The 42,846-nt window shown below is 44.5% G+C and carries 35 protein-coding genes; 18 read left to right on the forward strand and 17 right to left on the reverse strand.

Features of this window, described 5'->3' with window-relative positions; translation table 11 throughout:
• Position 1 precedes the first annotated feature (1 nt).
• Together L2755_RS16910 and L2755_RS16915 are read right to left on the reverse strand one after the other, a co-directional pair.
• Complete coding sequence (locus tag L2755_RS16910) at positions 2 to 661, reverse strand: 7-cyano-7-deazaguanine/7-aminomethyl-7-deazaguanine transporter (RefSeq protein ID WP_248981852.1); 660 nt, start codon at positions 659 to 661, stop codon at positions 2 to 4.
• Between the two features lie 207 nt (positions 662 to 868).
• The gene (locus L2755_RS16915) at positions 869 to 2,227 is read right to left on the reverse strand and encodes an isochorismate synthase (protein WP_428847809.1); all 1,359 of its coding nucleotides are present in this window, start codon (positions 2,225 to 2,227) and stop codon (positions 869 to 871) included.
• Positions 2,228 to 2,667: 440 nt separating this feature from the next.
• On the opposite strand from L2755_RS16915, the gene L2755_RS16920 reads away from it, so the two are divergent.
• The 8 genes from L2755_RS16920 to L2755_RS16955 all read left to right on the forward strand — a co-directional run bounded on the left by L2755_RS16920 (position 2,668) and on the right by L2755_RS16955 (position 10,114).
• On the forward strand, positions 2,668 to 4,695 hold the full coding sequence (locus L2755_RS16920; RefSeq protein ID WP_248981853.1) for a TonB-dependent receptor plug domain-containing protein: 2,028 nt from the start codon (positions 2,668 to 2,670) through the stop codon (positions 4,693 to 4,695).
• 17 nt (positions 4,696 to 4,712) lie between these two features.
• The gene (locus L2755_RS16925) at positions 4,713 to 6,080 is read left to right on the forward strand and encodes an ATP-binding cassette domain-containing protein (protein ID WP_248981854.1); all 1,368 of its coding nucleotides are present in this window, start codon (positions 4,713 to 4,715) and stop codon (positions 6,078 to 6,080) included.
• On the forward strand, positions 6,070 to 6,756 hold the full coding sequence (locus L2755_RS16930) for an energy-coupling factor transporter transmembrane component T (protein WP_248981855.1): 687 nt from the start codon (positions 6,070 to 6,072) through the stop codon (positions 6,754 to 6,756). The genes L2755_RS16925 and L2755_RS16930 overlap by 11 nt, the downstream gene beginning before the upstream one ends.
• Positions 6,753 to 7,298, forward strand: coding sequence for a core component of ECF transporter (locus tag L2755_RS16935; protein WP_248981856.1), 546 nt, complete (start codon positions 6,753 to 6,755; stop codon positions 7,296 to 7,298). The genes L2755_RS16930 and L2755_RS16935 overlap by 4 nt, the downstream gene beginning before the upstream one ends.
• Before the next feature lie 40 nt (positions 7,299 to 7,338).
• Complete coding sequence (locus L2755_RS16940) at positions 7,339 to 8,097, forward strand: DNA-binding protein (RefSeq protein WP_248981857.1); 759 nt, start codon at positions 7,339 to 7,341, stop codon at positions 8,095 to 8,097.
• A gap of 8 nt (positions 8,098 to 8,105) precedes the next feature.
• The gene (locus L2755_RS16945; RefSeq protein WP_248981858.1) at positions 8,106 to 8,330 is read left to right on the forward strand and encodes a hypothetical protein; all 225 of its coding nucleotides are present in this window, start codon (positions 8,106 to 8,108) and stop codon (positions 8,328 to 8,330) included.
• A gap of 262 nt (positions 8,331 to 8,592) precedes the next feature.
• A complete protein-coding gene (locus L2755_RS16950) occupies positions 8,593 to 9,789 on the forward strand; it encodes a cyclic di-GMP phosphodiesterase (protein WP_248981859.1) in 1,197 nt (398 codons plus the stop codon).
• A 175-nt stretch (positions 9,790 to 9,964) separates the two neighbouring features.
• A complete protein-coding gene (locus L2755_RS16955) occupies positions 9,965 to 10,114 on the forward strand; it encodes a hypothetical protein (protein ID WP_248981860.1) in 150 nt (49 codons plus the stop codon).
• Positions 10,115 to 10,139: 25 nt separating this feature from the next.
• On the opposite strand, the gene L2755_RS16960 is transcribed toward L2755_RS16955, so the two are convergent.
• On the reverse strand, positions 10,140 to 11,072 hold the full coding sequence (locus L2755_RS16960; RefSeq protein ID WP_248981861.1) for a YeiH family protein: 933 nt from the start codon (positions 11,070 to 11,072) through the stop codon (positions 10,140 to 10,142).
• Positions 11,073 to 11,412: 340 nt separating this feature from the next.
• On the opposite strand from L2755_RS16960, the gene L2755_RS16965 reads away from it, so the two are divergent.
• Positions 11,413 to 11,721, forward strand: coding sequence for a hypothetical protein (locus L2755_RS16965; protein WP_248981862.1), 309 nt, complete (start codon positions 11,413 to 11,415; stop codon positions 11,719 to 11,721).
• A 171-nt stretch (positions 11,722 to 11,892) separates the two neighbouring features.
• Here L2755_RS16965 and gorA read toward each other — a convergent pair whose 3' ends face one another.
• The 3 genes from gorA to L2755_RS16980 all read right to left on the reverse strand — a co-directional run bounded on the left by gorA (position 11,893) and on the right by L2755_RS16980 (position 14,945).
• Positions 11,893 to 13,248 carry a glutathione-disulfide reductase gene (gene gorA, locus L2755_RS16970; RefSeq protein WP_248981863.1) on the reverse strand — a complete coding sequence of 452 codons (1,356 nt, stop codon included), beginning with the start codon at positions 13,246 to 13,248 and terminating at the stop codon, positions 11,893 to 11,895.
• Between the two features lie 339 nt (positions 13,249 to 13,587).
• Positions 13,588 to 14,055, reverse strand: a complete 468-nt coding sequence (locus L2755_RS16975) for a hypothetical protein (protein WP_248981864.1) — start codon at positions 14,053 to 14,055, stop codon at positions 13,588 to 13,590.
• Positions 14,056 to 14,159: 104 nt separating this feature from the next.
• The gene (locus L2755_RS16980; protein ID WP_248981865.1) at positions 14,160 to 14,945 is read right to left on the reverse strand and encodes a hypothetical protein; all 786 of its coding nucleotides are present in this window, start codon (positions 14,943 to 14,945) and stop codon (positions 14,160 to 14,162) included.
• Between the two features lie 273 nt (positions 14,946 to 15,218).
• On the opposite strand from L2755_RS16980, the gene prlC reads away from it, so the two are divergent.
• Complete coding sequence (gene prlC / locus L2755_RS16985) at positions 15,219 to 17,258, forward strand: oligopeptidase A (protein ID WP_248981866.1); 2,040 nt, start codon at positions 15,219 to 15,221, stop codon at positions 17,256 to 17,258.
• Between the two features lie 301 nt (positions 17,259 to 17,559).
• Here the strand turns inward: prlC and L2755_RS16990 are convergent, their stop codons facing one another.
• The 9 genes from L2755_RS16990 to L2755_RS17030 all read right to left on the reverse strand — a co-directional run bounded on the left by L2755_RS16990 (position 17,560) and on the right by L2755_RS17030 (position 28,754).
• Positions 17,560 to 19,314: a flavocytochrome c gene (locus tag L2755_RS16990; RefSeq protein WP_346348099.1), complete on the reverse strand. Its 1,755-nt coding sequence runs from the start codon at positions 19,312 to 19,314 to the stop codon at positions 17,560 to 17,562.
• A 29-nt stretch (positions 19,315 to 19,343) separates the two neighbouring features.
• Positions 19,344 to 20,090, reverse strand: coding sequence for an outer membrane protein OmpK (locus L2755_RS16995; protein WP_248981867.1), 747 nt, complete (start codon positions 20,088 to 20,090; stop codon positions 19,344 to 19,346).
• Between the two features lie 566 nt (positions 20,091 to 20,656).
• Positions 20,657 to 21,007 (reverse strand): cytochrome c3 family protein, encoded by a 351-nt coding sequence (locus tag L2755_RS17000; RefSeq protein ID WP_346348100.1) that lies wholly within the window; start codon positions 21,005 to 21,007, stop codon positions 20,657 to 20,659.
• Positions 21,007 to 22,512 carry a flavocytochrome c gene (locus L2755_RS17005; protein WP_248981868.1) on the reverse strand — a complete coding sequence of 502 codons (1,506 nt, stop codon included), beginning with the start codon at positions 22,510 to 22,512 and terminating at the stop codon, positions 21,007 to 21,009. The genes L2755_RS17000 and L2755_RS17005 overlap by 1 nt, the downstream gene beginning before the upstream one ends.
• A 164-nt stretch (positions 22,513 to 22,676) precedes the next feature.
• Positions 22,677 to 24,347: an HAL/PAL/TAL family ammonia-lyase gene (locus tag L2755_RS17010; RefSeq protein ID WP_248981869.1), complete on the reverse strand. Its 1,671-nt coding sequence runs from the start codon at positions 24,345 to 24,347 to the stop codon at positions 22,677 to 22,679.
• Between the two features lie 237 nt (positions 24,348 to 24,584).
• A complete protein-coding gene (locus L2755_RS17015; RefSeq protein WP_248981885.1) occupies positions 24,585 to 25,673 on the reverse strand; it encodes a hypothetical protein in 1,089 nt (362 codons plus the stop codon).
• 455 nt (positions 25,674 to 26,128) lie between these two features.
• A complete protein-coding gene (locus tag L2755_RS17020; protein WP_248981870.1) occupies positions 26,129 to 27,340 on the reverse strand; it encodes a sensor histidine kinase in 1,212 nt (403 codons plus the stop codon).
• Positions 27,330 to 28,004 carry a response regulator transcription factor gene (locus L2755_RS17025; protein ID WP_248981871.1) on the reverse strand — a complete coding sequence of 225 codons (675 nt, stop codon included), beginning with the start codon at positions 28,002 to 28,004 and terminating at the stop codon, positions 27,330 to 27,332. Before L2755_RS17025 ends, L2755_RS17020 begins: the two co-directional genes overlap by 11 nt.
• A 3-nt stretch (positions 28,005 to 28,007) precedes the next feature.
• Entirely contained in the window at positions 28,008 to 28,754 is a 747-nt protein-coding gene (locus L2755_RS17030; protein WP_248981872.1) for a response regulator transcription factor, read from the reverse strand.
• Between the two features lie 471 nt (positions 28,755 to 29,225).
• On the opposite strand from L2755_RS17030, the gene L2755_RS17035 reads away from it, so the two are divergent.
• Positions 29,226 to 29,756 carry a thioesterase family protein gene (locus L2755_RS17035; protein WP_248981873.1) on the forward strand — a complete coding sequence of 177 codons (531 nt, stop codon included), beginning with the start codon at positions 29,226 to 29,228 and terminating at the stop codon, positions 29,754 to 29,756.
• 3 nt (positions 29,757 to 29,759) lie between these two features.
• Here the strand turns inward: L2755_RS17035 and L2755_RS17040 are convergent, their stop codons facing one another.
• The gene (locus L2755_RS17040) at positions 29,760 to 30,392 is read right to left on the reverse strand and encodes a glutathione S-transferase family protein (protein WP_248981874.1); all 633 of its coding nucleotides are present in this window, start codon (positions 30,390 to 30,392) and stop codon (positions 29,760 to 29,762) included.
• Positions 30,393 to 30,561: 169 nt separating this feature from the next.
• Here L2755_RS17040 and L2755_RS17045 point away from each other — a divergent pair, with 169 nt between their 5' ends.
• The 5 genes from L2755_RS17045 to L2755_RS17065 all read left to right on the forward strand — a co-directional run bounded on the left by L2755_RS17045 (position 30,562) and on the right by L2755_RS17065 (position 38,293).
• On the forward strand, positions 30,562 to 31,251 hold the full coding sequence (locus L2755_RS17045) for a DNA-3-methyladenine glycosylase I (protein ID WP_248981875.1): 690 nt from the start codon (positions 30,562 to 30,564) through the stop codon (positions 31,249 to 31,251).
• A gap of 332 nt (positions 31,252 to 31,583) precedes the next feature.
• Positions 31,584 to 32,741 carry an efflux RND transporter periplasmic adaptor subunit gene (locus L2755_RS17050; protein ID WP_248981876.1) on the forward strand — a complete coding sequence of 386 codons (1,158 nt, stop codon included), beginning with the start codon at positions 31,584 to 31,586 and terminating at the stop codon, positions 32,739 to 32,741.
• Between the two features lie 9 nt (positions 32,742 to 32,750).
• Positions 32,751 to 35,897, forward strand: coding sequence for an efflux RND transporter permease subunit (locus tag L2755_RS17055; RefSeq protein ID WP_248981877.1), 3,147 nt, complete (start codon positions 32,751 to 32,753; stop codon positions 35,895 to 35,897).
• Positions 35,898 to 36,968: 1,071 nt separating this feature from the next.
• The gene (locus L2755_RS17060; RefSeq protein WP_248981878.1) at positions 36,969 to 37,538 is read left to right on the forward strand and encodes a LemA family protein; all 570 of its coding nucleotides are present in this window, start codon (positions 36,969 to 36,971) and stop codon (positions 37,536 to 37,538) included.
• A 62-nt stretch (positions 37,539 to 37,600) separates the two neighbouring features.
• A complete protein-coding gene (locus L2755_RS17065; RefSeq protein WP_248981879.1) occupies positions 37,601 to 38,293 on the forward strand; it encodes a lytic transglycosylase domain-containing protein in 693 nt (230 codons plus the stop codon).
• A gap of 11 nt (positions 38,294 to 38,304) precedes the next feature.
• Here L2755_RS17065 and L2755_RS17070 read toward each other — a convergent pair whose 3' ends face one another.
• On the reverse strand, positions 38,305 to 39,687 hold the full coding sequence (locus L2755_RS17070; protein ID WP_248981880.1) for an MATE family efflux transporter: 1,383 nt from the start codon (positions 39,685 to 39,687) through the stop codon (positions 38,305 to 38,307).
• A 96-nt stretch (positions 39,688 to 39,783) separates the two neighbouring features.
• Here L2755_RS17070 and L2755_RS17075 point away from each other — a divergent pair, with 96 nt between their 5' ends.
• Both L2755_RS17075 and L2755_RS17080 read left to right on the forward strand, forming a co-directional pair.
• Positions 39,784 to 40,665: a LysR family transcriptional regulator gene (locus tag L2755_RS17075; RefSeq protein ID WP_248981881.1), complete on the forward strand. Its 882-nt coding sequence runs from the start codon at positions 39,784 to 39,786 to the stop codon at positions 40,663 to 40,665.
• A 282-nt stretch (positions 40,666 to 40,947) separates the two neighbouring features.
• Positions 40,948 to 42,270 (forward strand): M28 family peptidase, encoded by a 1,323-nt coding sequence (locus L2755_RS17080; RefSeq protein WP_248981886.1) that lies wholly within the window; start codon positions 40,948 to 40,950, stop codon positions 42,268 to 42,270.
• The last annotated feature ends 576 nt before the right edge of the window (positions 42,271 to 42,846 follow it).

A 42,846-nucleotide genomic window follows, 5' to 3' on the forward strand; every position in this document is an offset into this window, starting at 1 on the left:
GTTATACCAAGGTTTTGCGACCAGTCTCTTGTAAAATCTTATCCTGTAGCACTTTTAGCAGTAGGCCATAAGCCGGTAAAAATAGACCGAGGCTAACGATTAATTTAAAGCCATAATCAACCGTCGCAATCTCTGGCCAGTTGGCTGCCATAAAGCTATCGGTTGAGGCGTAAAATGCCAGAGAGAAAAATACAATCGTATCAACAAGGTTGCCTATAATGGTTGAGGCTGACGGGGCAACCCACCAAGATTGTGTTTGTCTTAACTTGGAAAATACAAAGATATCCATAAGCTGACCGATGAGGTAGGCGGCAAAGCTTGCAAAGGCGATACGAAATACAAAACTGTTGAACTCTAGTAAGGCGGCAGCACCTTGAAAGCTCCCTTGATGGAACACCACCCCCATTAAGTAAGAGATAATTAGCGCAGGTAACATGGCGAGAAAGATTATCTTTCTCGCGGCCTGTTGACCAAAAATCCTGACGGTGAGATCGGTTGCAAGGTAAACAAATGGAAAGCTAAAAGCGCCCCATGTGGTATGCAGTTCGAAGATCTGAAAGGGTAATTGCACCAAGTAATTACTGGCGCAAATAATAACAATATGAAAAACGGCTAAAAGCAGTAACGCGCGGCGAACCTGCGTCGGAGATAACATCAACATCTTGTGGCCTTTTTTAATTAATCGGGCGGGGTGAGGGAACCCGCAATAGCGATAAGCGCTATAATTTTACAATTTTTGGTTAGTTAACCCATAATCGGGGCGGCAAATTATAGAGAAGAATTTTGACAGAGCAAGCAGAAAAGTCGTATAGCGGCTAATTTCCCGCCACACTCGTTGCTAACTATTTGAATTTTAGTTTAGTAGGGGCTATAACTCAGTCAATATTGATAAAATGGTGGTCAGCTTGTTTTCAAGCTCAGTCCATTCTTCATCTGGTTCTGATCCGGCAACAATACCCGCACCGGCAAATAAGTTGATGCGTCCAGGCTCAATTAGGGCACTACGGATAGCCACTGCAAACTCACTTTCATACTTATTAAAGTAACCACAAGCACCGGCATACCAACCTCTAACATAACCCTCTTGTTGACGAATAAAGTTCATTGCAGGTTCTTTTGGTAGTCCGCCTACAGCTGGGGTCGGATGTAGTGCTTGGATTAGTTGAAAGTCATCAACACCCGCTTTCAATTCGGCTCTAATCGAGCGGTGCAGGTGTTGAATATGGCTTAACTTAAATATAGTCGGTAGTTCTTCAGCCCCAACATAATGGCTTAGTGGGCCGAGTACATCGACAATCTGCTGTCTAACTAACTGATTTTCATGGCTGTTTTTAGTGTCGTCGAGCAACTCTTGTGCGAGTGCCTTGTCTTGCTCTTCATTTATGCCTCTTACCGTGGTACCAGCAAGTGCTTCGGTAAACAGCTCTCGCTGTCTACGTCGATACAGGCGCTCAGGCGTACAAGAAATAAAGGCACTTTCAGGGGTAAATTGAAAACCAAATTGAAAACTAGTGGGGTTTCTTCCCTGCCAGCACGCCAGTAGCATCCATGGATCAATCGGCTCATTAATCTCAAGTTGAGTTTGACGCGATAGCACCACCTTTGGGGTGTCTTCAATAAAATTTGGATGGGTAACTTGATTAACGAGTTCGTTCCAGCGATAACGATCAGGCTTATCGCTGCGACCCATTAACGCCACTTTATTGGGTGGTGTCAGTGGCTTAGGCTTATCCAACGCTGCAATAGCTTGCACTGCAATAGCAATCTCTTCTTCGAGGCTATTCTCTGTAAAGTTAAGATTGACTAGTAGCTTATACTCACTACCACTGCGGCGTAATTCTATGCGAGGCAGGATGAAGCGCGCCTTGCCAAACTCTGGCCAACTTTCATTTTTTCGGTCAAAAGCAACGCCACCGTAATAACGTACGTCTTGATTGTTAGTGAGTGCGCGTTGTTTTTGGTACTCAACAGACATTTCCAGATCGTCAACATCATCACCGAAAAAGAAATCCTTACAGCTGCCAATGGCGGCGACTTCCTCTTCAGTGTCACGTCCTTTCCAATAGACTTTAGGACAAGTCGATTGTGCTGCTAGCCAAGCAATAACAGGGATCGCAGAAATCGTCACCGACAGCTGAATGATAGGGTCGCTGTGTGGTTGAAGAGTATAGGATGTGAGCTTGTCAGTTAAAGACGTAATCGCGTGAGACAGCAAGGGGGCGGCCAATAAATACTCCAAATAGCATTTCGTATGGGTAGTTATGGAAAGTTTTGAGGAGTGGACCTCTACTTTTTAATTAACCCAGTTTCAAATTGATAATAAGAATCTTTACACAAAGTAATATCCAGTGGGTAGAGTGTCAAGTCGGTTGCTCTTCTGCTGTGAGCTATCACTGACTATTTAATCATCATGCTTTAGTTTTGCACTCTGCATATCCCTTGACTGGTGAGATAAAGATCTCAGCTTGTTCATTTTATGGGATCTAGTGCGCCTTTTTGTCTGTCATATGATTTCTGGTGGTCAAAATGTCGCGTTGGCTATTGCTGCTCCTTTCCATTTGTTCGAATAAGTCGATCTAGGTCGTTATTCGTCCTTCTTTAGCTTGTGCGCAGCGGTGCACTTTCTGACAATAGGCGCTAACAATGTCGTTAGGATGATGAAAACCAATGAGAAACAACAATAAAACCCTAAAAATGTCTTCGATTGCGCTGGCACTGAGTTTGAGCTATCAAGTGCAAGCCGATGACATGGAGCGGGACCCTATTTTGAATGTGACCGAAGTTATTGTGGTTCATGGAGAGAAAGCAGCAGTAACAGAAGCCGCAACAACTCATTGGCGCCTTAATGAAGACGAAATCAAGGCTTCTGGCGCTCAGAGCCTAGATCAGTTGCTAAAAAATGTGCCGGGGCTATATGTTCGTGTTGGCGGCCAGGGCACTCCGCGTGTCGATGTTCGTGGTTTTAAGGCGCGACATGTTATCTACCTAATTAACGGTGTGCCAGCGAATGGTGCTGAAGATGGTCAGTTTGACCCAAGCTTAATTCCCGCAAGTCAGATTGGCTCTGTCGAAGTTTCTGTTGGACCAACATCAGTACTCTATGGCCCAGGCGGAGCTGGTGGTGTGATTAACATCATTACCAAGCAGGGCGAAGATGCTCCTCGTTTATCTGGGCGCTTAGAAGCGGCGCAAGATCATACCTTTAACGGTGATATCAGCGCAGCAGGCAGCGGTGATAACTGGCAAGGATTGATTAACTACAGCCGACAGCAAACCGACGGCTGGCCGATGTCGAGTGATTACGACGATACTGAGTATCAGCAAGGCGATGTGCGAGAGAATGCCGATAAAACCTTAGACAACTTTTATGCCCAGGGCAGCTATCTTCTAAGTGAAAATACTCAATTGATGGCAAATATGAGTTTTCGTCAAGGGGAATGGGGTAAACCGAGCCGAGATGGTAGCGGCTCTGGCACTGCAAAATTCGAACGGGTTGATGACTATCAAGCTAAAACATTCCAATTGGGGCTAGCGCATAAATTCAATTCAATGTTCACCCTGCGTGGTTTTGCTTATCACAATCAGAGTGATGTTTTAGAAATCCAGTACAAAGATGATAGCTACCAAGTGATAAAAGCCCAGCAAGATGGCCGCTCTACCGTAGAGGGGGGAAACCTACAGTTTATCTCCAATTTTGACCAAGCGGGTATTTTGACCACGGCAATCATTGCTGAAAAACAGAGTTGGCAATCCCGCGCCATAACCAGCAGTAGCAAGGATAAGAACAAGAGTGGCGGCGGAAATGGCGGTGGTAATGGAGGAGGTAACGGCGGTGGAAGCGGTGACAGTAGCGATAGCTTCGAAGATTCTGCTTGGTTATACACTGCCGCGTTAGAGTATCAATACCAAGGTGACAATTACGGCGTCACAGTGGGGGGCGCTTTTCATGACCAGGACCGACTCACGGAAACTGAAACTGATTACTCGGGTCAGTTATCAGGCTATTGGCAAGCACTAGAGCATACTCGTATCAATATGGGGATCGCTCGCAAGGTTCGCTTCCCCTCTATGCGCAATCTCTATGCACAATCCTCTGGCAATGCCGATCTACAAGCTGAAGTGTCACAGCACTTGGAGTTAGGTCTGCTGCAAGATATTGGCTACTCAACAGAGCTCAATATTGCCGGCTACTATACCGATGCTGAGGACTATATTGCGAAAGATCTAACCAGCGTTTATCAAAATATGGGCGATTACAATTTTAAGGGGGTCGATCTGCAACTGCAGAATAATAGTGTTGATGATCTCTCGATGACCTTCTCTTATAGCTTTTTAGATACCGAAGATAAATCAGCAAGCGATTCGATGCAGACCCTAGAGCATCGACCACGTCATCAGCTTCGTTTTCAAGCGCAATATCAACTGCCTTTTGCAATGCGGATAAATCTTAATGCCGAACGCATCATGGACCAGATCTACTACGCGCAACAAAAAGTGGCGGGCGAAAAAGTGTTAGTTGAGCAATCACTAGGGGATTACACCTTAGTTGATATTAACCTTGTGCAACCCTTGCTCGATGACCAGCTTGAGCTTTACCTTAGAGCCACCAATCTGCTCGATGAAAATTACTATCAAAGTGAATCTCTACCCCAGGCCGGTCGCCAAGTGTTTATCGGCGTTAATTGGCAGATCTAAGCAGCGGGAGCATATAGATGAATCTAATCGAGCTGAAAGGGATCCAATTTGGCTATGACACTCAGCAAGTGGCGATCTTGGATGACCTCCACTTGTCAGTCAATCATGGAGAGTGCCACTGCATCAGTGGCGCAACGGGTTGCGGTAAATCCAGCTTGTTGCACCTTATTGCGGGGGAATTATCGAGACCCCTTGACGGTGAGATGATTCGGCACCCTGCACTGATGGTGGGCTTGGTTATGCAAGACCCAAATGTGCAGCTGTTGCGCCAAAGTGTGGGGGCTGAGATCGCTTTTGCGCTGGAGAATCTCGGCACTCCCTCGGCACAAATGCTAGAAAAAGTGCAGCAATCGCTCAGACGGGTAGGTTTGTATATCAGCATCGACACCCCTGTTGAGATGTTGTCTCTGGGGCAAAAATACCGCTTGATGTTGGCGGCGCAGCTAGTGTTTGAGCCCAATTTACTGCTGCTCGACGAACCCTGGACTCAGTTAGATAACCACGGCGTGCAAGAGCTGTATTTTGTGCTTAAAAACTTACTTAGCGATGGTGTTGCAATCGTGATGGTGGAGCATAAACCGCAAGCTTTTGGCAAGCTGGTTTCTCACCTGTGGCAGTTAGATAGGGGCAAATTGCTGGCTGGTCTGTATTTGCCATCAGTGCCCCATGGGCACAAACTCAATATTGCAGACACGATTGAAATAGGGACCGCTGCAGAAGAGAGAGTCCGTATTGCGCCACATCGTTTTCAATTTGCTCGCCGAGACATCTTGTTCCGCTGCGCCAACACCTTAACTATTAGTGGGGGGGAGATGGTCGCCCTCGTCGGGGATAACGGCAGCGGGAAAAGTAGTTTATTAAAGGCCCTTGCAGGGATCCAAGCTGATATCGGCCAACTGCCATTATCGGTACTTGGCAAACGCCCTAAGCTGGGGATATACGGGGCAAATGTCTGTCTGTTACTGCAAAGACCCAGTCGGCAATTGTTTGAACAGACGGTGTTGAGCGAAATGCAATTTAGCTTACGCCGATTCCAGCTGCCGCTTGCTCGCGCCGAGCGTATGTTAACTGAGCTTGGGTTAACGCATTTAGCGGCAGCATCGCCACACAAATTGAGCTACGGACAACAACATATTATCGCCCTGGCTTCGTTGGCGTGCTTAAAGCCTAAAGTGTTGCTGCTTGATGACCCTTTTGCTGGGCTAGATAGTGTGCATTGCGAGAAAGTGTGGCAACTGCTACTGCAGTTACGTCACCAAGGCAGTGCCATCTTGCTGACCAGTCACCGAGAAGTGCCATTGGATGATGTGGATCGCGTCTGGCATATCGAAGCGGGATTCTTACAGGATAAGTCGCAGTCAATGGTGCTGGTCGATGCGAGTTAAGCCTCGAAGAGGGTTTGTCGCTGGAAAATGGCATCGTTTAGGGGGCGTTGTAAGTGAAACCCACGCTTGTGCACTGGCTTTGTTATTGAGCATATTGCTCTCTAGCGCAGCATTTCTACTGCCGAGCAGTGTGCTGTGGGTATTGGTGACAATTAATGCTGGCTTGATTGCTCATGGATTGCTGCTTAAGAAAAAGATAGCTGTGTTACTTCGCTTAGCGGCAGTGCAGTTTGTCACCACCATGGGGCTTTACTCTCTGTTCCATGGCGAGAGCCAACTACTAGAAGGCGCCATAGTGGTGCTTAGAGTGTTGTTGGCAATGTTACCGGGTTGGTGGCTTTCGAGTACTCAACGTCCTGAGCGGCTTGGCGAGGTATTAAGTTGGGGCTTACCGCATCAATGGGCATTTGTCATTGCAGCGTCACTCAGCTTGTTGCCTTTTATGTCACGAGAGTTGCAAGAGATCTACCAGATCCAATGTATGCGCGGCGCAAGGATCACCCCTAAAGCGCTGCGTAATCCAAAGAATTGGCCAGAATTTATTTACTGTGTGCTATTTCCACTGCTGATCCAGTTATTGAAGCTTTCCAAGCAGATGGCTATCTCGGCCAAGCTGCGCCATTTCGGCGACGCTGCTAAAGCAACACATTGGCCATCAACAAGAGACCATAAATGAAACCTCATTTCGAATTGCAAGATGCACTATTTATCGGATTTTGCGCCACTTTACTGGTGGTGTTAAAAAGCATGTTACGGCTCAAGCTAGGGCTAAGCGGTCACTCAATGTTTTTGATGACCTTTTTTTACTTACTTTGCTATGGCGCTGTCGGCCGAGTGGGTTGTATCACAGCTTGTGGATTGCTTGCCGGTATCGTCGCCATGATGCTCAGTGTCGGCAAAGGCGGCCCGCTTATCCTGCTTAAGTTCGGCCTGCCGGCGATTGCAATGGATCTTGCCCTATTGATGATTGCAGGTGTGTTCAAGCTGCGCTGGCAATGCGTGATAGTGGCGTTAGTCGGTTGTCTTGCTTGGGCGAGCAAAGGTTGGGTTGAAAATATGCTCGCAGGTATGACGCAGCAAATTGCATTAACTAAATTTGCGCTTAACTTTGTCCAAGGAGGAGTGTTTGCCGTCGGCGCAGCACTCATTGTCCCCACCGTACTCAGGCGGTTGCAGTCACATGACTTATTGCGAGACCACCACAAAAACTACAAGTAACGAAAAGCCATTGAAATATGATTACATCTTAGGAGCATAAATGAAAAGTTGGCTGATCTGCATCGATGACACAGACGATATTGGTACTAAAGGTACGGGTGAGATAGCGCAAGAGATAGTAAGCTTATTGGTACTGGAACACCAGAAAACCGAGGAATACAACGACCCATGTTTGGTCACTCGACATCAACTCTTTGTTCATCCTGATATTCCCTACACATCGCATAACAGTGCCATGTGCTTTCGGTTTGAAACCCATGTTGATTTTGCAACAATCAAGCAAATATGTGTGGGGCACTTATTGAGTGAGTCGGCAGAGGCTGCCGATCCGGGGCTGGCGATTTTAGATATGACATCGGTGTATGACATTAACGCCCTGATTGCTTTTGGTCAGTCAGCAAAAGAGGCGGTTAAAACTAAACGGCAAGCTTATGAGCTAGCAGCTGAATTAGCCATTGATTTAACGGAGCATGGCGGCACAGGGCAAGGCGTTATTGGGGCGTTAGCGGGACTCGGTCTGCGTTTAAGTGGTCAAGACGGACGGGTAAAAGGGCAGCTGGAGTTCGAGGATTATGGTGATGGTTCTAGCGAATTGGAGTTGAGTGTTGCAGATATTCTATCGATGAGCTCGCTGCAAGCAGTGCTGAGTGACAGTGGTGATGTGTTGTCGATGGATGAGCGCGTATTGCTGAGTGGCAAAGTCAAAGCTGTTTATCGTCAGCATATGTTTGCTTTGTTAGTCACCCAGCGCGGAAATGGATGGGGGAATGCATCGAAACAAACCCTTAAAGCATATTAGGGATGAGCATGGAAAAATGGTTTACCTATATTGATGGCGTGTGGCAATTTAACTTTGGCACTGAAGCGTACCTCGCCTCACATGAGGCTGCAGAGCAATGCAGCTTCTTTTTGGAAGACGATGAGGATGAGCAGGTCGATGACCATTTACGGTCGTGCTACAACTGCCTTTATCGTCGTTGGCGCCCGGAGGGGTTCGATTGCTACAAAAAACGCCGCATTGGTAAGACATAATATTTTTCATTTCACTGTTTGATATATACGCTGTTAAGTGCTTGTGTTCTACTTTCATCATTATCTTGTAATAACCGAGTATTTTAGTTGGCCTTAGCTATGGCGATTTGTCAGCGCTCGGAATAGAATGTCCGCCTCTACCGAGAATAAAAATAGTGAGCTGAGTGCATATTCAGTAACATAAAACTAATAGTCGAGTAGATAATACGGTATTTTTATGTTGCCGCTTTGAACGTTATATCATCCGGGGACGAAAGAGATAATGGGTGATTCAAGTGAGTCAAAAGACCTAATTAAAATACCGGTCGCTAAATTAGGCGTGGGTATGTTTGTCGAGTCTATCGACAACACCAAAGGACGAGTGAGTATTGCCAGCGCAGGTCAGATCCGCAGCAAGGAAGCTATTGCCAAATTGCTTCACTGCGGCACGACTCATGCGTGGGTTAATGCTGAGCGCTCATCGGCTGATTGTGGTCTAAATCGACCCAATGTAAAGCCTACCAAAATAGCTAAACCTGTAGCCAAAAGAGTCAGCACGAACCGTGTTGCCACTCAACATAAAGCAAAAGAATTAATGGTTGAGGCAAAAGATCTCATCCAAAAAGTGCTATCTGAAACCTTCGAGGGCAAAGCCGTAGAGGTCGAGCCTTTTGAAGCGCTTGCCGACAATATGATTGAATCGGTACTGCTTGATGCCGACGCGTTAAAATGTGTATCGGCGCTGCGCTCAAAAGATGCTTACCTGCTAGAACATTCCATCAACGTGGCATTTTTGCTAATCACCTTTGGTCGATATCTCAAATTTGATACTGACATGCTGCGGGATCTCGCCGTTGGCGGTATTTTGCATGATATCGGCAAAATAAAAGTCGATAGTGCGATTCTAAACAAGCCTGGTAAGTTAACAGCAGAAGAGTTTGAGCATGTTAAATTACATCAAACCTATGCTATTGAGATAATGAACAACACCGCAGGCCTATCGCAGGTGAGTATCGATATCAGCTTAATGCACCACGAAAAACTGGACGGTAAAGGTTACCCACGTGGACTTAAGGGCGACGAGATCCCTATTCATGGTCGTATAAGCTGCATAGTCGATATCTTCGATGCGTTAACGGCCACCCGCTGCTATAAAGAGGCGATGAGTCCTGCTGCAGCCTTTAAAATCTTACTGAGCCTAACGCCATGCCATTTAGATCAGGCACTGGTATACGAGTTTATTCGTTGTGTTGGGGTTTACCCCGTTGGCTCATTGGTAGAGTTATCCGATGGCCGAGTCGGTATTGTGTGGGAGTCTAAAAACCGCGATGCGCTGCATCCAAAGGTGAAGTGTTTTTATTCCAATAAACATAAGCTCTACACTGGAGTGACTATAGTTGATCTGCTTAAATCTGATCTGAATATCGAAAAAGGGATCTCGCCGAGTAGCTTAGAGATAGATCCAAGCCCTTTTTACTAAGGGATGACTTAACTATCCTCACTGGATGAGCAGATGCTGAATTCCATTGCCATTATAAGTAAAAGATATAGCCTTAGCTGAAAAGGCTATTAATTAGTAATAAAGAATATTGGCAGAAATCACATTCCTCCCCAATAATTGCGATTCAAATCGATCGCTTATTGGGGGAGTTAGTATGAATAAAGGGTTAATTTTACTGTGTTGCCTAGTCTTTATTAGTGCCTCACTCCTGACGTCTGGATTGACGAGAGCACTTATCGATCTCGGTGCCTTTAGCGGCTTGCTGTGGATTGTATTTCGTCACAAAAATCCTATGCAAGACTAATCTCTTAAGGCTTAAGTCATAGGAGTTAATAGAGAATATAGCCTAACGAACTTATGCCAATAGCAAGCCATAGTAGTAAACCAAGAATCAGTGGTTTAGGACCTGTGGCCTTCATCTTCTTCACAGTGATCCCCGCACCAATTAAGAACAAGCACACCACCAACAAGCGCTTCGACGCCTCAAATGCTACCTCATAAAAGGGTTCTCCCTGAGGGAGCCAATAAGCTATTGAGATCGTTAAGCAATAGAAACCAATAAAATAGGGGATGGTAATTTTTTTCTTATCACCGCTAAAAAGCATCGAGCTTATTAGCGCCACGGGAACGATCCATAATGCTCTGGCTAACTTAATCGTGGTGGCGGTGGTCAGCGCTTCACTGCCATAAGCAGATGCAGCGCCCACAACCGAAGAGGTATCATGGATCGCTATCGCGCTCCATACGCCAAAGTCATGTTGAGACATTGACAGCCCATGGCCTATCGCAGGGAATAGAAATAAAGCCACAGAGTTAAGCATAAACACCGTCGCCAGCGCCACTGCCGCTTGTTCGCTATTGGCTCTAATGGCTGGCGCCACAGCGGCAATAGCGCTACCGCCACAAATGGCGGTACCAGCAGCGATTAGGTGACCCGTTTTAGCATCAAACTTAAGTGCACGGGTCAAGGTAAAACCAAGCAGCAAGGTGACAATGATAGAGCCGATAATTAAGGGGAAATTTTCCAAGCTAACCGCGATTGCGGTATCTAGATGAATACCGAAACCTAGGCCAACGATAGAGTAGGCCAGCAGCTTTTTAGTTAACTTGGCTAATGGGATTTGACTGGGCACCCAGCCAATACTCGCGAGGGTAAACCCAAGCATTAGCGCGATTGGCGATGAGATAACTGGCAGTAAACAGAGCAAGGCAATGATGATGAAAAGTGCTGTTTGTTTACGGTCTTGTGGCAGTCTTGTCATGTCAGTGCGCGATGCTATTTAGCGGTAAATGAGCTGCTGATTATAGCGTTAGATTACCTTTAGATAAATTAAATACTACTGACTATTACCTTCAATAAAATTGACCCAATATTGGCAGCTTAATTTAAAAATGGTGATTCATCCGCAAAGAGACCACGGTTATGTCTCATTTCTACTCAATGTCGCGATAAACTTTCAATCATTTACATTGCTTGACTGTAGATTACTTTGTTTTCACAGAGAATGAACATCATTAACAGGATGTGTAATAACCGACATCATTAGAGATACTTAGTTGTTGTGCCTTTTCCGCAGTAGCGTACCCACAAGGTTTTATTTAGTGTTTAAGATCATAGTAGTTTGTATATGTTGCCTTTTAACGGGTTGTACTTTTTTTGGGGGTAAACATGCTGTAAACGAACAGCAGTTGTACTACCGGATTAATGAAGCTTATGATTTTGAAGTGACCCATTGTGATAGTTTTGCTATGGCTCGAGGTCGGGGAACAAACGAGTTTGCATTGCGTGATGCCAAAAACCAAGCGATGAAATACGGGGAAGAGATTGGTGGTACTCATATCGTATGGATACATGTTGATGAAGGTGAGGTGACAAAAGTCGTCGCTGTGGTTTACAAATGCCTGCAATAATATCTTATGGTTTTATTCCCTAACTATGAAATTTAAGGTTCCTCCTAGGCCACTGCTGATAAGAGTAGTTTGGCTATGCAATGCCCTTTAAAACAAAATCTGGCTATAGGTGCTATAGCCAGATCTAGCCGTTATTTCCTAAGATCGAAACGCAGATGACTAGTGTCTAGACTAGCGTAGGGTAACGAACTCTTCCGCACCAGTAGGGTGAATAGCCACTACTGAATCAAAGTCTGCTTTAGTGGCGCCCATCTTCATCGCCACGCCAAAGCCTTGTAAAATTTCATCCATGCCATAGCCAATGCCGTGGATACCGACCACTTTTTGGTTGTCGCCAGCGCAGACAAGCTTCATCTTACACGCTTGACGGTGCGCAGTAACAGCGGTGTACATAGAGGTAAAACCTGAAGTGTACACGGTGACATTGTCTTCACCATATTTAGCATTAGCTTCAGGCTCAGAAAGCCCCATAGTGCCGATAGCGGGGTGGCTAAAGACCACGGTTGGAATGCAATCATAATCCATTCTAGCGTCGCTCATACCGTTAAATAGACGCTCTGATAACAGGCGACCCGCCTTAACTGCGACGGGTGTTAGCTCAACACCACCGGCCATGATGTCGCCGACACAGTAAATACCCTTATCGGTAGTGTTCTGTTGATCATCGGTGATCACGTAGCCTTTTGCATCAAGCTCAACTTTGGTGTTTTCAAGACCGATGCTACCCGTTGATGGGTGACGACCAATGGCCCAAATTAGGCAATCAACCTCATAGCTCTCGCCATTTTCAATTGTTAAGGTCAGGCTGCCGTCAGTATTTTTGATGACCGATTCAGGAGTGCTTTGAGTGTGCAATGTTGGACCGTCAGTCGCCATAGACTCCATTAATGCTTCGCTTAGCATTGGGTCAAAGCTTCTCAGCGGTGCATGCTTACGGACAAACAGGTGAGTTTCACTGCCTAAAGAGTGCAGCACGCCCGCCAATTCAACCGCGATATAACCGGCGCCAATAACCGCAACGCGTTTTGGTTGTGCTTTTAGGGCGAAGAAGCCGTCAGAGTCGATGCCATACTCTGCACCTGGAATGTTAGGGATGGTCGGCGCGCCACCAGTGGCGATAAGAATATTGTCGGCAGTGTACTGCTCGCCATCAACTTCAATGGTGCGGTTGTCGACAAAGCGACCATAGCCACGGACTAGTGTCACGCCATTGCTTTCTAGGCCTCGGTCGTAAGAGCCATGAATACGGTCAATATAAGCTTCACGGCTGGCCACAAGTGTGCTCCAGTCGAAATTATTGACGGTGACATCAAAACCATAATCTTTAGCATACAGATGCATGGCTTCAGCGACTTGAGCGCCGTACCACATCACTTTCTTAGGTACGCAACCTACATTTACGCAGGTTCCTCCAAGCGCTTTTGCTTCAATAAGTAACACTTTTGCACCACGCATGGCTGCTCTGTTAGCCGATGCAATTCCGCCGCTACCAGCGCCAAGACAGATATAATCAAAATGTTGAGCCATGTGTATCTCCAAAAAAAGTGACTTACTGACAAAAGCAAAATAGGGCTGAGGCTTTTGTTTCTATGGATAGGGCTAAGACGCACTTCGATTCAAAAAGACGAAAGTTTGTCTAAGCTCTATTCGTTGCTGTATCGATATGCAGCCATTGTAGATTGAAATAATTTTTTGAACCAGATCAAATATTTCATCGAGGATCTTTGATCGTACCCTATTATATTGGGACGAGTGAGTACAATTTCAATGTGTCCTAGCAAGCTGAGATCCATGTGATGCAGTCTATTGAGTAACTGAAGTCTATTATTTATAAAGATTAGTTTCTTGCAATGATGTGAATATTCACTAGCGCCTATATTGGCAGCTATGGTGATCACTTTGATCTGGCCCTTCCATGCCACACTTCAAGCATTCCCATTCAGCTTGCCTAACATTAAGTTCTTGCTGGTGGTGCGTGTTGCGATGATTCACGCCAAGTTTTAAATTTTTTTCTAATAAATTCATTCGGCTATTGAGCCAACGACAACCAGCGTTGTTCGCGACAGTTTTTCGGTTAGCGAGCTGTTGTTTGCGGCTGATTTTTTTGGTTTTAGCTTTTGGTTTCGATGGTAATGGTTTGTGGACTCGGGTTGTCTTGCTAGGCTTAATCGGTGTGTAGCTCAGTGCTGTTTTGGACTGTGTGGGAATCGTGAGTGGCTGACCTTTATCATCTAACACCACGCCTAAAGGTAGTGGTGCCGAGTCATTGGCAAGGCAGCAAGGGCTGATAAGTATTAGCGCACAGAAGGTGCGTAGATAGGGAGTGAGTAACATTCCTTGTCCTCTGAGTTAGACACCATTTGCAATCCGTTGCCAATGGTCATCAATATTCGATTTTATTAGGTCATTAAAAACAAACTATAGCCTAACTTGGGACCTTAGAAGCTCCAACTTAGGTGAATGCCGGCATAAGTTTCGTCGAAACTGCCTTTGGTATTGTTATTTCGCGCCTCAAGTTTGATATCTTCTTGAGCGATGCTACGGCTAACATGACCTGATAACACCCAATGATTAGGCATCTCATATTCTGCTTCAACACCAAATTGAAAGTGGTTGGCTCCATCATGTTCTTCAGTGACATATTGAAAATCAAAACCTTGGGTTATGTACGGCGAAACAGTGAAACTTTCAGCCAAGTCCCAATTGCTGTGTATGCTTACCTCGACAAAATAGCCCGCAGCTTCAGTGGAATAGGTATAGCTAACGGAAGGCACTAACCAATCTACTGCTGCATACTCTAGTACGCCAAATAGTTCGTTGTCAAAGCTACGCTCATCACCGTAAAATTCTAACCGCTGATAACCGACACTACCAGCAAGATTGTCAGTTAAGTTAAAGCCATACTCTATGCCAAAATTCCACTCGGTGTAATCTTGACTATCCCCGCGACCGACAGTTGCATATAGGCTTAAGCTCTCAGTTTGTACCGCTGCAGTAGCCCAATAAATACCACCTTTGTCGAGATTGTCGCGCCCCTCTGATATGTAGTTTGAGTCCCAGCCGAGATCAAACAGTGCTTGCACTTGGCCACTATCATCCGACGGAAGCTTCTCAATAATACGAGTACTATGGGAGTCGTCAACATTAGGCGCTTCACCGGCGAATACAAAAGATGACCCGATCAACAAAGGGATTGTAATGGCTAATTGCTTGGCTTTTCTCATAGCAAACTCTATATGTAGGCGAAAGTAAAAAACCCGCCTATAATAGTTCTAATACACTGAATGTAAATGATAATTGGTCGCATTTGCGAAGTGCTTTGCAATACGAGTATCGAGCAATATTGATACTTGTGGAACATGACTTTCATCAAAGTAAATAGCTTTTCTAACTGCTAGGAAATGACCAAAGTGCAAATTTTATGGTTATTTCATTGAATATTGCCTACTTAACCCCTATCTCTTTACCTATCAACATAGAATGTTAAGGACTCAACCATGAGCAACCCCTTGCTAAATAGCACTAAACTACCGCCTTTTTCTAGTATCAAAGCAGAACATATTCAACCCGCTATTGAACAAGGTATCGCTAACTGCCGAGCGCAAATCGAACAGGTACTCAAGAATGAAGCTAGTTATACTTGGGATAACCTGATTGCTCCGCTTGATGACGTCGATGACGAACTAGGCAAGGTATGGTCGCCGATTTCGCACATGAATTCAGTGGTTAGTAATGATGCATGGCGAGCAGCACACGACGCATGCCTGCCATTACTGTCGGAGTACGGCACGTTTGTCGGCCAACATCAGGGGCTTTATCAAGCCTATAAGTCGCTGGCAGCTTCTGCAGAATTTAACACTTACTCTCAAGCGCAAAAGAAAATGCTTGAGAACAGCCTGCGTGATTTTGAGCTATCAGGTATTGGTCTTAGTGATCGCGATAAGCTGCGTTATGGTGAACTGGTTAAGCGTATGTCAGAACTGACCAGCAGCTTCTCTAATCAACTATTAGACGCGACTCAAGCATGGAGCAAGCTAATTACTGATGAATCAGAGCTCAAGGGACTGCCTGAATCTGCAGTGGCTGCAGCCGCTGCGATGGCTGATGCTAAAGAGTTGAAGGGATGGTTGTTTACCTTAGATTTCCCCTCTTACCTGCCGGTAATGACCTATAGCGAAAATCGCGAACTGCGTGAAGAGTGCTACCGTGCCTTTGTCACTCGAGCATCTGATCAAGGCCCTAACGCGGGTGAGTTCGATAATGGGCCGCTAATGGATGAGATTTTATCACTGCGCCATGAACTGGCAAATCTATTAGGTTTCGATAGCTATGCTGATAAGTCTCTGGCAACTAAAATGGCCGAAACCCCAGCTCAAGTGCTGGAGTTCTTAACTGAACTTGCAACGCGCTCTAAAACTCAGGGCGAAACTGAGCTTAAAGAGCTTAAATATTTTGCGGCCAGCGAATATAGCGCTACAGATCTCGCGGCTTGGGATCTGAGCTTTTACGCTGAAAAATTAAAGCATCATCGATACGAAATTTCACAAGAGTTACTGCGTCCGTATTTTCCTGAAGACAAAGTATTGTCAGGCTTGTTTTATACCGTGTCACGCTTATTTGGTCTTAAGGTTGAGGAGCAAAAAGAGTTTGATAGCTGGCATAAAGACGTGCGCTTCTTCCATATCAGCGACAGCAACGGCGAACACCGTGGCAGTTTCTACTTAGATCTATACGCCCGAGAAGGTAAGCGTGGCGGTGCATGGATGGACGATTGTCGTGCTCGTCGTGCAACTTCTACTGGCTTACAAGATCCAGTGGCTTACCTAACGTGTAATTTCAATGCCCCTGTCGCCGGTAAGCCAGCATTGTTTACCCATGATGAAGTCACAACGCTATTCCATGAGTTTGGCCATGGTATTCATCATATGCTGACTAAGATTGATGTTGGCGGCGTATCAGGGATCAGCGGAGTGCCTTGGGATGCCGTTGAACTACCTAGTCAGTTTATGGAAAACTGGTGCTATGAGGAGGAAGCACTGGCTGAGATCTCAGGTCACTTCGAAACTGGCGAACCGCTGCCTAAAGTCATGCTAGACAAAATGCTTGCGGCGAAAAACTTCCAGTCAGGCATGATCATGCTACGTCAGCTTGAATTTTCACTGTTTGATTTTAAGATGCACCTGGAATATGACCCTGCAATAGGGGCAAAAATTCAAGACAAACTTAACCAAGTACGTGACTTGGTTGCGGTAGTGCAAGCGCCCGAGTTTAACCGCTTTCAACATGGTTTCGCGCATATCTTCGCCGGCGGTTACGCCGCAGGTTACTACAGCTACAAATGGGCTGAAGTGCTGTCGGCCGATGCGTTCTCGATGTTTGAAGAGCTGGGGATCTTTAATGCTGAAACCGGTAAACGCTTCCTAGAGAATATTCTTGAGATGGGCGGCAGTGAAGAGCCTATGGAGCTATTTAAGCGCTTCCGTGGCCGAGAGCCAAAAACTGATGCGCTGTTAAGGCATTGTGGCATAAATGGCTAGGTGATGTGATAAAGGCGCCTCGTGCGCCTTTAATGCGATATCGGCCTTATTGCCTAAATACAGCCAGTATTACAGTATGCTGATCAATCCATAATAATCAGTAGTGGTAGGGGAATACTGCATAGCAGCAATACTAGAGCACTTAGGCTAACGATGGTGCGTAATGATTTATCAAACTCCATGATTACCTACTGTTCTCGTAAATGTTCTTTCGTGAGCGATCTCGTTTAGATAACTTCCATTTAAAAAGATGCCGTTCATCTCAGTGAACGGCATCTTATCTTTAAGCAAATACTATCGATTATTGTGCTGCCGCTTCTTTACCTGCAATACGGCCAAACACAGTAATATCGGTAATGGCATTGCCACCTAAGCGGTTAGAACCATGAGTCATACCAGTAACTTCACCTGCAGCAAACAAGCCTGCTATAACTTTACCTTGGGTGTCCAGTACACGAGTGTGAGTATCAGTGACCAAGCCACCCATAGTGTGATGAACTGATGGCTTAGCAACCAGCATATAGAAAGGAGGCTTCATAATAGTCTTGAGTCCACCACGATGATTAAACTCTTTATCATCACCCGCTGTTGCAAACTGATTAACACGCCCAACCTGAGCCATCAGTGCATTTTCATCGATACCAAACTTGCCCGCAAGCTCTTCGATTGAATCAGCCTTAAACATCATGCCCTTACGGTTTAGCTCACCAAACTCATCTTTATGGACACCGACAACACCAGCAATATCCTCAATCTCGCCGCCCCATAGAACATAAGCTTGCTGCTCAGTCTGGGCTAAGATGGCACGACTGATCACGTCGCGACGCTCCAGCTCTTCAACAAATCGGTTACCCTCTCTGTTGACTACGATTGCGCCAAAGAAACGTGAATCGGCGATCAAAGAGATCACCCCAGTATCGATATGACAGATAGGGTAGGTCTGAATCGACTCCATGTTATGCGTGCCAGCATTAAGCTTCTCAGCCATCACGATACCGTCACCCATAATTCCGCGAGCATTGGTGGTGCCATAACGGTTATCCAGCTCTGGTACATATTTGGTACGCATTTCAACGTTTGCACCAAAGCCGCCAGTAGCCATGATCACGCCACGCTTGGCGTAATAGCTGATCACCTGGCCATTCTTTTCAGCTTCAACACCGATGACACGTCCGCTGTGATCTTTAATCAGCGCAGTGGCTGTAGTACGGGTGTGGATCGGGATCTGCAGCTCATCGGTTTTAGCCATAAACTTGCTGATCCATTCGGCGCCCGTATGGTTACGAGGGATCAAGGCACGCTTAACGCTGTGACCACCGAATTGAAACAGTTGATCTTGGTAGAAGTCGACCTTGATATAGTCTCTAAGCCATTGTGCTGCAGGAAGAGCTTGCTCGGCCAGGATCTGTACCATCTCAGGGCTGCCCAGGTAGTCGCCCCCTTTAAGGGTATCTTTAACAAACAGTTCGATACTGTCTTCGATGCCCATCTTCTTCTGTACCCAGTTACCCGGCACATTCATCTGGCCACCAGTGATCAAGCTGTTACCACCAACCGTTGGCATCTTTTCAATAATCACCACATTAGCACCGGCATTTTTTGCCGTTATCGCCGCACTGAAGCCCGCGCCACCTGAACCAATAATCACTACATCAAAGTTCTGTTCACTATCAATCAGCAGTGGTGGCTTATCATCACTCTTGGCCAAGCCTGCGATCAAGGTGACACCTGCGGCAGACAAAGAGCTTTCAACTGCTTCTTTAAATGCACTACTTGTGACTGTCGCGCCACTGATCCCATCAACCTGGGTACTGTTATTGGCAATCATCGCATCTTTCATTTCGGTAAATACCGATGCGGCCAGTACCTTATTTTCGTTCTGCTTAAGAATATTGATATCAACCAACTGACCATTTTTAGTCTCGGTCTGAACCTGAATTTCGCCATGCTTACCGAATGCAGAACCTTCAGTCTTAGTTAACTGATCGCTCTCTTTTACTGAGCAGCCCATAACCAATGCCACGATGGCACTGGCGAGTATTGTTTTTTTAATCACTGTGTTATTCCTATTTGGTCACTCTGATACTAGAAGGTAAAGCCAACCGCTACGCCATATTCGATGCCATCATTAGGGGTTGCGCCCCAACTGTCGAAATGGGTCATATGTAATTTGGTATAGAAAGACTCGGTCACACTTGTTTTCAACGTCGTGATGATCTGATGACCATAGCTGGCGTAACCTAAAGTACTCATATGCTCCTCATCACGATCAAATTGCCCTTCATAGTTGACTGATAAAGAGTGTTTAAGCCCCAAGGCAGCGAAAGGGTATCGAGCATTAATAACCGCGGCATAGCCACTGATCCCGTCGAAGCTTGCCCCTGTTGGTGCTAAGCTTGCCGCGGTGTAGTTCACACCCACGCCAGCATTAAGAAAGAGACCGTCATACTTACGATTGGTTGTTACACCCAAATATAGGTTGTCCTCCATCACAGTACGGTTGGAGACCAAGAAGTTTTGCATCCAATAATTATATTTAGAATCAGAGATCTGCTTATCGACAATAATTATAGATTTAACTGTTAATTTGCCATCCTTATCATTCTGGGCATCTTTTATCTCTCCAGGGTTTTCTAATTTAATATAAGCAAGCAGCGTTCCCCAATCTGCTTTATTGAAATGGGTTAACTTAACAAAAAGTTGATCGTAAGCGCCACCATTGTCATCCTTAGTCTCTGAGGTATAAGCTTTATAACCAATATCAACTGAGGTTGCAGACATCGCAAGTGCGACTAGAAAAATAGAGAGTGCAGTGAAAACTTGCTTCTTCATATAACAATTCCTTAATCATATTATTTGTGAGCAGTATCTCCATCAGGGCAACCATCTAAACTTATCAAATCAGCTGCTGATACATAAGACATGGATATAAAACCGAATCCTAATGCAATAGGTAGCGAAGTTAACTTAACTTTTGTTATCATCGTTTTCAATTCCTAATAAATATATTTATTGAGAGATTCTAAAAGCGCCATTTATACAGATGGCTAATAATGCCCCCCCTATTAACAGAGCCATCCTGAGTCTTGATTTATGAAGAAATAGAATATACAAAGCAATAGCGTTGGTCACTCCTACCTTGAAAATAAAACTGAAATATGAAATTAAAATATATTACACTTCAAGTGAGGTACGAACACGAATATTAAAAACTTAACTAATAATTATGAAATTATATTCACAATTGATTTTAATAAAAAGGTTAATGATGAATAAAGGGGCTTTGTTGCATAAATAAGAACAATTAGTGCAACAAAGCTCCACGAAGCGCGACTTCAGTCGAAGATTTCAAAATGCCAGTGAGTACTAAAACTCACTAGCATTAACTCAAATTAAATTTACTTGAGATTTTTGAACTCAACTATATGACATCTAGAACAAACTTCTTTAGATGGGCTATGCTCTGAATGACATACAGTGCATTCGAGGAGATCCTCATAATGGTGAGACGCGTGCGGGTTTTTATCAAACCGATTTGGTTCTGTTGGAATGTCACTCATTCCACCATGGCAATCTTTGCATGCTGTATCACTTGGTCGTTGAAACTTCCCCTTCGTTGTGTGACATGTTTTGCATGTCATATCACTGCCCATAGCCTCAATGTGATGAGGCTTTATGCTGTTAGTGGCAGCAAAAAGATGACTAGAAAACAACAGCGCAGCAATGGCTGCCATAATACCTAATTTCATTATGCATTCGCCTTATATTTAGCAGCTGTACGTCCTGCAATTTGTCCAAATACCATACAGTCCACGGAAGAACAGCCACCAAGACGATCCATTCCATGAGTACCAGCTGCAACTTCACCACCAGCAAATAAACCCTTGATTGGCTCACATGTATCGGCACTGATTACTTCGGCGTTTTTATTTATAGCGATTCCTCCCATACAGTAATGCAACTTAGGCGATAATCTCATTGAATAATATGGTGCTTTTAGTTCGGTTCTTTTATCAATAGTCTTACCGAATGGATCTGGCATATTTCCTTTTAGAACTTCATTCCAATCTGCAATTGATTGAGTTAACTTGTTGACATCCATGCCATAAAGTTCAGCTAGTTCAGCTACGGAATTCGTTTTTTGTACACTTCCATCACGGAATGCTGCATCAAACCCTTCCGCACGAAATGCAGTATCTTCAGAACTAAAAGTAATAGGATAATTAGGCTTTTCTTTAGTCCCTTTTTCCATAACAAGCATCTCAGCCTCAGAGCGAGTGCGACGGGATGAATGCTCATCTACAAACCGCTGTCCAGTCATCGGATCAACAGCAATACTTTCGTTAAAGGCATAACCTGCAAAGAAAGAGGCCGGGCCTCCACCAATTTCATCAGGACAACCCCACGGACCTAACTGATACATATCGAAATTTAGTGGCAGTGAACCAACGGCTAATAATGACTTAATCATTTCAGATGTTGCTCCAGGATGTGCGGTCCGTTCAAGATCTGAATACATGGGCATTGTTGTACTAATAAACTTCTTATCCTGGGTCCAACCACCAGTAGCTACAACAATCCCATGACGTGATTTATAAGTAGACTCACGTTTAAATTTCTTAGTATCAAAATCGTAATCTTCTTGCACCGCGACACCTGAAATACTCAGGTCACTTTCTTGTATTAGATTAGATACCTTCGTTCTGTTTTGAAATTTAACACCATGAGCTAATAAGTATTTATGCATTGGGACTACAAGCCCCCCACCAGAAGCATTTTTCGGAATATGTGAACGTGCAGCACTATGACCTCCAGACCTTATGAGCTTATCTTTGAACTGAGCACCACAATCTATCAGCATGTCATAAACAGTATACGCCTGAGAAGCCATTATATAAGCTAACTCAGGATTGTTGAAATTTCTCCCAGCCTTTAACATATCCTTAACCAGTAATTCAGGAGAGTCCTTTATACCAAGTTTCTTCTGAAGCTTCGAATTTGGCATACCGGCCAGGCCGCCGCTAATTACAGAGTTACCGCCCCACACCTTCATTTTTTCCAGCACTAATATATTTTTCAGACCTGCCTTATAAGCTGAATAAGCCGCAGCGACACCTGTGAAACCACTGCCAACGATAATTAGATCATATTCGCGATCCCATTTATGCTCTGGTTCTTTTGACGATACAGAAAATGGCAATGTCATTGCCGCAGTTGCACCCATTGTTTTAGTTAAAAACTCTCTTCTTTTCATGTAAAACCCTTTAAGCATAATCGATAGCCGGATAACAAATAAACAACCTTTATTTGATATCAGTTAACAGTTTTATTCGTTAATTACATCTTGTATAAAAATAAGAACCACTAATATATAAAACTTAATGGCCCCTTATAGTGACTATTTATTTTTGATAAAGATTACTTGTAATTAATTAAAAATTTAGTAGACACCTTTACATCAGGAGTGAAAATTCGGTCTTTACCGTAATAAGGTAATACTTTTCTCAATGATTTAAGCATTTTTTCATTGTTGCTTGATAGCGTGCGATGTTGGATTTTCTTGCGCTGTTCGAGCGCCTGTGCGTCCTGCATCAACTCAAAACCGTATATGACAGCCAACTTATCAACCACGAGATTCAAGTTCTGACCCACCTGAAAAAAGTTACTGAAATGGTCTTCAATCCCACCCTGGTTGGTTATACCGTAAAAAGATACCGGATTTGCTGCATGTGCAATTTCTGCATAAAGCGCGGTAAAGCCGTTTTGTAAGGTATAAAATGCCATACTATTAGCATGGTCCGGATCAACCAGCGCACGCGGTAAGCCGGTAAAGTAAGGGTTGATTATTCTTATCTGTCTGTTACTGGAGTACTTTGCAAGCTGTCCCATCGCATTGATGAACCCTTCAGCTTGAGAGGCTAACTGGGTGGTATCGAAGTTTGCCGATGAGTTAATGGCCCCCGATAAATCACCTGATGTAAAATACTGTGAGACTTGTGGATATTGGTTGTATTTGCTTGGCTTCGCATCAACATAAACAGTGGGGTTATCATCAGAGCTGTTCACTTGAATATCAATCAAGGTCTTAATTTGTTCATACTGATATCTTGCGTGGGCAACACCCCAATGCGAACCACGATAAGAAAGAGAATCCTGTAAAGGTCTGTCTTCATCGCGTTCAAACAGATAACCACCTTCTAGATTTTTCAAAATATCACTGGCGACATCCTGAACATGTGGCATTGGACGAGCACCGACAGTGTGCGGCAGGATAGGACTGATATTACCATTGATAGCTTCTAAGCCAAATGCAAGTAACTTAGGCGAGAAATCAATCAGTTGTTTCGCTTTATTTACACCAACAACAAGCTGAGCCGTAGCCAAAGCATTGTTAGACAAAAGAGATAAACCATCTTTTCCAAATGGAACCAATGGTTTGAGACCTTCAGCCTTCATAGCTTTTAATGCTGGTACTCTTTGACCTTTATAAAAAACATCCCAGTCACCCATCATCGCTGCACCAATGTGAGAAGCCAACATGATATCACTTAAACCAATAGAGCCATCCTCAGGCACAACCGGGATAATATCGTGATTAATAAAATCTTCATATGCTTTAGCGACTGCTGGCGAAACGCCTACATGTCCATTGGCAATCTGGTTAAGCCTAATCACCATTGACATCTTAACGATTTCTGGGTCAATAGGGTCACCGCTCGCGGCAGCTGATGTATACAACATGTCACGGTTAAATGCTTCAGATATTTTTTTAGCTTCTGATGTTAGGCGGCCTGACTTGTTAAAAACAGGTGTATCTTTGTTTTTACCCACACCGACTGTTAACCCATAAACTGGTGTACCTTTTTTAGCTGCATCAATCAAAAAATCAAAACTATCATCAATTCGTTTCTGAGCTGATTTTGTTAAAGAAACCTTTGCTCCCTTCACTTTTGATTTTGACAATGATTCCATTGTCAATGACTGACCGTCTAAACTTATCAAATCAGCTGCTGATACATAAGACATGGGTATAAAGCCGAATCCTAATGCAATAACCAGCGGAGTTAACTTAACATTTTTTATCATCATTTTTAATTCCTATTAAATATATTTATCGAGATATTCTAAAAGCGCCATTTATACAAACCCAGAAACTTACTTTTGCTTGATACTATCAACGTAACTAAATTCATACATTTTATAAAACCATTATTACTTCAATCTTTATTCAATCTTTATTCAACTTTTATAATAAAATAAAAGTTAATATTGAATTAAGTAACATATAACACATAATACTATCTATAACTGAGAGGGTTAATGATATTAGAAGTAGTAGCCGAAATTTATATTTATCCGTTTGTCCCAGCCATCACCAGCTTCAGGAAGACCAATGTGATCATCCATCTCTGTCGAAAATGTCATATTCTGGCCCATGACAAGATCAACCATGGTGTAAGTTGGACCGGCAGCAATAGCCATACCAGTCACATTCTGGAGACTATTATCGAAGCTTTCATCATTGGTATCCGGCGTCATATAACCAAAGTCATTATAAACTTTAACGCTGCCCCATGAAGTCGCGAAGGTTTTGGCCAGGTTGGCATTATAAACCTGCGCTTTAGCGGCTATCTCATACTGCCAACCAACTACAGAGATACCAATTTTATTGGAATCAACGTCAGCCTGATTCTTTGCATCATATTCATACTCCATAGCCTGAAGCTGTAGATTCCACCCTTGGTAGCTTGAGTCCAGATGGAGTGCCACAGCATAGCGATCGCCCGTATCATGAGTCATTGAGTTGTAAATCTGTCCAACTTCAACAGAACCACCCATCGTCATAGTCAAATCCCCTTGCGACAGAGTATATGTTTGGCGATAATTCAACTGATTGGTCTCTTCATTGGCGTACTGAGTACCGTTTATGCTGCCACTGTAAAGGTCTGCAGCGTAACGATTAACCTCACTTGGCCCATACTCAGGATTCTTATAAAATGCGAAATCTGAATGCCACTGACCATTATCGAAAGTTGCTTTTACACCCACATCATAGTCATCTTCCAAGCCTAAATAGTAAGGAATACCTTCCCAAAAACTATTTGAAATAAATTCACGATTACCGAAAGGAACTTTATTGATACCAAACTGTAGCTCCCACTCAGGCGCAAGACTGTAATATAAATAGCCCTTCTGGATAAAGTCTCCATAAGAGGTGAATCGATATTCCGATGCTAGCCCCCAGTCACCATGCTTGCCATCAAATGTTAGTGCCAGCATGTCAAAAGTTAAATCCCCCCCTTTATCTTTTGACGCCTCATCATAAAATTTAAGCCCATAGTTGACACGTACAGCTCCACCGATATTGATTCCATCCTCTGCGAAAGCCTGGCTTCCGTATAAAGGTGTCAACATAGCAGCAACTAACACTGCCGACTTTGTTACATTGAACAATCTCATCTTCATCTCACCATTTTATTTTGAATTTTTAATTAAATATTTTTATTCAGCTCGAAGTAAAAACGTAGCCTCTAACTAGTAAATATAATAGTGAGTTATTCAACATACTTTGTGAGCAGTACCTCCATCTGCTCAGTATTTAGTAAGTACTGTGGTTTAAGGAAGTAAAAACATCAAAAACAATTAAAAAGTCTAAAAACAAGCAACAATTATAATTCTACAAAGTGAAATTCACGTCAAAACAGTAGAGTAATAAAGTTTAAAACGTGAAAGTTACGTTAAAAAACAAATGTAATACAACTGGTTTTGGTTTTTAATATAAATTAAAAGCAAAAAAATGGAGATGAAATTAAAATCATCTCCCACTTAACATTAACGATAACGATATAAAAACTGAACCTTAATATATCCTAAGAGTTAACCTTTAATAACGCTATAAATTGGTTTTCTTCCCTGACAGAGTGATATGTCCACCCTAGCTGATGAGCTAAGCGCTCTACAAGCAGTAACCCTAATCCAAAGCCACTACTATTTTGAGGAGACATTGAATTCACAATTTCAATGGTATGATTTGATTGCACTATCCTTATGCCTTGAGCCCCATGTTCTAAGCTATTACGTACTAAGTTATTTAAAATAATGGTCAGTGGATCTTGCTGTACCGTCAACTCAGTGTCATCACATAGTAGCTCTATCGGCAAATAATCCCCTTTTGCCGCTTGTTGATCGCTGATAACCTGCCGCAATAGCTCTGCCAGCTTCACCTTACTGTGATGCATCGATGTACACTCTGAGTTCATTAACCACAGCAAGGTTTCTGTAATAGACTTCATCTGCTGAATTGCCAGGCTAGCATGTAACGTTGGCCCCTCAAGTTGACCATGTTGCAGGGTGAGAATATCGAAAGAGGATTGACATATTGCTATCGGCGTGCGCAGTTCATGGCTAGCAAAATGCAAGAAAGATAACTCTCTTTGCTGCGCTTCTTTCAACTGTTTAATGGAGATATCCAGAGCGTCGACTATCGATTGCAACTCTGCATAACATTGCTGGGGAAACTTCAGGCTTTGCATTTTTTGCCAGTCATGCTGTTTAATTGCACGACTGATCTGATGTACAGGAGAGATAACTCGACTTTGCAGGTATAAGGCGAGACTCGCAACCACACCGAAAGTCATAGTGATCAATAAGCCGATGGCCGCCATATTCTTAGGCGCAAATTCTAGATCATGAGTCGCATTATAGTTTAGCCAGACATATAAATTCTCACCTGAACGCTGCTGATACACCATCAATGCATCGATGAATTGACCATTATGGTGGTGATATTCAACTTCTTTTAGCGCTGTCGGTTTAATGCCATTTGTAATTGATTTCACTTGCTCTGGAGTGCTGTCCCAATCTCTATATATTTTAATATTGTCTGTTTGGTAGAGATTCCCTGTCTCTACCAGATACTGTTCTGCCGCCTGAGCCGCACTTTTCATCGTGATATTATGCATACTAAACGCACCCGTACACATCATGCATAGCGGAATAAATATATTGATGAGTAAAGTGACCGCTAAGAACACCACGCCATAACACTGGTAAACCCGCTTTAAGCTCATCTTATGCTTCATCAACGCCAGCCTTTAGACATAAACCCACGCCTCTTATCGTATGAAGATATTGATGCTTAAAGGGCTTATCAACGACTTTTCTCAACAGGTGCATGTGACTTCTTAAGCTATCGCTATCAGGCAAGCTATCTGGCCATAATATGCGCTCGACCTCTTCACGTTCAACCGTTTCAGGGCTTCGCCTAGCGAGCAAAGACAGTATCTGCCAACCTGTTCGAGATAACGCTAACTCCTGACCTAAGCGGTGCACGCGATGGCCGGCAAAATCAAACTCAAGTTCACCGATTTTCAGCACTTTAGGTGCCGGTCTTCGCTCTGCAACGACGCGTAATCTGGCAACCAATTCCGGCATTGCAAATGGTTTGACTAGATAGTCATCCGCACCGACCTCAAAGCCTGACAACTTATCCTGTAATCCACTACGAGCCGTAAGCATGATCACCGGTGAAACCACGCGCTGATCTTTCCATTGTTTACATGCTTCAAGGCCATCACCATCAGGTAAGTTCAGATCGAGAATGATGGCATCATAATGACGGCTATAAACTTGGCTATCAGCTTGTGCTAACGAGCTGGCGTAATCGCATTCAATATCGATCAGTTCTAGGTAATGAATAATATTTTTTGCCAGTAAATGGTTATCTTCAACGAGTAATATCAACATGAGTTATATAATCTCCAGCTGATGGGCAATATGAACCAGGTTCGCACGGTTACTTGCCGACAGCTTATTTCGCATAGACTCTAGATGATATTCCACTCCTCGAATAGTAATGTGAAGCTCCTCTGATATCTCAGCATTCTGTAATCCACTTGCGACCATTTTTAGCGCTTTTAAGGCGGTTTGGTTAAAAAGCGACACCTGCCTATAGGGGTTTAAGTCATGATGGAGATGTTCAAATAGTGTCGACTGAACCTGCTTGAGTGAAGTTTCTAGCTTGGCAAGCTTAGGGTGTAGATCTTCCTCTTTAGACAGCAGGGTAAAACGTCCGCACCAAGCCTCTGATGCGTAATGACGCACCGGACAGCTGAGCACCGTTTTTATCCCGTAAGAGCTAAACAGCTTATTCGCTTTATTGGCTTGTCCACCTTCTGATAACTGATAGTAATAGGGCTGTTCTAATTTCAAGGCTAAGCCAAAATTGACATCTCTCGCGGCAACTTGGTCTATGTAATGGCGTTGTATTTTTTGGACGGTGTGTGACGAACTATATACCCCTCCAGAGCTGTGCAACATGCGTCTCGTTAAGATGCTTGTCTTACTATTGTGCAAGTAATCTTGATATGCTCTATTGGGGATACCTTGAAACCAAAACCCACCAAAACCGTGCTGTGATATCTCAGGCTTTATTGACTGTAATATTAAAGGAGAAATGACAAATTCTGCTAAACCATCGCTTTCTATATTCTGCATGCGTCAATGAACCTTTCATCGAAAATCTTGAGTAATATGGTTATAGAAGCCATAGTAAGAAGTCATCAAGGTTGTCCTGTTATCCTCCTTTGAGCTTTGTCGCTCACCATACTCAAAAGCATTACATTGTTAAACTTTGCCGAACAAAATATCCCAAGCAGTTAACAAAAAGATAAAATATTTCTATTTGGCTATACTTTTGACGTAACTTTGACGAGGGGTTAGATACAATGGACTAGTTTTTAAGAGAATATTAGCGATTAAGACTGTAAAAATTATTTCTGGTAGATATTAACCTTTCAAGATGGAGACCGTCGAGCCTTTAAGGGGACGAGCTAGCCCGACTCAAAACGCATGGGCCGTAGTTATTATGCCGTTAAATAAAATGAGAATTGTGTCGCGCTTGTTATCAGGTATGACCTCTGCTAGCCTTGCCGCTCTTATTTATCAAGGATGTAGGTTAAGCAGTTAATGAACCTCTATTTTAGGCTTTTTTGGTTGTTTGCATGGCGCACCCGCCACTGCAACAAAATTGGTTTTCTAGGGACCAGTAAACTCACTTTTCGTGCGCTGCCATCAGATTGCGATATCAATTTTCACCTGACAAACTCACGCTACCCAGCGTTTATGGATCTGGCCCGAACTTATATGATGGCTGAGATGGGATCCCTGAAGCGTTTCATCAAACTAGGGTGGATGCCAATTATTAATGCCGCTGCCTTTACCTATATCCGCGACATAAAACCCTGGGCTAAGTTTGAAATTGAAACCAAGTTGGTAGGTTGGGACGAGAAGTATTTTTACATTGAACAGCGTTTTGTCAGTGAGCGCGGCCTACATTGCATCGCCCTCGTGCGCGGCGTATTTATCTGTAAACGTAAGCAGGTGCCTATTGCTGACATGTTGCAAGAGGTTAACTTCAATGAGCCTATGCCAGAAATGCCAGCCGAAGTGGTAAAATGGAAGCAATTGTTACAGCTTAAAAAAGAGCGTAATAGTTAGCTATTAGCCACAGCCTGTTCGAGCCAGTGTCAGTGCAACTTCCTCTTGAACCTGATTGACGGCGCCACGTAGCTTGGCCTGGATCCAATAGCGGCCTAAATGTTCATAATCGAGTAGATTAAATTCAGTTTCTAAAGCGAGCAAACAGGGAATTGTTGCGCAGTCGGCTAAACTAAAGCGGTCGCCACATAACCAATGATATGTGGCGAGACGCCTGTCCAAGCTATCCAGTGTTGTGAGCAACTCATTTTCAATTTGCTTGACCCTAATCTGATTACTCCGCTTTTGATGCTTGGCTATTTGCCAATTGTCGATCACTTTGTCGAGCCGTGTGTCGCTGAGCCTATCGTATAGTCTTACTTGCAATGCATCCTTGGTGAGCGCTGGAATGAGTTGCGTACCTTGTTCAATGTTGGCATCTATATATTCAATGATAATACTCGCGTCAGGGATGATTTCACCCGATGTCATTCTAAGTAAAGGTAGCTGGCCACTTGCATCCATTCGCTGGAATTCGCGTCTCGCGTAGGGATCCGCAAGATCAATAATATGCGGATAAAAATGGGCTTGTTTCTCATAAAAGGCAATCAGTACCTTTTGTGATTGGCGTGACAGAGGGTGGTAATACAGATCCATGGTCGTTATAGGCTCCGATCGAAAGCAGTAGCGTTAACTCTAGTTGCTAAAATGGCTCCTCACAATGTGCTGCGTTTGCCGTGTGAGTGCCATACACTATGAGTTATCTTGATAAAATCACACTTCTCAGCGGGTTAGCGATTAACGACTGTGATAGATAGGAGAACAGATGAGTCGTATTGAAACATTTGCATCAATATATGCGCGAGCATCAGAGCGTAAAGGCGGTAATGCTGGCCTCGAACAGTTAATGTCTACCAGTCTGACTGAGGATGAAATTGGTCAATGCAGCGATGCTCAGCTGTTGTCTGAGATGAGTAAAAAGGTATTTCAGAGCGGCTTTGTGTGGCGAATTGTTGAGGCTAAGTGGCCCGCATACGAAAAATCATTCTTTGATTTCGAGCCATTTAAGGTGTTGATGTTATCCCCTGAGCAGTTGCAGGACAGAGCCAGTGATGTGGCACTCATCAGGCATCTTAAAAAAACCATGGCAATCTATGACAATGCTCATATGGTCAACAACATTGCCCGTGAACAGGGTAGTTTTGCCGAGTTTGTAGCAAGTTGGCCAAGCGAAGACATTACCGGTTTATGGGCAACCTTAAAGCGTAAAGGTACGCGGCTTGGTGGCAACACAGGTCCCTATTTTCTGCGGGCTATCGGCAAAGACACATTTCTACTGACTAGCGACGTACAAGGTTATCTCAAAGCGCACAATCTAGTGGATTATGGATTTAGCTCAAAAGCGGGGCTTAAGCAGGTCCAAGCCGTGTTTAATCATTGGCAGCAACAATCGGGTCGTAGTTTGGCAGATATCAGTCGAATTTTAGCTTGTAGCGTTGGTGATAATCGAATTTAATGACCGTGCTGCGATGTTTAATTTTGGTTGGGAATCGTCTTATCTTGTTACTTTTCACCAGCGAATGTCAGCTGATCTAAGCTGAGCGCTAACGTGATTAGTAAAACAGATGTTTGGTTAACAATCATGAAACATATGTGGCTGATTTGACGTAATAATTCTTATTATCTTACAAATTAAACTGGTATATCTGCTTGTTGACAAGTCGATGTTGTGAGATAAAGGCACGTTAATTAATCTGACAAGAATTTATGCTTTTAAAGGTTAAATTGAAGGCATTTAATGCTCTAAATAATTCAATTACCGAGTAGATGGCTTTTATAGGAGTTCTCATGCGGCAAATAGTGAAAATTGCCTCTGTTTTAAGTGTGGCGTTATGGATAGCTGGATGTGAGCAGAAACCTGAACAAGGTGGACAGCAAACACGTGGTCCTATGGAAGTGGGCTCGATGACGATTGTGGCAAAACCTCAGGCAATAATGGTGGAGTTACCAGGTCGTAGCAAGGCTTATTTGGAAGCGGAAGTTCGTCCACAAGTTAGCGGTATCATCATCAATCGTGGCTTCGTTGAAGGAAAAGACGTTGAGAAAGGTCAGTCGCTATATCAAATAGACTCAGCGACCTACAATGCTGCGTTAGTGAGTGCGAAAGCCGATTTAACCAGTGCTCAGGCTAGCTTAGTTTCTGCTAAAGCTAAAGCGCTGCGCTTTAAGAAATTGGTAAAGCTTAACTCTATCAGTGAGCAGGATTTTGACGAAGCGGACGCGGCATATAAAGAAGCATTAGCGCGCGTTACCGTTGCCGAAGCTGCGATTAATACGGCTAAAATAAATCTTGAATATACCGAAGTACGAGCTCCAATTTCTGGACGTGTCGGCAAGTCTTCTGTGACTGCCGGTGCACTCGTTACGGCTAATCAAACGCAAACTTTAGCGACCATTCAACAGCTGGATCCGATCAATATTGAGATCACTCAGTCGAGTGCGCAGCTGCTACGTCTAAAGGCTAAGTTAAAAAATGGCCAGCTTAAGGCATCAGTTAATGCGGGTGTGCAGTTAGTGCTAGAAGATGGCACGACCTATAACCACGATGGCTTACTGCAGTTCGCTGAAGTCAGTGTGAATGAGAATACAGGCTCAGTGATATTACGTGCCGAGTTCCCGAACCCTGATGGTGTGTTATTACCGGGCATGTATGTACGAGCAGTGCTCAATACTGGTACCGATCCCCAAGCGATTCTAGTGCCACAGCGCGCAATTACGCGTAACACTAAAGGCCAAGCCGTGGCGATGGTGATCGATGACGGTAAAGTGGCGTCGCGTATTGTGACGACAGCTGAAGTGATTGATAACCAGTGGCGTATCACTGATGGTTTGAATGTGGGTGATCAACTTATTGTTGAAGGCCTGCAAAAAATTCGTCCAGGAGCTGCTGTTAAAGCGGGTCCTTTGGTTGCGGATAAGCAATCTCAAGCACAACAACAGAAATAGGGCAGAGCTATGGCACGTTTCTTTATCGATCGCCCTATTTTTGCTTGGGTGATCGCCATTATTGTGATGCTGGCTGGGGTGTTGTCTATCTTCGGATTACCCGTGTCGCAATATCCGAATATCGCACCACCATCGGTAGTGATTAGCGCCGTTTATCCTGGCGCTTCAGCTAAGACGATGGAAGATTCAGTCACTCAGGTTATTGAGCAGCGAATGACAGGTTTAGATCACCTGCGTTATATCTCATCAACCAGTGATAGTTTTGGTAATGCGCAAATTACCCTAACCTTTAACGCTGAGGCCGATCCTGATATTGCTCAGGTGCAGGTGCAGAACAAGCTACAACTTGCCATGCCCTTGTTACCGCTAGAAGTTCAGGCTCAAGGTGTTAACGTCGCGAAGTCGAGTGCTGGCTTCTTGATGGTTGTGGGCTTCGTATCTGAAGATGGTTCATTGGATAAGAATGATATTTCAGACTACGTAGGCTCAAATGTTCAAGACCCTATGAGCCGTGTGCCTGGGGTGGGAACCATCCAGCTGTTTGGTGCTCAATATGCGATGCGCATCTGGCTCGATCCACTCAAACTGACACAATATAACCTGACGAGTATGGACATCATTGCCTCTATAAAGGAGCAAAATGCCCAGGTCTCAGCGGGTCAATTAGGTGGCTCACCATCTGTTGCAGGTCAAGAACTGAATGCCACGGTATCGGCTCAGAGCCGTCTACAAACGGCTGCTCAGTTTAAGAAAATCATTATTAAGGCCGATTCATCGGGGGCCAAGGTTTTCTTAGAAGATGTGGCCCGTGTTGAGCTAGGCGCTGAAAGCTACGCGGTAGAATCATTCTATAACGGTAAGCCTGCGGCTGGTATTGGTATTCAGTTGGCGACAGGTGCCAACGCACTGGACACTGCTGCAGGTGTCCGTGCAAAAATTGCTGAATTGCAGCCATTCTTCCCGCAAGGGTTAGAAGTGGTTTATCCCTACGATACTACGCCATTTGTTGAGAAATCGATTGAAGGTGTAGTGATGACTCTGCTTGAGGCTGTGGTGTTAGTTTTCTTGATCATGTACTTGTTCTTGCAGAACTTCCGCGCGACGCTCATTCCAACGATTGCAGTACCGGTGGTGCTACTAGGTACCTTCGCTATCTTGTCGCTGGCAGGCTTCTCTATCAACACCTTGACTATGTTTGCCATGGTATTGGCCATTGGTCTGTTGGTTGATGACGCGATTGTGGTGGTAGAAAACGTCGAACGTGTGATGCAAGAGGAGGGGCTAAGCCCCATTGAAGCGACGAAGAAGTCGATGGATCAGATTACCGGTGCCCTCGTCGGTATTGGTTTGACACTGTCTGCCGTATTCGTCCCAATGGCATTTATGTCGGGCTCAACCGGTGTTATTTACAGGCAGTTCTCGATAACTATTGTGTCTGCAATGACACTGTCGGTTATGGTCGCTATCATTCTAACACCGGCACTTTGTGCGACGATGTTGAAGCCGATTAAGAAAGGCGAGAGTCACACTAAAACGGGTTTCTTCGGTTGGTTTAACCGTAAGTTTGATGCGTTAACGTCGCGCTATGAAGCCAATGTAGCGGCTATGATTAAACGTACTGGCCGTACTATGATGGTTTATTTGGCGATTACTGTCGCGGTGGGTTGGATCTTCATGCGCATGCCTACGGCATTCCTACCCGACGAAGATCAAGGGATTTTGTTTACCCAGGCTATTTTACCGGTTAACTCGACCCAAGAAGCGACCCAAAATGTCTTAGACGATGTGACCGACTTCTTCTTGCAGGAAGAGGGTGACAACGTTAAGTCTGTGTTTAGCGTATCGGGCTTTAGTTTTGCAGGTAACGGCCAAAACATGGGTATCGCCTTTGTTGGTTTGAAGGACTGGTCTGAACGAACCGAGCCTGGTCAAGATGTGAAATCTGTTGCTGGGCGTGCCATGGGCATGTTCATGCAGATGAAAGAGGCCTTCGTATTCGCCTTCGTGCCGCCAGCGGTAATCGAACTGGGTACTGCTAACGGTTTCGATTTCTATCTGCAGGACAGAAATGGTCAAGGTCATGACAAACTCGTTGAAGCGCGGAACATGTTATTAGGCATGGCATCACAAAATCCAAACCTTGTGGGCGTACGCCCAAATGGTCAAGAGGATGCGCCGCTTTATCAAGTGCATATCGATCATGCCAAACTAAGTGCGTTGGGTATTGATATCAATGCCGTTAACAGCGTGCTGGGTACCGCTTGGGGTGGTAACTATGTCAATGACTTTATTGATCGTGGCCGAGTGAAAAAGGTTTATGTTCAAGGTGAAGCGGATTACCGCATGCAACCTGAAGATATAGACTCTTGGTATGTGCGTAATAATCAAGGCGAAATGGTGCCATTCTCAGCATTTGCTAGCGGTACTTGGGGATACGGCTCCCCTCGTCTAGAGCGCTTTAACGGGCTCCCCGCGATGAATATTCAAGGGGGTGTGGCTGAAGGCTTTAGTACTGGTGAGGCGATGGATATCATCGAAGATATGGTCAAGAAACTACCACCTGGATTTGGTGTTGAGTGGAATGGCCTATCTTATGAGGAGCGCCTTTCAGGTAACCAAGCGCCAATGCTATATGCACTATCGATAGTGGTGGTCTTCCTGGTACTTGCGGCATTGTATGAGAGCTGGTCGGTACCCTTTGCGGTAATCTTAGTGGTACCGCTAGGTATTATTGGTGCCTTAATTGCGATGAACGGTCGCGGTTTACCTAACGACGTATTCTTCCAAGTGGGTCTATTGACGACGGTGGGGCTGGCAACCAAAAATGCCATCTTAATCGTAGAGTTCGCCAAAGAGTACTACGAGAAAGGCGCTGGTTTAGTGGAAGCGACGCTACATGCGGTTCGAGTTCGTTTGCGTCCAATCTTGATGACGTCACTTGCCTTCGGTTTGGGTGTTGTGCCACTGGCTATTAGTAGCGGTGTAGGTTCAGGTAGCCAAAACGCTATCGGTACCGCGGTACTGGGCGGCATGATGAGCTCGACCTTTATGGGAATATTCTTTATTCCAATCTTCTTCGTTATTGTTGAACGTATGTTCAGTAAGCGCGAGCGAGATATTGCCAAGGCGGCAAAGAAAGCAGACTCTAGTAAGTAATAAGCTTTCAGAGTAAGTAAAAAAGCCCAGCATACATGCTGGGCTTTTTGTTGTTTTAGATAAGGAAGGAGTTGCATTGGTATCGAGTTTATTTAATCGTATCAATCTAGTACCTACTTTCCTCTAATCAATGAGCAGTGCGAAGCACAACCTCGTCTTCAATATTTCTAGCATCTAGAACCGATCTTAAAGCTGAGAAGGTCCTAGGTACTAGGACGTTCGCCAGCTCACTGCTAGGACGGACTACGTCCTGCTAGGTAATCAACAGAAAATACCACTTGGCTTTTGATGTTGATTTTATGCTTTGCTAGAACCTAGAACCTAGAACCTAGAACCTAGAACCTAGAACCTAGAACCTTTCTTATATTGCGATGCCACACATCATAATAAACAGCATGAACACTAATGAGCTTTACAGCGGAGAAACACAGAGGCTAAATGATAGCCAAAAAAAAAGGACTCATAAATGATGAGTCCGAAAGGGATTGATTGTTTAACAATGTTGCTTGAGATGTCACCACTATACGGCTGGGTAGCTGTATCTAAGCTGAATAATCGTTCTGCTGGATTTTTGTTAAATATTGACAGTGTACGAGTTTAACTTTGTATTTTGGCTGTCATAGGCGGATTCAGCAGCAACTCGTTGTGCAGATAGGTTTTACAGTGACTTTGTAGCGGGAATAGCGTCGTTAATTGTCAGCTTGTACAAAAAAGCACTAGATGAATAATACATTTAATTACTGAATAATAAGGTAATAAATTATTTAGCTGTTGATAAAGTAGGCGTTCAGTTTAATTTGGTAAAGTTCACTCATTAATGGCGCTAAACCCTTAAATTGCAGTGTTTCAATATGATCTTTCAGCCGTAAAAGCACCAACTTGGTGAAAAGTGCGTTAAAAAACATCACGAAAAATGCTTGCAAGTGGCGCTATTAGGCTGGATTTCGGCGACTAAATGAGTAACAGTAGTTGCAACAAAAGCCAACAGTAGCGCCAAAAATGATTGTTTTTCCAGCGCATTGGCAAAGATGCCTATAAAAAAGGGCACTAAAATAACAATAAGGATATGTAATGGAAGGTATTTTGTTGGGCTTAGGATTGGCAGTAATTATCGCCTACCTCTGGTATGTCAGCTTAATCAAAAAACGTAATGCAGGCCGAGAAGCATTATCTGGCATTGATGTGCAGTTAAAGAAGCGCTCGAATTTAGTGCCAAATATTTTAAAGATTGCGCAGAAGTACATGGATCAGGAAAAATCACTGTTGGCTGAGATCACTGCACTCAGAACTCAAGCTATTAAGGGATACAGCGATACCGATCCCGATGAGGTTAAGGCGCATTTAGAGGTATCAGAACGGCTTAATCAAAAAATGTCACAGCTGATGGTTAACGTCGAAAATTATCCAGAGCTTCGCTCTGACAACACCATGTTGCAAGCAATGCAAACCTATAACGAAGTCGAAGCCCAGCTTTCAGCTGCGCGTCGTTTTTATAATAGTGCCGTTTCTGAGCTCAATACTGCGGTAGAGATCTTTCCTGGTTCAATCATCGCATCAATGGCGAGTGTTAAAATGATGCCTTTTTATGAAGCTAACGAAGCATCAAAAGCCTCTATCGATGCGGCTGATTTTTTAAAGTAATAGCCTCGAACTAGCCGTACCTATATCAGTGCGGTCATGGGGGCATGGGTGTTATCTGGCTTATGATTAAAACCTTTTTATTATTGTGCTTAGCCGCTGTTAGCTTATGCAGTTGGGCACAAACCGGCAAACCTCATTTCGTGGCGAAACCGTCAGACAAGAGTGTGTTGGGCAGCCAGAAAGTGGTAACTCATTCTTTGTCGATTGCCCGCGCTCCTGATCAGGTTTATCACTACAAAAATGCTGCTGGAGTGGTGGTTTTTTCCGATCGGCCGCCGGAGACAGGGCATTATCAAGTGCGTATTTATGACTGTTATGCCTGTAAACCCAGCTCCAATATCAATTGGCAATCTATTCCGCTATACACCCAGCAGTATAAAGAAGAGATTCAATTAGCAGCAACAACCTACAGCATAGAAGCTGCGTTGATCCGCGCTGTCATTCATGCCGAATCAGCATTTAAGCCAGCGGCTCTTTCAAGGACGGGGGCACAAGGCTTAATGCAGCTAATGCCTGTAACGGCGAAAGAGCTCGGGGTGACCGATGCCTTTAAGCCGAGCCAAAATATTGCGGCTGGCAGTCGCTATTTAGCACAATTATTACAACGCTTCGATGGTGATATTACCTTAGCGTGCGCCGCGTATAATGCCGGAGCATCGAGGGTCGACCAGTATCGAGGCGTCCCCCCATTCCCAGAAACAAAAGCCTATGTCGAGCGAGTCAATATCCTGTTGCAGCGCTACCGTAAAACCTAAGTTTACCAAGCTTAAATCGTTACAGTATCTAGTGTGTTGAGATTTCGATTGCCCAGTTGGCGACGTGTTTTAATATCGAAATACACTAACGGAATGACCACGGTGCACAGTGCAATATTGGAGAGCGGCATCGCTAACCATACGCCGTCGATACCGATAAATTTAGGTAAAATAAACAGGAAAGGTAGCTGAACCAGCATATTGCTACAGGCGATAATAAGCGCTTTTTTACCTTGGTTAGTTGCCATAAAGTACACCGATGCCAATGCAATAAAGCCATCGAGCGGCATCGCAAACAGGTGCATGCGGATCCCCTCTACTGCAGTTGCGACCAATGTTGAGTCATTGCTGTTAAATAGACGCACCATGAACTCAGGAAACACATTCAGCAGCAGGGTCCAGCTGATCCCGGCGATAAAAGTCACCTTAAGCGATAGCATCAACATCTTATTAATATTTTCATGTTGCTCGGCGCCGTAATAGTAGCTAACGGGAGGTTGTAGGCCCTCAGCAACACCTTCGGCGACAAAGTAATACAACACCATTAGATAGCCGACAATGGCAAAGGCACCGACGATTAGTGGTGAACCATATTCCATAAATAGTCGGTTATGCAGCGCAAATACAAAGCTAGTGTAGAGGTACATAAACAGGCTAGAGGAGCCGAGCAAAACAATCTGTCGACTAAAGCGAAAATTAAAGAGGGTAAATTTTGCTGGCCACTGTATGTTGCTATAACGCGATAAGAAATAGCCTAAACCAATCAGACAAATAATCACTTGAGCGGTAATGGTGGCAATGGCTGCCCCCTCTAACCCCAGCTCCCAAACGCCGATAAACAGGTAATCCAATAGGATATTAATCACCGCGCCCATCGTCATCAATATGGTGGCCAGATTAGGATTTTCATCATTACGGATTAAGAACGGTAACGCGGCCGCCAACACGGTAGCGATACCGCCCCAGGTAAATACCGCAATGTAATCTTGCCCCATCTGTAAGGTGGTATCGACTCCGCCCTGGGCTTGTAATAAGTAGGTACTGCTAGCCAATAGGATGAGGGTCGATGCAGCCGCTAATACCAGCATAAGTATCATGCTGGTGGTTAATATTGTTGGCGCTGCCGTGGTATCGCCTTTGCCGCGTAGAATCGATAGCAAGCTGCCGCTTCCCATCCCCACCATAATGCCAAATCCCACCATAAAATAGATAACAGGCCAAGCCATGTTAATCGCCGCCAGCCCTTCAAACCCAATGTAGTGACCGATAAAAATGCCATCGACAATCTGATACAAGCCATTGACTAACATGGCCGCAACGGCCGGCAAGGTATAGCGCCAAAACGTTTGTTGGATGGTTTGATTTTGCTCTGATATAGGTGTGAATGCTGACATTATCTTTACAGTGTTGAAGTACATATGCGGGCAGGTTACTCTGTTTATGAGATTGAACAAAGTTAGTTTCTATCTGTTTTTGATATGGGAGAGATCGTGAACTGGACATTAGATGAGCTAAACGCATTTGTAAATGCGGTTAAGTTAGGATCATTCTCGGCGGCAGGCCGGCACATGGGCAAGGCGCAATCACGGGTGAGTACCGCCATCAGTAATCTTGAAGCCGATCTCGGTTTTGAACTGTTTGATCGCAGCGCAAAATTACCCATCTTAACGCCATTGGGTGAGGAGATGTTTATCGAAGCGCAAACGGTATTGGCGCAATGCCAACGACTGCATGCTCGCGCTATGACGGCAACATTAGGCGAAGAAGTTACGCTCACTGTGGCGATGGATGAAGCTGTGCCGGTGAACGCCTTTGAAACCTTTTTCTTGCGAGTCTCGACTCAATTCCCACTGCTCAAACTGACGATTATTAATGGTTCCCAAGAAGATATCGCGCTATGGGTGGACGAAGGACGTGCTGATATTGGCATAATGTTCCACACCGTATCACTGCCCGATGCACTCGAATTTATGTCAGTGGGTCAATTCAAGCATAGCTTGGTGGTATCGGCCAAACACCCTTTAGCGCAAGTGCCCACACCGACGCTGGAACAATTGATGCAATACCGACAGTTGGCGATTTGTGACCGAACCGGACAATCTCAAAGCCAACCATTGTCGGCAAACCATTGGTATATCGACAGCTATTACTACATGGTGGCTTTAGCGCTGCAAGGTGTAGGTTGGGCGCTAGTGCCTGAACATGTGGCTAAAACCGAGTGGTATTCAAATGAATTGCTAGAGCTATCAACCGAATATATTCCCAATCCACTATTAGTTGAAATTGGCGTGGTTAATCGACGCGATAAAGAGATCGGTCCGGTGATGCGCTGGTTTTTTGCAGAGCTTGATACCGTGTTAGATGATCACTAAGCGGCCACTGGGGCGTCATTAGATATCCAGACAATACGCGGATTTATTTCGTTATTTTAGCTAAAGAGGCTGTATTTTTTATGAATGGAAATGCAGTATTTCAGTGGACATACCTACTAACAATTGAGCGCGGCTTAATTGCCCGTTAGCGTCGCTGTTTTGCTACAGTAGTGCACAAAATAACAACAACAGAATAATCACATGAATACTCGCTCAGGCTCTCGTTTTGATTCATTTTCTCTTCGCTCAAGCCTACCGCTTGCTGCCATCGCTTTATCTGTAATGGCAACCAGTGCTGTAGCCAGTGGGACAAACGTTGCTCCCTCAGAAGAAGATATGCGTTTATATACGATTGCTACCGCGCCCAGTGCCAGCAATTTGCGCAGTGATGTTGAGAAACTGGTTGGTTTTGGCACCCGCCATACCTTGTCTGAAACAGCATCGACAACCCAAGGTATAGGCGCTGCCAGACGTTGGATAAAGGCCGAGTTTGAGCAGATATCAAAAGCCTGCGGCGGTTGCTTAGAGGTCATCACCTTAGCTGACACCGTCACCGGTAAACGTATTCCTAACCCTACCGAAGTGGTTAATGTCATTGCGATTCAGCGTGGCAGTAGCGATCCCAAACGGGTAGTGATGATGAGTGGCGATATCGACTCACGAGTGACCGATGTGATGAATTCAACGTCAATCTCCCCCGGTGCTAACGACAATGCCTCTGGTGTGGCGGGAGCGATAGAAGCGGCGCGGGTGTTATCTCAGTACCAGTTTAACGGCACCATTGTTTACGCTGCACTCTCTGGTGAGGAGCAGGGGTTATACGGCGGGGCAACACTGGCGCAATACGCTAAAGATGAAGGTTGGCAAGTTCAGGCAGTACTGAACAATGACATGATAGGTAACATTGAAGGCATTAACGGCGTTATCGACAACCACTCAGTGCGAGTCTTCTCCGAAGGTGTGCGTATCGCCGAAACTAAAGAGCAAGCCAAGCAGCGTTATTTCAGTGGCGGCGAAAATGATTCCGCATCACGTAACCTTGCCCGTAAAATAAAAACCTTAGCAGACCAATACATGACTAACTTAGATGTGATGCTGGTGTATCGTCTAGATCGCTTCGGTCGTGGTGGTCACCACCTGCCGTTTAACAAAGCGGGTTTGCCTGCGGTGCGCATCATGGAAACCAACGAGAACTACAACCGCCAGCATCAAGATATCCGGGTTGAAAATGGCATCGCTTATGGTGATGTAATAGAGGGTGTTGATTTTAATTTTAATGCAAAACTAACCGCACTAAATGCCATAAGTTTAGCCTCTATGGCATGGGCACCTGCACCGCCAGCAGGCGTCACTATTAAGGGTCAAGTATCTCCAAGTACCACGTTAAATTGGGATGGGACCAAGAATAAGGATGTGGTGGGCTATCGAGTCTATTGGCGTTTAACCACTGAACCAGAATGGACTCATAGCCGTTACGTTGGTAATGTGAATTCGTTTAAATTAGACAATATGGTGATAGATAATTACTTATTTGGTGTTGCTAGTGTGAGTGCTAACGGCAATGTCAGTCCAGTTGTTTTCCCCGGCGCTGCAGGTGCGTTTTAAAGATGTTAGGGAAAACAGGTAATACTCGAGCCTAGCACCTGGAACCGCTAATACTCGAGCCTATCTGAAAGCTGAGAAGGTCCTAGGTACTAGGACGTTCGCCAGCTCACTGCTAGGACGGACTACGTCCTGCTAGGTAATCAACAGAAAACACCACTTGGCTTTTGATGTTGATTTTATGCTTTGCTAGAACCTAGAACCGATCTTAAAGCTGAGAAGGTTCTAGGTACTAGGACGTTCGCCAGCTCACTGCTAGGCCGGACTACGTCCTGCTAGGAAATCAACAGAAAACACCATTTGGCTTTTGATGTTGATGTTGATGTAGATGTTGATTTTATGCCGTCGCTTTTCTCTTTTCTAGTTTTCACCGTAAGCGAAGCGTTCCGTAGTGACGAAGTCACGTGGCGTAAGGCCGTAGGCCGTTCGTCTAAGACTTTACCGTCTTTGCTAGAACCGATCTTAAAGCTGAGAAGGTTCTAGGTACTAGGACGTTCGCCAGCTCACTGCTAGGACGGACTACGTCCTGCTAGGTAATCAACAGAAAACACCACTTGGCTTTTGATGTTGATTTTATGC

The sequence above is a fragment of the Shewanella abyssi genome (assembly GCF_023284025.1).
Lineage (GTDB): Bacteria > Pseudomonadota > Gammaproteobacteria > Enterobacterales > Shewanellaceae > Shewanella > Shewanella abyssi.

Excerpts from the sequence above, each read along its gene's own strand:
- L2755_RS16910 (WP_248981852.1), bottom strand. The coding sequence starts at position 661 with ATGTTGATGTTATCTCCGACGCAGGTTCGCCGCGCGTTACTGCTTTTA.
- L2755_RS16920 (WP_248981853.1), top strand. The coding sequence starts at position 2,668 with ATGAGAAACAACAATAAAACCCTAAAAATGTCTTCGATTGCGCTGGCA.
- L2755_RS16925 (WP_248981854.1), top strand. The coding sequence starts at position 4,713 with ATGAATCTAATCGAGCTGAAAGGGATCCAATTTGGCTATGACACTCAG.
- L2755_RS16930 (WP_248981855.1), top strand. The coding sequence starts at position 6,070 with ATGCGAGTTAAGCCTCGAAGAGGGTTTGTCGCTGGAAAATGGCATCGT.
- L2755_RS16935 (WP_248981856.1), top strand. The coding sequence starts at position 6,753 with ATGAAACCTCATTTCGAATTGCAAGATGCACTATTTATCGGATTTTGC.
- L2755_RS16940 (WP_248981857.1), top strand. The coding sequence starts at position 7,339 with ATGAAAAGTTGGCTGATCTGCATCGATGACACAGACGATATTGGTACT.
- L2755_RS16945 (WP_248981858.1), top strand. The coding sequence starts at position 8,106 with ATGGAAAAATGGTTTACCTATATTGATGGCGTGTGGCAATTTAACTTT.
- L2755_RS16950 (WP_248981859.1), top strand. The coding sequence starts at position 8,593 with ATGGGTGATTCAAGTGAGTCAAAAGACCTAATTAAAATACCGGTCGCT.
- L2755_RS16955 (WP_248981860.1), top strand. The coding sequence starts at position 9,965 with ATGAATAAAGGGTTAATTTTACTGTGTTGCCTAGTCTTTATTAGTGCC.
- L2755_RS16960 (WP_248981861.1), bottom strand. The coding sequence starts at position 11,072 with ATGACAAGACTGCCACAAGACCGTAAACAAACAGCACTTTTCATCATC.
- gorA (WP_248981863.1), bottom strand. The coding sequence starts at position 13,248 with ATGGCTCAACATTTTGATTATATCTGTCTTGGCGCTGGTAGCGGCGGA.
- L2755_RS16975 (WP_248981864.1), bottom strand. The coding sequence starts at position 14,055 with ATGTTACTCACTCCCTATCTACGCACCTTCTGTGCGCTAATACTTATC.
- L2755_RS16980 (WP_248981865.1), bottom strand. The coding sequence starts at position 14,945 with ATGAGAAAAGCCAAGCAATTAGCCATTACAATCCCTTTGTTGATCGGG.
- prlC (WP_248981866.1), top strand. The coding sequence starts at position 15,219 with ATGAGCAACCCCTTGCTAAATAGCACTAAACTACCGCCTTTTTCTAGT.
- L2755_RS16995 (WP_248981867.1), bottom strand. The coding sequence starts at position 20,090 with ATGAAGAAGCAAGTTTTCACTGCACTCTCTATTTTTCTAGTCGCACTT.
- L2755_RS17000 (WP_346348100.1), bottom strand. The coding sequence starts at position 21,007 with ATGAAATTAGGTATTATGGCAGCCATTGCTGCGCTGTTGTTTTCTAGT.
- L2755_RS17005 (WP_248981868.1), bottom strand. The coding sequence starts at position 22,512 with ATGAAAAGAAGAGAGTTTTTAACTAAAACAATGGGTGCAACTGCGGCA.
- L2755_RS17010 (WP_248981869.1), bottom strand. The coding sequence starts at position 24,347 with ATGATGATAAAAAATGTTAAGTTAACTCCGCTGGTTATTGCATTAGGA.
- L2755_RS17015 (WP_248981885.1), bottom strand. The coding sequence starts at position 25,673 with ATGTTGACACCTTTATACGGAAGCCAGGCTTTCGCAGAGGATGGAATC.
- L2755_RS17020 (WP_248981870.1), bottom strand. The coding sequence starts at position 27,340 with ATGAAGCATAAGATGAGCTTAAAGCGGGTTTACCAGTGTTATGGCGTG.
- L2755_RS17025 (WP_248981871.1), bottom strand. The coding sequence starts at position 28,004 with ATGTTGATATTACTCGTTGAAGATAACCATTTACTGGCAAAAAATATT.
- L2755_RS17030 (WP_248981872.1), bottom strand. The coding sequence starts at position 28,754 with ATGCAGAATATAGAAAGCGATGGTTTAGCAGAATTTGTCATTTCTCCT.
- L2755_RS17035 (WP_248981873.1), top strand. The coding sequence starts at position 29,226 with ATGAACCTCTATTTTAGGCTTTTTTGGTTGTTTGCATGGCGCACCCGC.
- L2755_RS17040 (WP_248981874.1), bottom strand. The coding sequence starts at position 30,392 with ATGGATCTGTATTACCACCCTCTGTCACGCCAATCACAAAAGGTACTG.
- L2755_RS17045 (WP_248981875.1), top strand. The coding sequence starts at position 30,562 with ATGAGTCGTATTGAAACATTTGCATCAATATATGCGCGAGCATCAGAG.
- L2755_RS17050 (WP_248981876.1), top strand. The coding sequence starts at position 31,584 with ATGCGGCAAATAGTGAAAATTGCCTCTGTTTTAAGTGTGGCGTTATGG.
- L2755_RS17055 (WP_248981877.1), top strand. The coding sequence starts at position 32,751 with ATGGCACGTTTCTTTATCGATCGCCCTATTTTTGCTTGGGTGATCGCC.
- L2755_RS17060 (WP_248981878.1), top strand. The coding sequence starts at position 36,969 with ATGGAAGGTATTTTGTTGGGCTTAGGATTGGCAGTAATTATCGCCTAC.
- L2755_RS17065 (WP_248981879.1), top strand. The coding sequence starts at position 37,601 with ATGATTAAAACCTTTTTATTATTGTGCTTAGCCGCTGTTAGCTTATGC.
- L2755_RS17070 (WP_248981880.1), bottom strand. The coding sequence starts at position 39,687 with ATGTCAGCATTCACACCTATATCAGAGCAAAATCAAACCATCCAACAA.
- L2755_RS17080 (WP_248981886.1), top strand. The coding sequence starts at position 40,948 with ATGGCAACCAGTGCTGTAGCCAGTGGGACAAACGTTGCTCCCTCAGAA.